The sequence below is a fragment of the Rhizobium sp. FKL33 genome (assembly GCF_005222915.1).
Lineage (GTDB): Bacteria > Pseudomonadota > Alphaproteobacteria > Rhizobiales > Rhizobiaceae > Rhizobium_E.
In genome coordinates, this window is record NZ_STFX01000054.1 from 45166 (window position 1) to 101506 (window position 56341).

The window sequence follows — 56341 nt, forward strand, 5'->3', positions numbered from 1 at the left end:
CTGCCGCCGCCGCCTCGAATTTGGCGATGCGCTTGCCGCCGGTGATGTAGTCGGTGACATAGACGGGGATGTCGTGGGCGAGGAAGTCGCGTTTGAGGATGCGGATCGTGTCTTCGTCGGGGCGGAAGCGGTTGTTTTCGTCTTTGTCGCCGCGGAAATACAGGTCTTCGATGGCGATGCCGCCGATGGATGAATAGTAGTCGGCGATCTCGTCGCGATAGGCTTTGCCTCCGTCCTTCAGCGCGTCGATGATCCAGGCGCCGTTCTGCGGGATGACGAAGAAATCGTCGTTTTTCTCGCGGGCGTGGTCGGTCATGTCCTTGATGAACTCGACCATGCGGTCGGCGGCCTGGGTGTCGTTTTTGGGGTCGCCGGGACGGCGATCGGATTTTTTGACTTCCGAACCCCAGAAGTAATAGGCGTCGACGATATCGAGATAGGCGGCGTCGAAACCGGATTTGACGATTTTGTCGAGATCGCCGCTGCGCTTATCGTTGAAGAGGATGTTCTGCCAGTCCTCGTCCCAATAGCGGACCTTGCGGCTTTCCGGCCAGTCGGGATTGACGGGGCCCAGCCAGTCGGGGGCGTCGGCGGTGAGTTTGCCGGTCGCCTTGCCGGTGGTCGTCCAGTCCTTGTCCCAGTAGTCGCGGAAATCGCTGGCTTCGCCGATGGAGATGTAGGAGGCGACGAGGCGGCGGCCGTCGGGGCCGTCCTGCATGGCGGATACATCCTTGCGGGAAAAGCGGGTGGCGTCGGTTCCGTCGCGGGTGGCGTCGATCACCAGCATGTCATGCGGCTCATCGGCGAGCGCCGTGACCGACAGCGGCCCGTTGCGGCCCTGGAGCTGGTAGCCCCAATTGTCGACCTCGACCCATCCGTCGCGCGTCTTGTAGCGGGGCATCGGCATCTCCTTCTGAAAGCGAAACTATCCGATTCCCGGAGGTTTTCCATCTGTTCCGGCGCGTTTGGCGGCCGGCGGCTGGGCCAGCCGCGCCGCCCTGTCAACTAAATCTTTCGGAGGCTCGAAACTTTTCCATAGGCTGAACGTTATCTGAACGAAGCATTCAGCGGCGCTTCAAGGCTCATCGGTTCTAATGAACGCAGATGAGAGGGAATGTCCGGATCACAGCCGGTGTTCCCCAGGAAACAGCCAAGCGCCGCCTGAAGGGTCATAACCATGACCAAGCGGACACACGGTCTGACGGAAGGACAAACGAGATGATGTACATGACGCTCACAGTAATGGCAGGCCTGATCACGGTCATGTTCGTGGCGACGGCCGTGTCGTCGATCGTGACCTCCATCTGCGAGAACGACGCGTCCCGCCGCGCAGCCCTTCGCCGCGCCGCTTTCTGAAGACCCAACTGACCTCCTCCCCCCCGAGCGCGGGTGCGTTCCCCTCCCCGCATCACCCGCGCTTTTCTTGACCGGACGGCCATCCCCTGCCCGTCCGGTCATTTTTTTGTCTGCTCGACGGCCCGCAGTGTAGGATCGCGGCCACCGAATCGAGCACCGCATGCGTCCAGATCTCATCGCCCTTCTCAACGCCGTCAGAGAGTTGCAGCACGCCGGCGCCCATGCCGAGGTGGTGGCGACGCTGGCCGACCTGCCCGAAGCCAACCGGGAGCCGGCGCTGATGGGGGCTCTCGCCGCAAGCCTCGCCAAAACCGGCAGGCTGGCGGAGGCGGGCCGGATCTACGAGCGGATGGCTCATCTGGCGCCCGACAAAGCGGAGCCATTCCGGCTCCTGGCCTGCCAGCTGTTTCTGCAGGCCGGCGCGGGCGAGGATCTGGGCCGCATCGCCCCTGAAATCGCAGCTATGCCGGCGCTCGAACCTGGTCTGGCCATGGCGCTGGCTCGCGCCCTGCAGGCCCGGAAGATGCTGACGGCAGCGCCCGCTCTGCTCGACAGGCTCGATGCGGCGAAGCCCGACCAGGCCTTCTTCAAGGCCAATACGCTCAAGGCGCTCGGCCGACCCGAGGCGGCCCGCGACTGCCTGAAGACGGCTCTCGCGCACAATCCCGAAGATGTGCTGCTGACCGTGGAACTGATGGCCTCGGCGCGCAGCATGATGGATTTCGAAGCGATGCGGCGTTTCGATGCGTTGATGAGCGAGCCGATGACGCCGTTCGCAAAAGCGGTGTTCACCCATCAGGCGGCGCTCGACCGGCTCTACTGGCTCGATGATCCCGACAGGCAAAGCCTGCCTTCGGCGGATGAATTGCGGCTGCGGCAATCTGCAAAGGCCAGCGGCGAAGCGCCGACGCGCCGGAACATCGGCGCCGAGGGCAAGATCCGCATCGGCTATCTCAGCGACGAATTCGGCAACTATATCGTCTTCGACGTGATGGAGCCTGTCTATCTCGCCCATGACCGGGAGCATTTCGAGATCAGGCTGTTCGGCTATGGCCCGCGGATGGTGGCGGACAAGCGGCTGGGCGAACTTCAGGCAGACTATGTCGATCTCGCCGGGCTCGACGACGGGGCGGCGGCGGCGCGCATCGACGCAGAAGGCGTCGACATTCTCGTCGATCTCAAAGGCTTCACCAGCGGCGCCCGGCTCAACATCGCCCGGCTCAGCGGCGCGCCTCTCAAGGCGGTCTATCTCGGCTATCCCTCGACCGTGCCGGGGGCGGATTTCGATTACGCCATCACCGACCGACTGGTGACGCCGGACAGCGCCAAGCCGCATTATCGCGAAAAGCTCTGCCGCCTGCCGGAGACGCAGATGCCGAACCGCGGCTTCGACCCCGCCGGCATCCAGCCTGTCCGGCGCGCCGATGCCGGCCTGCCCGAAGAAAAAGTGATCCTCGGCGCCTTCAACGCGCCCCGGAAAATGACGCCGAGACTGTTCGAACTGTGGATGGAAATTATGCGCGGCGCGCCGGAGGCGGTTCTCTGGATGCTGTGCCGTAATCGCGAGGCGCAGCGATCGCTGCTCTCCGAGGCGGAACGGCAGGGCGTGGCGGGCGAGCGGATCGTCTTCATCGGCGAGCCCGCGCCGCATCCCGTCTATCTCGGTCAGATCGCGCTCGCCGATCTCGCGCTCGACACGACGCCTTACAACGGCCACTCGACCAGCGCCGATATTCTGCGAGCAGGCGCGCCGCTCGTCACCACGCGGGGACAATCCTATCATTCTCGCGTCAGCTGGGCGTTGCTCAGGCTTGCCGGCTGCGAGGAGCTGGCGGCGGAGACGGAGCGGGATTACGTGCGTCTGGCGCTGGAGCTGATCGGCGACGCCAATAAGCGGGCACATTATCGGTCAAAGCTCGAGGCGGCGCGGCTGACCTCGCCGCTGTTCGATCCCGCCAGGATGACGCGGCATCTGGAGACCGCCTATCGGATGATGGCCGAGCGGGCGCGGTTGGGGCTGCCGCCCGAGCATCTCGATGTTCCGGCGCTGCCGCGCTGAATTTAGCGACCGGCGACAAGACTGATGGCGATCGTCCACATCACCACGCCGATCGCCGCGTCGAGCACGCGCCAGGCCTGCGGACGGGCAAAGAGCGGGCGCAACAGCCGCGCGCCATAACCGAGCGAGAAAAAGAAAGCGAAGGAGGCCGACGCCGCGCCGAGACCGAAGACATGTTCGGCCCCCTCGTAACGGGTGGATATTGGGCCCAACAGCATGACCGTGTCGAGATAGACATGCGGATTGAGCCAGGTGAGCGCGAGGCAGGTGATGAGCGTGGGCCAGAGCGGGCGCGTCATTCCCTGCTCGGCCAGAAGCGCAGCCCCGCCGCGCCAGGCGGAAAGAAAGCTGCGGGCGCCATACCAGAGGAGAAACAGCGCGCCGCCGATGCGCATCGCCGGGTCGAGCCAGGGCATCACCGTCGACACCAGCCGGAAACCGCTGACCCCCAGTGTGATCAGCGCGGCGTCGGACACAGCGCAGGCCAGACAGACGGCGAAGACATGCTCCCGGAGCAGGCCCTGGCGGAGCACGAAAGCGTTTTGCGCGCCGATGGCGACGATCAGGCCGAGGCCTGCGCCGAAGCCGGTGAAGAAGATGGGAAATGTCATGCGCGCTCCTCTCGGGTCACGGTTCGCTAGCGCGGATACGGGATTTAGGCTAGTTAAATACTCTAACGTGAATTAAGCAGAGCTAATCCCAATGATCGACTATGCTTCGCTGCGCGCGGTGGCCGCGGTCGCCGAAACCGGCAGTTTCGAAAAGGCGGCGCGCATTCTGAACGTCACGCCGTCTGCGGTGTCGCAGCGGGTGAAACAGCTTGAGGACCGGATCGGCGCAGCGCTGATCGCCCGCGGCAATCCCTGCGCGGCGACCGAGAAAGGCGCCTGGCTCTGCCGGCACATGCAGCATGTCAGCCTGCTCGAGCATGAACTGTTCCGCGAACTCCCAGCGCTGGACGACGGCGACAAGACGGCGGGGCGGGCCACGGTGGCGGTGGCTGTCAACGCCGACAGTCTCGGCTCCTGGTTCCTGCCGGCGGCGGCGCGGTTTTCCGACCGGACCGGACATTTGCTCAACATCACCGTCGACGACCAGGACCACACCGCCGAATGGCTGAAGCGCGGACAGGTGCTGGCCGCCGTCACCAGTCTGGAGAGGCCCGTCTCGGGCTGCCGCGCTTTTCATCTCGGCGCTTTGCGCTACAGGGCGACGGCGAGCCCGGCTTTCATCGCCCGGCATTTCCCGGGTGGCGTCTCCGCCGAAGCGCTGGCGCAGGCCCCGTCGTTGACCTTCAACCAGAAAGACCGGCTGCAGGAACACTGGGCGAAGGCCGCCCTCGGCAGCGATGCGGCATTGTCAGGCCACTGGCTGCCCTCGACGCAGGCCTTTGTCGAGGCCTGCCTCTTGGGACTCGGCTGGGGCATGAACCCGGATCTGCTGGTGCGCGATCATCTCGCCGCCGGACGCCTCGTCGAACTCGTTCCCGGCGCCCATCTCGACATTCCCCTCACCTGGCAGATCAATCGTCTGGCGGCCGATCAGCTGACGCAACTCACCGCTGCAGTGACGGAGGCCGGAAAGGCCTGCCTCGAACCTGCCAAAAGGCAAATATAAATAGTATTACTTATACTTAACCCCTCAGAATTAAGGTTAACAAAACCTTCACATTGCGAATTTTCTCTCTATATAGGATAGCATTCCGCAAGGAATACGGGAGGAAACGGATGTCCAGCCACGCAGCTCAATACAGCGCCACCCTGAAATTCAACGGCGTCGCCGCCGACGCCAGCCGGATCGAGGCGCGCATGGTCGAACTCGGCATGGACCGCGAGGCGTTCCACATCTCTCTGGGCTCGGAAGACAGCGCCAGCATCCATTTCTGGGAGCCGGATCAGGACGAAGCCCAGCGCGTGCTGCAGAAGATTCTGGAGCTGCAGTAAGCTCCGCTCAGATCCCGTCGGAGGGCTTCCGCTAAATTGCGCCTTCAGGGGCGATGTGCTTTAACCTCGCCCCATGGCTTTCACGCTCAGACAATTGCAGTATTTCATCGCCGTCGCCGAACAGGGCACTGTGTCGGGGGCGGCGCAGATGTTGTCGATCTCGCAATCCTCGATCACCGAGGCGATCAAGGAACTCGAAAGCGATCTGGGCGTGGCGCTGTTCGAGCGGCATTCGCGCGGGCTGACGATCACGCATAACGGCCATCAGTTCCTGCGCCATGCGACAAACATTCTCTCGCAGGTGTCGGACGCCCGGCGGGCTTTCTCCGAACAGAAGCAGGATGTCTCCGGCGCGCTCAATCTCGGCGTCACCTCGCTGGTGGCGGGCTATGTGCTGTCGGATCTTCTCCGGCGCTACAGGCGCGCCTATCCGGGCGTCGACGTCACCGCCATGGAGGACAACGGCTCCTATCTCGAGCATCTCCTGGTCGGCGGCGAGTTGGATATTGCGGTGATGACGATTTCCAACCTGCGCGATCGCATGGCGTTGCAGGCGGAGATCATCGAGACCTCGCCCTATCGCCTCTGGCTACCGATGGGACACAAACTCGGCGGCGCCGACATCATTTCGGTGAAGGACATCGCCCAGGAACCGCTGATCATGCTGACGGTGGACGAAATCGAGGAAAACACCGGCAAGCTGCTGACGGCGCTGGGCGCCAAGCCGCATGTGGCTTTCCGCACGCGATCGGTGGAAGCTGTGCGCAGCCTGGTGGCGACCGGCGCCGGCATTGCGCTTTTGCCGGATCTCGTCTATCGGCCCTGGTCACTGGAAGGCGACAGGATCGAAAGCCGCGATGTCTCGGGCGCGTTGCCGGTGGTTCAGGTCGGGCTGGTCTGGCGCAGAGGCTCGTCGCTGCCGACCGCCGCGCGGGAATTCCTGCGGATCGCCGAGACGGCGCGGGCGGTCCGCGAGCGATGATCGCCTGGCGTCAGAGACCGGGCGCGGTGCCGCGCTGCGGAAAATCGGTCTCTGCCGCGAAACGCGGATCGACGCCGATATCGGCGAGCAGATGCGCCGGCAGGCGGCGCAATTCCGCCGGCAGTTCCGGCGCGGCTGCGGAAGGCTCGCGGGCCGCAAAGAAAGCCGCGACATGGTGGAAGGCCTTGCGCCAGTCGAGAGCGACATGGCCGGCATGGTGGGTGGCGAAAGAGGTCGACATAACCGGCTCCATCAAGTTTTTCTTTAAGTTGATTTGATGGTTTAGTTATGACGCATTGACCTCCATAAGAGAAACGAGTAATTCTCATTATAATTTCAAGCATTTTTTGAAGGTACCGCATGCGAGCAGCACCTGGCGCCCGCGCCCTGAGAACGCTGGTGGCGGCGGGCCATCATCTCAATTTCACCCGCGCGGCCGACGAACTCGGCTTGACGCCGGCGGCAGTGAGCTACCAGATCAAGGAAATCGAGGACCAGGTCGGCGCGCAGCTCTTCGTGCGCACCAGCCGGTCCATCCGCCTCACCGAAGCCGGCGCCATCATGTATGACGCGGCCAAGGAGGCGATCGACGTTCTCGAAAAGGCGGTGTCGCGGGCGCGCAAGAAGGCGCGCGGCGCAGACTATCTGCGCGTCACCGTCGATCCGCAATTCGCCACCAAATGGCTGATGCGGCGCGTCGACCAGTTCCGCAAGCGGCATCCGGAAATCGAACTTCGTTTCGACGTGTCCTATGAAGTGCGCGACTTCGATCTCGACGACGTCGATGTCGCCATTCGCTACGGGCCGGGAAAATATCCGGCCCTGGCCGCGCATCGGCTGTTCGACAATGTCATCGTGCCGGTCTGCAGCCCGCGCCTGCTCGCCTCGGGCAAGCCGCTGCAAAAACCCAGCGATCTGCAAATGCACACGCTTGCCCATATCGAATGGTCGCGGCCGGGCGTGACCTGGCCGAACTGGCGCATGTGGATGGCCGCCGCGGGCGTCGCCGATTTCGACGACAGCCGCACCATCGTGTTCGGCACCTCGACGGATGCGGTGGAGGCGGCCATCGCCGGCGAGGCGGTGGCGCTCGCCGATTTCGCCATGGTGGCGGCGGATCTGTCGGAAGGCAAGCTGATCCGGCCATTCGAGCTCAGCATCCGCGCGCCGTCGGAATACGCCTATTTCCTCGTCTATCCGCAACAGAACGGCGGCGATGCGCGCATCACCGCGTTCCGCGAATGGCTTATCGAGGAAGCGCGGCAGATGAAGCTCTGACGCGCCCTGCCCGGTTCAGAGCGGCGCAGCCGGATGCGGCGAGCCGTCATAGGCGCCCCAGATCGACTGGTCGAGGCAGATAACCGAACCGGTCATCAAGCCTGATTCCGCCGAGCAGAGATAGACGCAGGCGCGCGCCACTTCCTGCGGATCGACCAGACGGCCGAAGGGCTGGCCGGCGGCGGCCTTTTCCAGCCAGTCGGCGGGCGCGCCGTGGAATTCGCGCTGGATTCGGTCCTCGCCCTCCGACGCCATCCAGCCGATATTGAGGCCATTGACGCGGATGCGGTTGCGCAGAACGGCATAGGCCGTGTTCTTGGTCAGCGTTTCCAGCGCGCCCTTGGAGGCGCAGTAAGCGGCGAGGAAGGGCTGGCCAGCCATGGCCGACATGGAGCCGATGTTGACGATCGAGCCTTCGGTGCGTTCACGGCGCATCAGGCCGATCGCCTCCTGCATCAGAAAGAACGGCGCTCGCACATTGATGGCGAACATGCGGTCGAACAATTCGGGGCTGGTGTCGAGGATCGTGCCGCGATCGGTGATGGCGGCGGCGTTGACCAGGCAATCGATGCGGCCGAATTCCTGATCGGCGCGGGCGATCACGGCGCGGGCGTCCTCCACCTTTTCAAGGTCGGCGGGCTGATAGACGGTGCGGACGCCGGTCGCGGTCTCGATGTCGCGCGCATTGGCTTCGCCTTTGGCCTCGTTGCGGCCGCAGATCACCAGTCCCTCGGCGCCGCGTTCGGCAAAAAGCCGGGCCACGGTGGCTCCCAGTCCCTGCGTTCCGCCTGTGATGACGGCAATCTTGCCCGCAAGACGGGCGGCGTTCTCGATCATGGATCCTCCTTCATCACCATGCGGTGATATAGTACAAAACGAAGAACCCTCCCCGGCGCCGGGGAGGGTCTTTATCGCCGACATCAGGCCGCAGGGGAGAAACTACGGCTGGAAGACGTCGGGCGGATGTCCGAAGGCAAACCGACGGTAGATCCTGTCGACGGCAAGGCTCCTCTTCCTTGCCGTCAAGACTCCGGGGTTGCCTCGGTCCATCGGCCGCGCCGATCGGTCGGCGGCGCGGTCGAAGCTCAGTGGTCAGGTCAGCTTCTTCTCCGACTGCGCGGCGAGCGCTTTGGAGAAGTCATCCGGCGACATGTCGGAGGCGAGCGCCTCGCGGAACAACTGCGCCTGCGTCTTCGGCGCCAAACCGCCGAGCGGCGGATCGCGGTCGAGATTGGTCGGGAAAGAATAGCCCTCCGCGCAGGAGGCGATGGCGTTGTCGGCTGCCGCCTGGCTGATGCGGCCACCGGCGAGCATCGCCTTCAGCGCCGGATAGAGCGCTGCCGACATCTTTTCGCGCCCGACCGTTTCCATCGCCCGACCAAAGGCCGAAGAGACCTGCAGGAGATTAGCGGTGCGGAGAATGTTCTCCGAGCGGTTGGTTCCCGCCGCATGGATGAGCGCCGGATTGAAGAAGACCACATCGCCCTTTTCCAGCGGCAGTTGGACATGATGGGCGGTGAAGTAATCCTGAAACTCCTGCCGCGCCGAGACGAGATAGCCGAGCGGATAGATCTGGCTATAGGGCAGGAACAGCGTCGGGCCGCTTTCGAGCGGCATGTCGCAATGGGCGACGGCGCCCTGCAGCGTCAGCACCGGCGAGAGGTGATGTACATGGGCGGGATAGCGCTCGATCTCGGCGGCCGACTGGAAGCCGAGATGATAATCGCGGTGGAATTTCTGCGCCGCGCCGCCCGGATTGACCCGATTGACCTGCGCCGTCATCTGGTAATGCGGGCCGAGCCAGGCTTCGGAAGCGAGCGCGATGATGGCGTTGCCGTAATACTGCGCGAAATTCTCGGCGTTGGCGAGGCAGTGCTTTTCCAGCGAATTCCAGATGCGGTCATTGGCGCCGGGCTTGGCGAAATGATCGCCGCCGCCGGTCTTGCTGCGATGCTGCTCCTCGATGATCTCAGCAAAGATCTGGGTGGCGCGATCGATTGTCCCGAGATCGGTGAAGGCGCGCTTGAAGACGGCGACGCCGGGGCCATGGGCGAAGACTTCGCAGATTTCGGCGAGAACGTCGCGCCGCCCCTCCTCCGTCGCGCAGGCGTCGGCGATGCGCTGGGCGTCGTAGATCAGCACATTCCTCTCGGCCGCGCTGGCATGCGGGTAGTCAGTGGGATCGGTGGTCTGGCTGATCAGCGAGATGAAATCGTCGAGATCGCAATCGGTTTCGCGATACCAGACGCGGTTCGCGCGCATGGCTTTCGGATTGTCGGTCTTCATGGGCTCCTCCCTGAGCTTGACGAATGTGAGTTCAGTATAGGCGCGGCCCGTGCTAGGCACAGGGGCAGGATCCATCAAAAATCCATCAAATCGAGGCGCGCCATGGCGCATGACTTTCTGATCAAGGACATCGCTTTTCAGGCCGGGCTATCGACCGCCACCGTCGACCGGGTCATCAACGGGCGCGGCGGCGTGCGGCGGCAGACGATGAGCCGGGTTCAGGCGGCGATCGACGAATTGAAGCAGCAGGAACAGGCGCAGGCGCTGACCGGCCGGACCTATGTGTTCGACGTGATCATGGAGACGCCGGACCGGTTCTCGACAGCGGTGCGACAGGCTTTCGAGCAGGAGGCGGCGATCTCGCCGCCGGCGGTGTTGCGGGCGCGTTTTCACTTTTCCGAACGGATCGAGGATGCGGCGCTGGTCAAGCTTTTGGCGCGGGTGCGCAATCGCGGCAGCCATGGCGTGGTGCTGAAGGCGGCGGATACGCCTGCCGTCAACCAGGCGGTGGCGGATCTTGCCAAGGCGGGCATTCCGGTGGTCACCATCGCCACCGATCTGCCGGGCTCAGAGCGAATCGCCTATGTCGGCGCCGACAATCTCGCCGCCGGGGAAACGGCGGCCTATCTGATCGGCTCGACGCTTTCCGAGGGCGCGGTGCTGGTGACCTTGTCCTCCAGCCGGTTCCGCGGCGAGGAACAGCGGATCGAAGGCTTTCGCGGATTGCTCGCAGCGCGCTGGCCGCAGCTTAGCATCGTCGAGGCGAGCGAAGGCTATGGCCGGGACGCGGCGACGGGCGAGATCGTGCGCGCCGCCCTGCTCCAGAACGCCGATGTCAACGCCGTCTATTCGATCGGCGGCGGCAACCGGTCGATCCTTGCCGCCTTCGACGCGCTCGGCAGGACGGTGGAGTGCTTCGTGGCGCATGATCTTGATGAAGACAACCGCCATCTGCTCGCCGAGGAGCGCGTGAATTTCGTGCTGTGGCACGATCTGCGCCGCGACGCGGGTTCGGTGTTTCGCGCCTTTCTCGACTGGCACAAAAAAATCGGCCCCGATCAGGGGCCGATTCTGTCGAAACTCGATGTTGTGACGCCGTTCAACGCGCCGGTTTAGTTGGACGCCAGCACCGGCTCGTCGCCGGCCCAGCCGCCGCCGAGCGCCTGGCAGAGCGCGATATAGTTGAGCGCCAGCTGCTGCGAGCTCTGGGCCAGCTGCAGATCCGCCGAATAGAGCGAACCCTGCGCCGTCAGCACGTCGGAGAATTCGGTGTTGCCGGCGTCGTAGAGCTGCTGGGCGAGTTCCAGCGCGCGGCGATATTCCTGGACCGCGACAGAGAGACGCGAATAGTGCTCGCGCTCCTTGCGCAGCGCCACAAGCGCATCCTCGACATCCTTGACCGCCGTCAGAACCGCGCTCTTATAGGCGAGATACTGCACCTTGGCGGTGGACTTGTTGAGGTCGACCGCCGCCTTGAGCGTGCCCTGGTTGAAGATCGGGATATTGACGGAGGGGCCGAAGCTCCAGCCGGTCACGGTCGCGCTCTGGGTCTTCGCCGGTCCGATGTTGCCGGACAGGGTGATGGTGGGCAGACGATCAGCCTCGGCGACGCCGATATCGGCCAAGGCGTAGTTCAGCTCCTGCTCGGCCTGACGGACATCGGGACGATTGCGCAGGAGATCGGCGGGAACGCCTTCGTTGAACTTCACCTTCGGACGCTTGATCGCGTTGTATTTGGTGAAGAGGTTGTCGAGCGCCGCCGGCTCCTTGCCGAGCAGGATGGCGATCTGATTGATGTATTGCAGGCGCGCCTGCTCGAGCTGCGGAATGTCCGCGGCGGTCAGCGCGGCCTGAGCAGAGGCCTGGGCTTCATCCAGCGCGCTCGCCGAGCCGGCTTCCAGCTTCGCCTTGGTGATCTGGGTGGTGTTGTTCTGGACAGCCAGAGACTTCTTGGCGATCTCGATCTGCCGGCCAGTGCCTTGGGCGTTCATATAGGCAGTCGCGATGTCGGCGATCACGGTCAGGCGGGCGTCGTTCAGGCCCTCCTTGGCGGATTCGATATTGGCCTTTTCACGTTGCGACGTCTTGGCCCATCCAAACGGGTTGAGCGTCCAAGAGCCCGACAGCTGCGCGGAATTGGTGGTGTAGTCTTGCGACGGAGCGCCATGCGGGTTGGTGTGGTTGCGGGTCACGGATCCATCCACGCCGCCGCTCGGCAGATATCCGCCGATATTCACCCGAGCGGTGATCCGCGCCTGACGCACCCGCTCACGGGCGGTCTCGACGCTCAGGTTCTGAGCCAGCGCTTCATCGACCAGACGATTGAGGTTGGAATCGCCGAAATTCGCCCACCAGCTCGTGGTCGGCTGAATGGTTTCGCCCTTTTTCGTCACATTTTCCTTGTAATGGGGCGTCAAGGCGATGTCGGGCCCAGCAATGAAATTGGTGCTGCAGGACGACATCAGGGCTGCGAAAGCGGCCAGCGCGACAAGATTTTTCGACATGGATCAGACGAACTCCTGATCCCCAGGAATCATTCCCCGAGGCATTGTGAAATGCGATCCTTCCGCTCATGCGGAAAAACGCGAACCTAACTAGATGCTGGCGAGCCAGCCGGCGTGAACGCCACACCCGTCACATGACGCAATACATGCAGCGCGACTTCCCCCCGCGCCGAGTTCCGGAACCATACTCTTTTATTCAGCGCGGATGACAGGAATTCAACAAAAATTTAAGATTTGTCCACACGGGCCTGAAGGGGCGCATCCGCGCCACACCCGGTGATTCGGTCGCTTTTTCACGCGGAAGCTTTCAAGGCCTTTCGCAACTGCGCAGGAAATCCACCGCGTTTACTATTCATGCTTATGAATTTAATCAAAATCGACGCTGACTGACGCCGATCGAGGACTACGGCGACTTATATGTTTTTTGCGCGGGAATGTTGCCGATTTGTCACGAATTTAGCGGTTCCGAACACGACGGTGGACTGCTCCGCCGTCGAATCATCGGAAAAACGGGCCGCCGCATCGGCGACCCGCGGTCACTCGGAGATCTCAGGCGGCGGCGAGCGGCTGCATGGATTTAAGCCGCGCCAGCGCCCCGCGGAGTTCCGACACCGAATTGAAGACGGCGTCGTCGAGATCCATCACATGATATTTGACGGCCATGAACTTGACCTTGCCGTCCTGGTGAAGCGCGACGCCGACCGGCTGTCCCGCATGTTCGATCACTTGTTTTTCCATGGCATTCCTTCCCATTGCGCCTGTGTTGCAGGTCGCTCTGTTGTTCTGCTGAGGACTGGCGTCGCTAAAGCGCGGAAAACCCGCGCAAACGACTGTTTCCGGAACAGTCGGCCGTCATGGAGCGGCCCCAAGAAGAAGCGGAACGATCATCGATCTTCATTCCCTTGTCTCCCTGTTAACATTGCAAACTTCGCGGCGGTCGGAGCGCCGCGAACGAGGGGAGATATGGTCATGGAAAAGGACTTTTCAATGACCCAGATCAAACCTGGGCGCCCGAGCGCTAAATCGCCGAAAGTTCTGCATTTTCGAACAGTTTTTTTACGGCGCCGCGTTGCGAAATAGATGGATTTCACGTAATTGTGAGCCACGGCTTTCCCATGTCATAAATCGACCGTATTTCAACTGCTTGGAGTTGGAGGAGGACGGCGTGGAAAGGTCGCCTCATGCGCCTCTCGTCAAGCTCGCGCATATCCCTTGCCGCCGCACCGGCGGTGGCGCCCTGTCGTGTCACGACGCGGCGTCGGTCCGGTGAGAGATGTCGGCAGCCGGATAGTTGCGCCCACTTGGGAGGATGCGCGTGACGGCAACGGAATGATGGGGAATGCAAGGGGCACATCGGACAATTTGCTTGCCGGACGCTGCGAAGGCAGCCGGCGGTTTCATGGGATATCCACACCACCTATGGAACCTGCGCCGGCAATGGCGCGTTGTGAACGCAAATTCGACAGACTCTTGCCAGAAACCTACACTATTGATCGACAACACCAGATTCGTCCCTAGCAGCTTGCGTCTTACGGGTTCCAGAACATGACGATGAATGCCTCGCCGACCAACTTCTCTCGCGCCGCTTCGGCGGAGATGACCGATATCCAAGGAAAGAAGGTCCTGATTTACGGGATGAACTTCTCGCCTGAGATCGCGGGCGTCGGCAAATACACGGGCGAAATCGCCGAATATCTGAGCGGCCAGAAGGCCGATGTCACCGTTGTGACGACGCCCCCGCATTATCCCGGCTGGGCGGTTCGCGACGGCTACCAGAACGCCTATTCGGTGGAAAGCCGCAACGGCATGAAGGTGTTTCGCGTGCCGCTCTTCCTCAAGGAGAATATGGGCGGGATCTGGCGCCTGATCGCGCCTCTGTCCTTCGCGCTGACATCGGCGCCGGTGACGCTGTGGCGCATCCTGCGCCATCGCCCGGATATCGTCATCTGCATCGAGCCGACGCTGTTTGCCGCCCCGCTCGCCATTCTCGCCGCCAAGGCGGTGGGCGCGCGCACCGTGCTGCATTCGCAGGACCTCGAAGTCGACGCCGCCTTTGCCGTGGGCCATCTTAAAGCGAACAAGTGGCTGAAGAAGGCCGCATTCATGTTCGAGAAGGCCACGCTGAAGGCGTTCGACCGCATCATCACCATTTCTGAACGGATGGCGGGCAAGCTGGTCGAGAAGACCGGCAATCCGGAACAGGTCGTGATCGTCCGTAACTGGGTCGACCTCGAACATATCTATCCGCTCGGTCGCACCTCGGCCTATCGCCAGGAACTCGGCTATGCCGACGACGATTTCATCGTGCTCTATTCCGGCAATATCGGCGCCAAGCAGGGCCTCGATACGCTGCTGGAATCGGCCCGCAAGCTCGAAGACAGCCATCGCAAGATCAAGTTCGTGGTGGCGGGCGAAGGCCCGGCGAAGAAGTCGCTGATGGCGAAATATGGCAGCCTGAGCAATGTGCAGTTTCTGCCGTTCCAGCCCTATGAGCGCTTCAACGAATTCATGAACCTCGCCAGCCTGCATGCGCTGCCGCAGGAGCGCGGCGCAGCCGACCTCGTGCTGCCGTCCAAGCTCGGCGGCATGCTGGCCTCCGGCGCGCCTGTGGTGGTGACCGCCGACATGGGCACGGAGCTCGCCAACTTCCTCGGCGACAGCGCGCTGATCACCCCGCCCGGCGATGTCGAGGCGCTGACCCGCGCCATTCAGAACGCGTCCAAGGGCGACCGCGAAGATTACAAGGATCGTCGCGCCGATCTGTCCCGCAAACTGTCCAAGCAGGACGGCTGCATCCTGTTCATCAACGCCGTCACGGGCTGAGCCCGATGCCGCAATCCGGTTCGACCGAGCAAGGCGCCTTTCGGCGCCTTCTCAATTTGGGCCTGTTGATCGGCGGCTTCGGCGCCGGCCAAGGCTCCATCTTTCTCGCCCAGTCCTATCTCGTCGCCACGGGCCGCACCGAGCTTCTGGCGATGTTCGGCACGCATTTCTCTTTCGCCATGCTCGGCATCATCGCCGTCGAGGCGGGATCGCTGACGATTCTCGCGGCGCAGATCGCAAGGCTGCTGCATTCGGGCGGCGAAAGGCGCGACCTCTGGCGGCTCTACTGGGAAACGACAGCCTTCCGCGTCACCATGGCGGCGCTGCTGATCCTCGGCTCGCTGCTGACGGTCGCCTGGCTGCCCCTGCCCGATTTTTCACGCGCTTATGTGGTCTCGATCCTACCGGCCTTCGCGGTCTGGGCCTTCAACGGCGCCGGCTTTCTCGACGGGTTGCAGAAGAGCGGCGTGAGCGGCGTCACCGGCGCGATCGCCTATGTCGCATCCGCCGCAGCGCTGGCGCTGTCGCTCGATCTCGATCCTGAGACGGCGGGCTATGTCACGGGCGGCGCGCTGAGCTTCGGCTATGCCGTCACCGTGCTGACCCAATTCATCGCGCTCTCGGCCTTCGGCTGGCGTCCCGCCTGGGCGCGACCGAGCGCCGGCGGCATCCGCAAGGCCTTCATCGAGGAAAGCTCGATGCTGATGGGCCTCCTGCCCGGCCAGCTTTATTTCCGCGCCCAACTGGCGATCTCCTCGCTGTTTCTTGGCGCGACGGCGACGGCCATGCTGGTCTACGCCAAGCAGATCGTCGGCGCGGCGAGCCAGGTGGCGGCCTTCGCACGCCGCATCGAATTCCCCCGCATGGTGCAGGCGCTGGAGCGCAATCCCTCGCTCGGCGTGGGATCGCTGATGATGATGCAGAAGGGCTCCTTCGCCATCGCCGGCGTGCTGTTCGCCGGCGTGGTGGCGACGAGTTTCGTCGTTCGGGCGCTGGGCTCGGGCTTCAGCGTCGAGGCCTGGACCTTCCTCGCGCTGTTTTCGGTGACGATCCTCAGCGAATCCGTCGGACAAGGGCTGGTGCAATGCCTGTTCGCCCGCGGACGCATTCATGGCGCCGGTCTGGCGCGGCTGACGGCGGTGGTCGCGGCAACGCTCTTCGGGTATGTTATGGCGCGCAGCCTCGGACCGCAGGTCTTCATCCTGTCCGATCTGCTGTCGCATACGCTGGTGATATCGCTGACATTCATCTGGCTTAAGAGGAGCGCTCGGTCCTGATGACGGCGGAGACACCCCCGGAAACACCGATGGGCGGAGGTGTGGCGGCGCGGCTTTCGCGGATGGAGCCGTTTACGCTTTTTCTCTCCGGCTTCATCCTGCTCTATGGGGCGGTGTCGCTGCTGCTCGAACATGGGGCTGGGATCATCGGCTTCGCCAAGGCGCCCTACCTCAACGCCGCCTCCTATCTCTATGCGCTCGGCTTCGTGGGTGCGGGGCTTGTGCTCAACAAGGTGACGATCCGCTTCTTCCTGCCGCATCCCTATGCGATCCTGTTTCTGCTCACCGGTTTCATCGCCGCCGTCACCGGCATACTGAACGGCAACGCCCAGCAATATATCGTCGCCTGGAGCCTCTATTTCGTCACTGCTGTTCTGGTGTTCCAGTTCTTCCGCAATCCGCGGACGGAAAGCCTGGCCGATACGGTGGTGAAACTTCTCTATTCGCCGCCCTTCCTGGCGATTGCGCTGGTCTTCGCCTTTCTCTCGGTGTTCAACAAGGACAATCACTACCAGTATATGCTGTTCGAGGTGATCGCCCTTTACGGCATGCTGATCCGGCCGAGGCTCGTCGACAAGGCGTTCGGCGCCGTCATCTATCTCTTGATCCATCTCGGCTCGAATGACGGTTTCGTGCAAGTTGAGATCAACCGCGCCTCGATCCTGGCGGTGGGCTCGATCGGCGTGCTCTACCTCCTGTCGCGCCGGCACCTGGTGGTGCTGTTCTTCCTGATCTTCGCTGCGCTGGGGACCATCGGCTATGCGCTGTCGCTCGACGACGAGACGGTCGAGACGCTGCCGCGCAACATCAAGGAAGCCATCATGCTGATGAAGGGAGACGACGTTTACAACCACGTCTCCTCCTATCAGCGGGTCTATGAAGGCCAGAAGGTGATGGAGGATTATCGCGACGCCACAGATACCGAATGGCTGTTCGGCATGGGGCTCGGCCGCACCGTGGACATGACCGGCGCCGCCGACAAGACGCCCGGGCAACATGCGCTGCTCGGCGCGACGGAAGTGCACAATATCCACTTCCTGCATTACGCCATCTTCCACAAATTCGGCTTTGCGGGGCTAGCGCTGGTGGGCGGCCTGATCCTCACGGTGTTCTCGATGTTCTTCGCCGACCTGTTCCGCGGACGGCTCGACGACATCTCCCTGTTCTTCTATTTCTATCTCATCTACACCATCGTCTTTGCTTTTCCGGCGTCGAACTTCCTGATCGCCAATCCGCTCTGGCCGGCCTTTTTCGGAATGCTGACGCTGATGCGGCTGAGACGCCGGCAGAATGCCGCAGCTTTTGACACAGCCGGCCCGGTCTGGCAGGAAAAGCCGATGGAACCGACTTAATCTCACCGCATTCTGGTCGTTTGACGCCGCCCTGCCCTCGTTTCGGAGACACACAAGAGATGAAGTTCATGATCGTCAACGCGTTCGGGCGTTCGAACCGCGGCGACTCCGTCCTGCTCGACGAATGCATTCACGAAATCCGCGCGCGTTATCCGGATGCGAAAATCGCCGGCGCGGTGTTCGAAGGCATTGCCGACGCGGCGGCCGTTCATCCGAAAGTGGCCTGGTCCGAACGCATCGGCAATACCGGCGGCGGCGGCGTGGTCAATCGCCTGAAATCGATCATATTCCTGCTCGCGGCCTGGCTGTCGCCCTATCTGCCCTTTCTCGGTCTCGAAAAGCTGCTGCCGCCGGCCCAGCGCGAGACGCTCGCCGCGATCCGCGACGCCGATGTGGTGATCTCGGCGCCGGGCGGCTATATCCACGACACCAATTTCGCCTATTTCATCGCGCTTCTGCATGTGCATCTCGGCACGCTCTATGGGAAAACGGTCATTCTCGCGCCGCAGAGCGTGGGGCCGATCGAGCGGCCGGTGTCGCGCGCGGTCGCCCGCCATGTGCTGGGCAAGGTGCCGTTCCTCTGCGCGCGGGAAAGCTATTCCTACGACTTCCTCGCCCATGAACTGAAGCTGCCGGAAAAGCAGATCTTCCGCACCGGCGACAGCGCCTTCTGGAACGATCGCGTCGAGGACGACGCTGAGCTGGTGGACGGCATCTATCGCCAGATCGGCGTCGATCCGACTAAGCCGATCTTCGGCATGACGGTGGTCAACTGGTCCTTCCCGAAATCGAAGGAACCGCGCGCCGATTACGAGCGCTACACCGACGCCGTGGCGCGGGCCGCCGACCATATGAGCGAGACGCATGGCCTGACGCCGGTGATCTTCAACCAGGTGTCCGAAGATCTGCCGACGGCCTATGACGTGCAGAAGAAAGCGAGACATCCCGTGGTGATCGACGCGGTCAGCCGCGAGCCGGACATCCTGCGCGCGCTGATCCGCCGCTCCAGCGTGTTTCTCGGCACGCGTTTCCATTCCTGCATCTTCGCGATGATGGCGGGCCGGCCGACCTTCGCCATCGCATATCTGCCGAAGACCGAATATATCATGAACGACCTCAAGCTCAGCCACCGGCATACGCCGATCGACAAGATCGACTACGCCTATCTGATCGAGCGGGTGTCGAAGGATTACGCCGATCTCGCTGCATCCGAGGCCGAGATCCAGAACGCCGTGAAGGTCTACCAGACCAATTTCACCCGGCTGCAGGACATACTCGCCAAGATCGGGAGCCGCGCATGATCAAGCGGCTGGCGCTGACTCTGCCTACGGTGTCTCCGCTCGGCGGCGGCGTCTCGGAAGCGGTGCGGCTGCATCTGTCGGCGCTCGCGCCGGCGGGTTTCGAGAAGATCAGCGTGCATGCCGTGGACGCCTCGACCGAAAAGGTCGATCCCGAGCAATGGCGGGCGGCGGAGCTGCATCTGCATCGGTTCTTCGGACCGAAGAGCTACAGTTTCGCGCCGGGCGCCCTTCTGTCGCTGCTCAAGGCCGATCCGGATCTCGTGCACGTGCATGGCGTCTGGCAGTTTCAAGCCGCGGCCGCCTATGCCTGGTCGATGCTGACAGGGCGTCCCTATGTTGTGAGCCCGCATGGCATGCTGGAGCCGTGGATCCGGGCGCGTTCGCCTGAGCTCAAGGGCGCGGTGTCGAAACTCTACCAGAACCGGTTCCTGCGCAAGGCTGCCGGTTTTCATCTGCTGACCGACAAGGAAGGCGGCGATGTCGCGGAATTCGTCACGGGCCAGCCGAGCCGCATCATCCGCAATTTCGCCCAGGCTTTCGCAAGCGACGGCCAGCCGCCCTCCTGGATGAAGCCCGAGTATGAGGGCCGCAAGGTCTATCTGTTTCTCGGCCGCATCCACGAGAAGAAGGGCTGCATGGAGCTGATGCAGGCCTGGGAGAAGCTGTCGCTCGACGACCCCGATTTCGCCCGGTCTTCGCTCCTGGTGTTCTGCGGCTGGAACGACGGCATCGAGGGTTTCGAGCGGCGCGCCGACGACCTCAACCGTCGCTTCGGCAATGTGCTGTTCGCCGGCCCGCAATATGGGCCGGACAAGGCGCGCTCCATGGCGTCGGCCCGCTATTTCCTGCTGCCGTCGAAGAGCGAGGGTCTGCCGATGGCGGTGCTCGAAGCCTGGGCGGCGGGCGTGCCCGCCATCCTGACGCCGGAATGCAATCTCGCCATCGGCTTCGAGCGCGGCGCGGCCTTCCGCACCGGCTTTGCGCCGGAGACGATCTATCCCGCCCTCAAGGCTGCGCATTCCCTGTCGGATGCGGAGTGGGATCAGGCGTCGGCGCGCTCGAAGACGCTGGCTGCTGAGGAATTTTCCGAGGAAAGCGTGCGCAACGGGTTGCTCGATCTCTATCAAGCGGCGGTCGACTGGAAGAGGAAGAAACGATGAGCGTTCTCGACGCCAAAGCCGCCAATCCGCGCGAGGGCGGACCGAGCTTTTCGCTGAAACATCGGTTGTTCCGCGCCGCCTGGAACCTCACCTGGGCGCTGGCCGGCAGCTGGACGCCGGTGCCGCTTTACGGCTGGCGGCGCTTTCTGCTCAACGCCTTCGGCGCGAAACTGTCGCCCAAGGCGCGGGTCTATCCCAAGACGACGATCTGGTATCCGCCCAATCTGACCATGGACGACCATGCGCTCGTCGGCCCGGGGGTGATTCTCTACAATATGGGACAGATGAAAATCGGCTCCTACGCAATCATCTCGCAGCGCGCCCATCTCTGCGGCGGCACGCATGATCCCGATGATCCGCATTTCCAGATCCAGCCCAAGCCGGTGACCATTGAGCCCAAGGCCTGGGTGGCGGCGGAGGCGTTCGTCGGACCGGGCGTCACCGTCGGCGAAGGGGCTATTCTCGGCGCGCGCGGCGTTGCGGCGAAGAATCTCGAGCCCTGGGGGATCTATGCGGGCAACCCGGCGAAGAAGATCCGCGAGCGGAAGAGGTTTTGAGCCTCGGCTCGATCTAGAAATTCGGCTTTTTGCTTAAGTAAGCGGCGTGCACAGCCCCTCATCCGGCTGCCGCCACCTTCTCCCCGCGCTTGCGGGGAGAAGGGCGATGGAGCGCTGACGTTGCCACATCATCCTTCTCCCCGTTTTTACGGGGAGAAGGTGGCGGCAGCCGGATGAGGGGCGGAGCACGCCCTTCGATCCTCACCCAATCCGATGCTGATAGGCGCCGCGGGCCGAGCTCGACACATAGCGCGACAATTTTCCGAGGCGGGTCTTCGACAGCGCGACGCCGAGCAATTTCCCCCTGATTTCAGGCTCGCCCGCCAGCACCGATGTGATCAGTTCGGCCGGCGCGCCGCCCCATTCGGCGACGAGCACGAAACCGTCGACGACAGGCGCGATGGCCGAAGCGTCGGAAGTGGCGGCGATGGCCGGGAGATCGATGATGACGACGTCATGCTCGCCCGCCTGCCTGGCGAGGAATTCCCGAAATTTATCGCCGGTCCAGAGCGCGGCGGGATCGGCCTTGCGGCCCTCGCCCACCGGCAGCAGCGTCAGATTGCTCTTCCTGTCGAAGAGTGCGGCCTGATCGAGCGGCGCATCCACCATGACAGCGTCGACGATGCCGCCGGCAGGGCGACCAACCAGCCAGTTGGTGAGGTCGGGATCGCGCAGATGGCCATCGACCAGCAGCACACGGCGACCCTGGTTGGCCAATTGCGCGGCGAGATTGACAGCGACCACGGTCTTGCCCTCGCCCGGAAGCACCGAGGTGACGCCGATGACCCGAGCCTTGTCCACCGGCGACGGCAGAGCCGCGACGCCAGCGGCGCGCAGCGTCTCGGCAAAGCGGTTATAGGGCTGATCCACAGCGCGGCGGGCGCCGACGGGCAGGCTGAATTGAGAAACGGTGGTGGAGCCGGTGAGACGGCGCTCCCTGGGAACCACAGGCATATAGCCGAAGAAGCGGGCGCCGAGGCTGCGGGCGAGCGTATCGCCGTCGCGCAGGCCGCGGTCGCGCATTTCCCGCCAGGCGGCGAACAGGCAGCCGAACGCGGCTCCCAGGATGGCGCCCACCGCCAGCAGGAAGCCCTTTCGCGGCGCAATCGGCGCGGCAGGCGTCCGGGCGTCGGAAATAATCACCGCGTCCAGGCCGGGCAAAGCGCGGGAGATCGTCACGTTTTGCAGTTTGTCGATCAAGGCGGCGCCGGCAGGGCCGCTCGTCGTGGCGAGTTCGGCCTCGATGGCGGAGCGAATCCGCGCATTGGCGGCGTCGGACGATTCGGCCAATGTTTCGCGGAACGCTTCAGCGAAAGCCTGCGCCATGATGCTGGCTACATCGGGATTGCCGTGGGAGAAGCCGATCGAGGCGACATAGGTGCGTCCCTGCCGGGTGACGCTGACGCCGGACCGCAGCGCGCTTTCGACCCGCTCGGCGGACGGGGCGCCGACACGCGCGGAGCGCTTTTCAAAGCCGGCCAGCGCCTTTTCGAGAGGTGACTGTTCGGCGCCGTTCAGAAGCGCGATTCGATCTTCATCTTTCAGGCCTGCGGCGACCTTGCGGATCACCAGCGTGGACTTCGCGAGCTCCATCTGGCTGAGGAACTGGCCCTCTTCCTCCGGCGTGGTGGTGACCGAGCCTTCTCGAAGCGGATCGACGGCGAAGCCGGAGCGGACCATGACGGTCGCGGCGGCGCTGTAACGCGGCGGCTGGCTGGCGGCGTAGAGGCCGCCGGCGGCGAGGCCGAGCAGCGTGAACACAGCCAATCCCTTCCAGCGCCGGCGAAAGATGCCGGCAAGCTGTTCGAGAACGTGAATATCGGAGGAGGAAGCCGCGCTGTTGGCCAAGAAAGCACCCTATATCGCCAAGGAAAGGCGGCCCCGTGAAGGAGCCGCCAAGGCGATATAGAATGCGCTTGTGTCGCAATCAAGGTAAGCGCGGCGCCATGGTGAACGTCGGCGTCAGGCGGTGCGCAGGCGCTTCTGTTCGACGGCGATATTGGCCATGGAGGCGATGAGAATCATCGCCGCGCCGAGCCAGAGATAGCCCTCGGGCGCATAGCCGAACACGATCCAGCCGGCCGCGACATTGAGCGGCAGCTTGAGATCGTCGAAAGGCTGGACGTAAGCGGCGTCGGCGCTTTCATAGGCCTTGGCGAGCCAGTATTGCGCAAGCGCCATCACGAGGCCCGAGAGAGCGACCCAACCCAAGATCTCGCCAGTCGGCCACTGAAAGCCGGCCGCGACAGAGAAAGCGGCGTTGACCGGCGTGAGCAGCAGCAGCAACCAGACAGTGACCGTCGCCGAACTCTCCTCCGGCAGCAGGCTCTTGGTGAGAAGCGACGCGCCGCCCCAGAGCGCGGCCGCCAGCACCGGCAGCAACGAATAGAGCGAGAAGGCGTCCGACCAGGGGCTGAGGATGACCATAGCGCCGGCGAAGCCCAACGTGATCGCGCCCCAGCGCTCCGCGGTCACCTTTTCGTCGAGAAAGAGCGCCGCCCCTGATGTGACGAAAAACGGCGAGGTCATCACCAGCGCAATCGCCTGCCAGATCGGCACGCCATTGGCCAGCCCCATGACCCAGGCCTGAACGCCGAGCACCGATAGCGCCACGCGCGCCAGATGCGTCAGCGGCCGCCGCGTCGCCAGCGCGCGAACGCCCGCCTTCACCACGACCGGCAGCGAAAACAACAGCGCAAAGCCATATTGCCAGAAGGCGTCGGCGGTGGGGGGAAGGCCGAGATTCATGGTGACATGCTGCGTTACCACATTCACCAGCGTGAAGCCGAGGCCCGCCAGCACCATGAAGGCCGCGCCCCGGAAGGCGGGCGATGATATTCCATTCAAACCAGACTGATTCATGTTCCTATCCCATCGGGGTCAACACAAATCAGGGCGCACGAGGATGCGCAATTTCACCACGGACGCGCGCAGGCGCATTCCGGGCAGCCATTGTCAAACCCGCTCTCTTTCATCCGGACTGTGACCGTCGGCTCTGGAATTGCGCCAGATCTGCTGACGCCTCCTGCTTTCGACAGGAGGCCGCTCGCGGGCTTGGATTTCTCCTTTACCGCCGGTGGGGAATTTCGCCCCGCCCTGAGAACGTCGCCGGTCACCCGGCCGATAAAATCTAGTCGATGCAGCCGATGACAGCAACACCAATCTCGCAACTGCGAAAGGATTGCATCACCCACAAAAAACAAAACCCGGCCATGTGAAGGGCCGGGCCTTGCGCCAAATCTAGGCGGGAGCGATCAGCTGTTGACCGCGTCCTTCAGGCCCTTGCCTGCCGTGAACTTCGGCACGTTGCGCGCCGGAATGTCCACTTTTTCGCCGGTCGAAACATTGCGGCCGACGGACGCTTCGCGGCGGCTAACGGAGAAGTTGCCGAAACCCACGAGGCGAATCTCGCCGCCCTTCTTGAGCTCGTCCTGCACGGTGTCGAACACCGCATCCACAGCGGTCGCTGCATCGGCCTTGCTGAGGCCAGAGCGTTCGGCGACAGCCGCCACGAGTTCACTCTTGTTCATGTTTCCACCCCTTTCATAGTTGGTTTGAAACGATTCGTAATGTGATGGGCAGAATAGACATCGGCTGCCCGACGGCAACTCTGTTATACGAAAAACCCGGCAAATCCAGCCTGTTCAACGCTTTTTCCATAATGAAATGGCCGGTCTTTCGACCGGCCATCGTATTTTTCGAGCCAATTGGGCAACGAGCGCCCTCAGTGAGCGATCGACACCGAGGCGTCGCCCTCCGCGTCGGGCTTGGCCGGCGCGCTTTCGAAGGATTCGTCCCACTCGATCGGAACCGGCTGACGCACAAGAGCATGCTCCAGCACTTCGCCCATTCTGGAAACCGGAATGATCTCCATATTGTTCTTCACGTTGTCCGGTATGTCCGCCAGATCCTTGGCGTTGTCAGCCGGAATGAGCACCTTCTTGATGCCGCCCCGCAAGGCCGCGAGCAGCTTTTCCTTGAGGCCGCCGATCGGAGACACCCGGCCGCGCAGGGTGATTTCCCCGGTCATCGCCACGTCGTGACGCACCGGAATGCCGGTCATCACCGAGACGATGGCCGTCACCATGCCGATGCCGGCCGACGGACCGTCCTTCGGCGTCGCGCCATCCGGCACGTGGACGTGGATGTCGCGCTTTTCGAACAAAGGCGGCTTGATGCCGAAATCGATGGCGCGCGAGCGGACGTAGGACGCCGCAGCGGAAATCGATTCCTTCATCACGTCCTTGAGGTTGCCGGTGACCGTCATGCGGCCCTTGCCCGGCATCATCAGACCTTCGATCATCAGCAACTCGCCGCCGACTTCCGTCCAGGCGAGACCGTTGACGACGCCCACCTGGTCTTCCTTGTCGGCTTCGTCGTGGCGGAACCGCGGCACGCCGAGATAGTCGGATAGATTGTCCACGGTGACGGCGACCGACAGCACCTTGCTGCGCAGGATCTCGGTGACCGCCTTGCGGGCAAGCTTGTTGAGCTCGCGTTCCAAGTTACGAACACCGGCTTCCCGCGTGTAGGAGCGGATGACTTCGAGCAGCGCCTCGTCGGTGATCGAGAGCTCCTTGGGCTGCACGGCATGGTCGCGCATGGCCTTGGAGATCAGGTGCCGCTTGGCGATTTCGAGCTTTTCGTCCTCGGTGTAGCCGGCGATGCGGATGATCTCCATGCGGTCCATCAAGGGCGCAGGGATGTTCAGCGTGTTCGCCGTGGTGATGAACATCACGTTGGACAGGTCGTATTCCACTTCCAGGTAGTGATCCATGAAGGTGGAGTTCTGTTCCGGATCGAGCACCTCGAGCAGAGCGGATGACGGATCGCCGCGGAAGTCCATGCCCATCTTGTCGATTTCATCGAGCAGGAAGAGCGGATTGGCCTTCTTCGCCTTCTTCATCGACTGCACGACCTTGCCGGGCATGGAGCCGATATAGGTGCGGCGGTGACCACGGATCTCGGCTTCGTCGCGCACGCCGCCCAGCGCCATGCGGACATATTCGCGTCCGGTGGCCTTGGCGATCGAACGCGCCAGCGAGGTCTTGCCGACGCCCGGGGGGCCGACGAGGCACAAGATCGGGCCACGAATCTTGGTCGAACGCGCCTGCACGGCGAGATATTCGACGATGCGCTCCTTGACCTTGTCGAGGCCGAAGTGATCGGTGTCGAGGATCTTCTCGGCGTTGAGCAGATCGGTCTTGACGCGTGAGAACTTGCCCCAGGGCAGGCCGAGCAGCCAGTCGAGATAGTTGCGCACGACGGTGGCTTCCGCCGACATCGGGCTCATCTGCTTGAGCTTGCGGAATTCGGCGTCGGCCTTTTCGCGGGCTTCCTTCGACAGCTTGGTCTTGGCGATCCGGCTTTCGATTTCGGCCATTTCATCACGGCCGTCCTCGTCGCCCAGTTCCTTCTGGATCGCCTTCATCTGCTCGTTGAGGTAATATTCGCGCTGGGTCTTCTCCATCTGGCGCTTGACGCGCGAGCGAATGCGCTTCTCGACCTGCAGGACGGAGATCTCGCCTTCCATGAAGCCGAGCGCCTTTTCGAGACGTTCCTTCACGCTGACGGTTTCCAGCATGCCCTGCTTGTCGGTCAGCTTGATCGACAGATGCGAGGCGACCGTGTCGGCAAGCTTCGAATAATCGTCGATCTGACCGGCGGCGTTGACCACTTCCGGCGAGATCTTCTTGTTGAGCTTGACGTAGTTTTCGAATTCCGAAACGACGGAGCGGGACAGGGCCTCGATCTCGACGGCGTCTTCCGTGGGCTCGACCAGCACGCTGGCCTGGGCCTCGTAGAATTCCTCGCGATCGGTGTAGCTGTCGATCTTGGCGCGGCCGCGGCCTTCCACCAGAACCTTGACGGTGCCGTCGGGCAGCTTCAACAGTTGCAGGACATTGGCCGCGGTGCCGACTTCGAAGATCGCGGCCGGCGACGGATCGTCATCGGTGGCGTTCTTCTGCGTGACCAGCAGGATCTGGCGATCAGTGCCGATCACCTCCTCCAGCGCGCGGATGGACTTCTCGCGGCCGACGAACAGCGGCACGATCATATGCGGAAAAACCACGATGTCGCGCAACGGCAGGACGGGATAGTTCTGCTGGCCTTCTTCCGTCGGGAATGTTTTTTTGGTCATTTGTTTCCCTTTCAGTCCAGACCCTTACGGCCTGCGGAGAGTGGTCCGCGCCGTCGGCCTGTTCGGGATAGAGGTGGAGATCCTAAGCATGCAATTCAAGGCTGGGACGATCGCCGAAAATGCCTGCCGTCAAAAATCCGTCATATCCCGCGAACATTCAATCCGACCCGGATGGTCCGAAGCTTACGCAGCTTGCGCGTATTGGCATCGCCGGAATCTTAACCCTGTTTTGCGCCGATCCAGTCGCCAAGGCAACGCGTTTTTCGTCATCCTCTGCCAAAACTGCGCCCCAGACGCAAAAAGCCCGGCCGGAGCCGGGCTTCTCAAAACGATAGAACCGTCAGACGACTCAGGCGGAGGCCGGAGCCTTCTCGTCGCGACGATCCGCGTAGATGTAGAGCGGACGGGCGCTGCCCTTGGCCACCTCCTCCGAAATCACCACTTCCTGCACGCCTTCCATGGCCGGCAGTTCGAACATGGTGTCGAGCAGGATCTTTTCCATGATCGAGCGGAGACCGCGGGCGCCGGTCTTGCGGATGATCGCCTTGCGGGCGATTTCGCGCAGCGCCGCTTCGTGGAAGGTCAGTTCCACGTCTTCCATCTCGAACAGGCGCTGATACTGCTTCACCAGCGCGTTCTTGGGTTCGCTGAGGATCTGGATCAGCGCGTCTTCATCGAGGTCTTCCAGCGTCGCCACGACGGGCAGACGGCCGATGAATTCCGGGATGAGGCCGAATCTGACCAGATCTTCCGGCTCGAGATCGCGCAGCACATGGCCGACGCGGCGATCATCGGGGGCCGCGACCTTGGCCGCAAAGCCGATCGAGGTCTTTTCCGAACGGGCCGAGATGACCTTTTCGAGGCCGGCGAAAGCGCCGCCGCAGATGAACAGGATGTTGGTCGTGTCCACCTGCAGGAATTCCTGCTGCGGATGCTTGCGGCCGCCCTGCGGCGGAACCGACGCGACGGTGCCTTCCATGATCTTCAGCAGAGCCTGCTGGACGCCCTCGCCCGACACGTCGCGGGTGATCGAGGGGTTGTCGGACTTGCGGCTGATCTTGTCGACTTCGTCGATATAGACGATGCCGCGCTGGGCGCGCTCGACATTGTAGTCGGCGGCCTGGAGCAGCTTCAGGATGATGTTCTCGACGTCTTCGCCGACATAGCCCGCTTCCGTGAGCGTGGTCGCGTCAGCCATGGTGAAGGGCACGTCGATAATGCGGGCCAGCGTCTGGGCGAGGTAGGTCTTGCCGCAGCCGGTCGGGCCGACGAGCAGGATGTTGGACTTCGCCAGTTCGATGTCCTGATTCTTGGATGCATGCGCCAATCGCTTGTAATGATTGTGCACAGCGACAGCGAGAATGCGCTTGGCCGTCTTCTGGCCGATGACATATTCGTCGAGGACCTTCATGATGTCCTGCGGGGTCGGCACGCCTTCCCGCGACTTGACCATGGAGGATTTGTTTTCCTCGCGGATGATGTCCATGCAGAGTTCGACGCACTCGTCGCAGATGAACACGGTTGGACCCGCGATCAGCTTGCGCACCTCATGCTGGCTCTTGCCGCAGAAAGAACAATAAAGCGTGTTCTTCGAGTCGCCACTGTTGCTTCCGCTGACTTTGCTCATTTTCACTTCCTTCCAGCACGCCGCGACCAGAAAGGAACGCGGGGTCGATCATACACCCCGGCATGAAGCGGCGTTTCCGCTGTTACACGAGGCCTGAGGGACAGATGGTTCGGCGCAACGCAGCACATTCGCACGATAACAGCAACATGTCCCCATTGCTCAATGGGAAGCCTATGTCACAATTCTTCAACATAGGCTTAATGCTATTCCTAAACGCCCGAGGCTTCCACGCAAATTGCTATCGGACACAATCTTGTCAAGAACAGGGCTTGTCAAGCGAAGAGCGGGGCAACCCGCCCTTCTATCCCGTGCGTTCGGCGCGGCGTCAAGCCTCAGGCCTCCTCGCCGCCCTCGCGCTCGGCGCGGGTGGTGATGACGTCGTCGACCAGGCCCCAGTCCTTGGCCTCTTCCGCCGTCATGAAGTTGTCGCGGTCGAGAGCGCGCTCGACTTCCTCATAGGTGCGGCCGGTATGCTTTTCATAGATCTCGTTCAGGCGACGCTTCATCTTGAGGATGTCGCGAGCGTGACGTTCGATGTCGACGGCCTGCCCCTGGAAACCGCCCGAAGGCTGGTGGACCATGATGCGGGCGTTCGGCGTGGCGAAACGCAGGCCCTTGGAGCCGGCGGTCAGAAGCAGCGAGCCCATCGAGGCGGCCTGGCCGACGCAGAGCGTGGAGACCGGCGGGCGGATGAACTGCATCGTATCATAGATCGCCATGCCGGCGGTGACATAACCGCCGGGCGAATTGATGTAGAGCGAGATTTCCTTCTTCGGGTTCTCCGATTCCAGGAACAGGAGCTGCGCGCAGGCCAGCGCCGCCATCGTGTCGTCCACCGGGCCGATCAGAAAGATGATCCGCTCACGAAGCAGCCGCGAGAAGATATCCCAGCCGCGTTCGCCGCGATTGGTCTGCTCGATCACCTGGGGAATAATCGCCATGGTGGTTTCAATCGGATCTCTCATGTCCATCCTTCACATAAACTCCCCGGAGATCGGTTATTTTCTCGGGAATCAACCTTTTCTCTGTTCCCATACATAGAGTGTCCGTCCCCCGGACTTCAAGCCATGCGCGGAAATTGCGCTATCCCTCGCCGATTCGCTCTTAAAGGCAGATTACGCCGGGGCATGGCTGCACCGGAATTGGGCGTCAGGGTGAACAATGTGTGAAGCGGCGCGCCAAAATCAGACGCGGAGATTTTGAACCGGATAGTCGGCTATAGCGTGATCGGCGGTCATAACAATCAGATCCTCGCAAAGGGCCTGGGCGACCAGCAGACGATCGAAGGGATCGCGGTGGATGAGCGGCAGATCCAGGACGCGGACGGCATGGGCGCCGGTGACGGGGAGTTCATGGTAGCCCTCGGCAATCAACGCCACTCTCAGCCTGCTCGGGTCCACATTGAAATCAGCTTTCTTCAAAGATTGCTTGATCGCCACTTCCAGAATTGAAATCGCGCTGAACCAGATAGTGTTGTCGGGGCTTTCCAAAATTCCCGTGATCTCTTCTGACAGTCGAGAGGACTGCATCGACATCCAAATCAAAACATTGGTGTCAACGAGGTAGTTCATCGCGCCCCTCGAAAAGGGCGATGATTTCTTCCTGGCACATCGTATCGAAATCGTCGGGAACGCTCATCTGGCCATCGAGAAAGCCGATCCGGCGCGGTCGGCGAGCAATTTTCTGCGCCGGCTCGAAACGCACAACGGGCTTGCCAGCCTTTTCGACGATAATAGTCTCTCCGCCCTCGGCGGCTGACATCAAGTCGCTGAAGTTTTCTTCCGCTTCCTGCAGGCTGACATGACGCATGGCCGTTCTCCCGCTCAACGGGCCTGAATATAAGACAGGAGCGGCGCCATTGCAATTTTCACAGGCCCCGCCATAAAGTCCCGCGGAGTTCACACGAGTATCCCGCATGTCCCATTTCCCCGCCTATTTCAAATTCGACGCCAGCAATCGCCGCGTGTCGCTCGACGCCCGCAATCCCGATTTTTACCGCAATCCGAACATCGCCTATGCGGCCATGCACGCGGCCTCCCCCACTTTCTGGTGGGAGGAGGAAAAGCAGTGGTATTTCACCGGCTACGACACCGTGAACGCGTTTTTGCGGGACCGCCGGTTCGGGCGGCAGATCACCCATGTGATGAGCCGTGAAGAACTCGGCTGGGCTGAGCCGCGCGCCGATCTCGCCGATTTCGACAGGGCCGAGTCCAAGTCGCTGTTGTCGCTCGAAGCGCCCGAGCACACGCGGTTGCGAACGCTGGTGAACCGCGCCTTCGTTTCGCGGCAGATCGAAAAGCTCAGGCCCGAGATCACCTCGCTCTGTCACGAATTGATCGATGGTTTCGCGCCCGATCGCGGTACGGAACTGTTGTCCTCCTTCGCCGAAGTCATCCCCGTCACCATCATCGCCGCCATGATGGGCGTGCCGATGGACATGCGCCGGCAGTTGCTCGACTGGAGCCATGACTATGTGCGGATGTATATGTTCGGCCGCACCGCGGAGGACGAGGCGCTCGCCAACAAGGCCGCCCGCGACTTCGCCGACTATGTGAAGACGCTCGCCAAGGAGAAGCGCGCCAATCCGCAGGACGATCTGCTGACGCTGATGCTGTCGCCGGCCCGCGACGGGCAGTTCCTGACCGAGGACGAACTCGTCTCGACCGCGATCGTGCTGCTCAACGCCGGCCATGAAGCGACCGTCCACCAGATCGGCAATGCGGTGAACATCATTCTCGCCTCGGAACATGATCCCAAGGCGCTGTTCGCCGACGCAAAATCAACCGAACTCACAGTTGAGGAAAGCTTCCGCATTTCCGCCCCCGTTCACATCTTCAAGCGCTGGGCGCTCGAGGATGTCGAGGTCGACGGCGTGCAGTTGCGAAAGGGCGACGAGATCGGCCTGATCCTCGCGGCCGCCAATCTCGATCCGGGGAAATTCTCAGATCCCCTCGCCTTCAAACCCGATCGCAACGAGGGCCTCAGCCTCTCCTTCGGTGCCGGCATCCACTTCTGCATCGGCGCGCCGCTCGCGCGGCTGGAGATGAACATCGCCCTGCCGATCCTGTTCGAGCGGCTTCCGAAAATGCGGATCGCCGAGGTGCCGGTGGTGAAGGACGTCTATCACTTCCATGGGCTGGAGCGGCTGGATCTGGAGTGGTGAAATTAGGGATAGTATCCTAAAAGGATCTCCAAGGTCCGGCGCATGGCGAGCCGCAGTTCCGGCGGATCGATGATTTCCAAGTCCGGACCAAGTTTCAGCATTTCGGATATGGCCATACGCTCCTGCGCCACGGGAAGGCGCGCGACGCGCCAGCCGCGTTCGTCAGGCTCACCGATGAGTTCGAGTTTTGCCCGAACAAATGCTGGCGCTATGTGCTCGAGTTCTTTGATCCCCCCAGGGGACAGGCGAACAGTCGCCCAGTTCTGATAAAGCTCATGCTCCAGTCGGCGTGTATTCGCCTTCCAATAGTCGGCGAGGTCAAAATCTGTGGGCCAGTCGAAGTGCTCATTGGTCACGATCAGGTCTAGCACGCGGGAAATCCTGTAGGTGCGGACGGAGGTTTCGACGCGGGCGACCAGATACCAGGCTCCGCCCTTCATTACGATGCCGAGTGGGTCGGCGTCCCGGCTCTTCTCAGCCTTCCATGAGCGATAGCGCATGCAAATGCGCTTGGAGTTCCAAACTGCATCGGCTACCGCCTGAAGATGGATGGGCTGTTCGCCTTCAGCGAGCCAAGCGGGCGCATCGAGATGGAACTTGGACTGAATGCGTCTTGCGCTTTCGCGAAGATCCTCCGGCAGCGCCGCCGTCAGTTTTTTCTGCGCGCCGGCCATCAGCGAACCCAGACCAAGATCCGCGGCGGCGCCGGGAATTCCTGTGAAGAACATGGCTTCCACTTCGGCTGGTGTCAGGCCGTTGAGACGGACACGATATCCGTCGAGAAGCCGATAACCGCCCTCTGAGCCACGCTCGCTGTACACGGGAACGCCGGACAGCGACAGGGCGTCGACATCGCGATAGATCGTTCGCACTGACACTTGATTTTCCGCCGCCAGCGCCTCGGCGGTCACAAGCCCTTTTGCCTGGAGGGTGGTCAGAATGTTGATCAGCCGGCTTGCCCGCATAAGAAAAATCTCCTCCCCCCAGTTTGGTGAAAACAACCTGACACGATCTGACAGGTATGGCGCAGCATTCTCTCTTCATCGCCAAAAACGCGATGCATTCTTCAAGGGAGATTTCCGATGATCAATAACCTGCCGATCACCCTCTTTTATTCGCCCCAGACCCGCGCCACCGGCGCGCGGGCGCTGCTGGAAGAATTGAAGGTTCCATACCATCTTCATGTGCTCAACATGAAGGTCGGAGAACAGCGCCAACCGACCTATCTTGCCGTCAATCCTCTCGGCAAGGTGCCTGCGGTTCGAGTCGGCAATGCGCTGGTCACCGAACAAGGCGCTGTCTACCTTTATCTGGCCGACATGTTTCCCGAAGCCGGGCTCGCGCCCGGGCTCGCTGATCCCGACCGAGGCGCCTATCTCCGCTGGCTATTTATCTATGGAAATTGTTTTGAACCGGCGGTGATCGATCGTTATCTGCGGCGCGAGCCAGCCTCCCTGAACGACACCCCATATGCCAGCTACCCTTCCCTGATCGACATGCTCGAAGAGGCGTTGAAAGCCGGGCCATATCTCCTCGGCGATCGCTTCACGGCAGCGGACCTTCTTTGGGGAGGCGCACTGCGTTGGACGACGATGTTCGGTCTCGTGGAAGCCCGCCCTGCCTTCCAAGCTTATATAGGCCGGATCAATGATCGGGCGAGCATCCAGAAGGTTTTGGCCGAGGACGCCAGAATGTTGACCGAGCACGAAGCGGCAGCGGCGTTGCTGAACGCTGCCGGTTAAAGCCGGATCACATAATCCTTCGTCGTCGTCTCGACCACCTCCCACGTCCCGACAAAGCCGGGCCGCAGGATGAGGCGGTCGCCGGCGCGGAGATGCGCGGGCTCGCCGCCGTCCTCAGTAACGATCGAATAGCCTTCGAGGATATGGAAATACTCCCATTCCTCATAGACGATCTTCCATTTGCCGGGCGTCGCGCGCCACACGCCGGCATAGAGACCGCCCTCGGACTCTTCGATGTTCCAGGTGGTGAAAACCGGATCACCTGCAATCAGCCGGTCCGGCGCGGGCGCGCCGGTTTCCGGAGTGATCGACGAGAGATCGAAGCCGAGGGCGTGGTTCGTCATGCTTTTTCGAGAGCCTGTTCGAGATCGGCGATGATGTCGGAAGCGTCTTCGATACCGACCGACAGGCGGACGACATCAGGGCCGGCGCCGGCGGCGATCTGCTGCTCGGGGGTGAGCTGGCGATGCGTGGTCGAGGCCGGGTGGATGACGAGCGAACGCGTGTCGCCGATATTGGCGAGATGCGAGAACAGCTTCAGGCTTTCGACCAGTGTCTTGCCGGACTCGTAGCCGCCCTTGAGACCGAAGGTGAAGACGGCGCCGGCGCCCTTGGGCGAATACTTCTTCTGCAGCGCATTGTTCGGATCATCCTCGAGACCGGCATAGCTGACCCAGCCGACCTTCGGATGCGACTTCAGCCATTTGGCGACGGCAAGCGCGTTTTCGCAATGGCGCTGCATGCGCAGCGGCAGCGTCTCGATGCCGGTGATCAGCAGGAAGGCGTTCATCGGCGCGATGGTCGGGCCGAAATCGCGCAGGCCCAGCACGCGGGCGGCGATGGCGAAGGCGATGTTGCCGAAGGTCTGGTGCAGGATCACGCCGGCATATTCCGGGCGCGGCTCCGACAGCAGCGGGTATTTGCCGGACGCGGACCAGTCGAAGGTGCCGCCGTCGACGATGATGCCGCCCATCGAATTGCCGTGGCCGCCCATGAATTTGGTCAGCGAATGCACGACGATGTCGGCGCCGTGCTCGATCGGACGCACGAGATAGGGCGAGGCCATGGTGTTGTCGACGATCAGCGGCAGGCCATGCTTGTGAGCGACCTCGGCGATCGCTGCGATATCCACGAAGGCGCCGCCGGGATTGGCGAGGCTTTCGATGAACACGGCCTTGGTGTTTTCATCGATCAGCGCTTCCATAGCCGAGGGATCGGACATGTCGGACCAACGCACATGCCAGTCGAAACTCTTGAAGGCGTGGCCGAACTGGTTGATCGAACCGCCATAGAGACGCTTGGCGGCGATGAAATTGTCGCCCGGGCGCATAATGGTGTGGAAGATCAGGAGCTGGGCGGCATGACCCGAGGCGACGGCCAGCGCGGCGGTGCCGCCTTCGAGCGCGGCGACGCGCTCTTCGAGCACGGCCTGGGTCGGATTCATGATGCGGGTGTAGATATTGCCGAACTGCTGCAGGCCGAACAGTGCGGCGGCGTGATCGGCATTGTCGAAGACGAAGCTCGTCGTCTGATAGATCGGCGTGATGCGCGCCTTGGTGGTCGGATCGGGTTGCGCGCCGGCGTGAACGGCGAGCGTGGAAAAGCCCGGATTGTCTTTGCTCATGAAGTCCTCCCTTTGTCAGCGTATCCTCAGGACGGCTTATCCTGAAGACGCCGAGATGAAATTACGTCGGCGACTATAACGGCTCGACTGAGAAGCGCGCGCAAAATTCACACGCGAAAATTGGAAAGCCTGAAAAATTCATTTTGCCGGACACGGTTATTTCGCGCACACCGTTCCCCCTGTGCCTCCACACAAAAGCAACGGCCCCTCGCCTTGCGCGCGCGATCCCGCCGCCGAACAACAAAAAAGCCGCTCCCAGGCGGCCTCATGATCATTCGTCGCGGTAGACTTTTTCGCGGCGCTCGTGGCGTTCCTGCGCTTCGATCGACAGAGTGGCGATCGGCCGGGCGTCGAGACGCTTGAGGCTGATCGGCTCGCCGGTTTCCTCGCAATAGCCGTAGGTGCCGTCGTCGATGCGCTGCAGGGCGGCATCGATCTTGGAGATCAGCTTGCGCTGCCGGTCGCGGGCTCGAAGCTCGATGGCGCGGTCGGTTTCCGAAGACGCCCGATCGGCGAGATCGGGATGGTTGGCGCTTTCCTCGGCGAGATGGTCGAGCGTCTCGCGCGCTTCGCGCAGGATTTCGTTTTTCCAGGCGACCAGTTTGGTACGGAAATATGCTCGCTGCCTCGGGTTCATAAATTCTTCGTTTTCCGAGGGAACATAGTTCGTAAGATCGATACTCTCACTCAACGCGATTCTCCTGAAGAACAACCCGTACAAGGCGGCTCTATAGCTCCGCAGCCTTTCTGATTCAAGCAGAAAGCGCGAGTTTAACGGATTTTAAATCTGTCATATTCGCGTGCTAAGTGGTTAATTTACGTGCACGAATTGCCTTTCTATTGATCAGGGCGGCAAATCCGGATCGCGTTTGGCCGCGTCTTCGGCCGCACAAATCACCGGGCCGTGACACATTGTCTCCAATTGGGACAGGATTGACCTTTCCCGGTACGGCTGGTTTAACCGGCGATCATGCCGTTGGGAGCCGGATTGGACGAGATGACGTCACCCAAGAGTCAGTATTTTCGTCTTTTTCTGCTGCGCCACGCCAATGCCGCCTGGCCGGAGCCGGGCGGTCGCGACTTCGACCGGGCGCTGGATCGCAAGGGACAGGCCGACATCCGCGACGTCGCCGTCCGCGCCTATGCGGCTGGTTATCAGCCCGACAGGCTCATCGCCTCGCCTGCGCGCCGGTGCAGGGAAACGGCGCAGGCGATTCTCGACGTGTTCGGCTCCTTGACGGCCAACTACGACCAAACGCTCTATGACCAGGGACCAGAGGCCTATTGCCGGCTGATCGAAGGTCACGCTCAGGAGCCGAGCGTGATGATCGTCGGGCACAATCCGATGATCGAGGCGCTGGCCGCGCAAATCCTGACGGAACAGCCGGGCGAACTGGCCTTCGGCTATCCCACCGCCGGACTGCTGGTTGTCGATTTCCAACGCCCGTTGCGCCTGTCACAGGGAGCAGGCGTGATCGTGGACATGATCGCGCCGCTTTGATCTCCGAGGCCGGCGACCTATATTGGTTCTACAGCAACGCATGCGGAAATCGCCTTGTCCCCTTCCCCCACCTCGTTCACCGATGAAGCCTGGATCGCGCTCGAAAATCTCGGCGACAAAGCGTCGAGCCTGTTCAACCCCTCCATTCGGTTGGGCGTGACCGGGCTCTCACGCGCCGGCAAGACCGTGTTCATCACCGCGCTGATCCACAACCTTCTGAATGGCGGGCGGTTGCCGCTGTTCGAAGCGCAGCGGTCCGGCCGGATCAAATCGGTCGCACTGGAGGAGCAACCCGACGACGCCGTGCCGCGCTTTCAATATGAGGATCACGTCAAGGCGCTGGTCGGGAGACGGATCTGGCCCGATTCAACGCGGGCGATCTCGGAACTGCGCATCACGCTGCATTACCAGAGCGCATCCGGCTGGGGGCGGCTCCTGTCGCCCGGCAAGCTGTCGATCGATATCGTCGATTATCCGGGCGAATGGCTGATGGATCTGCCGCTCTTGACGCAGGATTTCGCCGCATTTTCGGAGCAGGCGCAGAAACTGGCGCGCCAGCCGCGCCGGGCCGGTTTCGCCCGCGACTGGCTCGCCCGCGCCGAACAGACTGCGCCGGATGCGCCGGCCGACGAAATGACGGCTCGGGACCTGGCGCAGGATTTCACTGCCTATCTGCGGGCCTGCAAGGATGATGAGCAGGCTTTCTCGTCGCTCGCGCCGGGGCGGTTCCTGATGCCCGGCGATCTCGACGGCTCGCCGGCGCTGACCTTTGCGCCGCTCGTCAGGCTGCAGCCGGGCAAGCCGCCGAAAGGCAGTCTGCAGGCGATGATGGAGCGACGTTTCGAAGCCTATAAGGCGCATGTGGTGAAGCCGTTCTTTCGCGAGCATTTCACCCGGCTCGACCGCCAGATCGTACTGGTGGACGCGCTGCAGGCGATCAATGGCGGATCCGAGGCGATCGAAGATCTCGAAACCGCGCTCGGCGACGTGCTGGCGTCTTTCCGTCCGGGCGCCAATTCCTTTCTCGGCTCGCTGCTGACGCGGAAGATCGACAAGGTGCTGATCGCCGCCACCAAGGCCGATCATCTGCATCACGAAAGCCATGATCGGCTGGAGGCCATTACCCGCCGCATGGTCGAACGCGCGGTCAAACGCATCGGCCGAACCGGCGCGGGCATCGACGTGATTGCGCTCGCTTCGGTGCGCTCCACCCGCGAGGCGACCGTGTCACGCGATGGCGACACGCTGCCGGTGATCGTCGGCACGCCGATCGCGGGCGAGAAGATCGCCGGCGAAAAATTCGACGGCGAGAGGAAGACGGCGGTGTTTCCGGGCGACCTGCCAGCCAATCCCGACGTCTACTTCGATCGCGACGGCGATGCGGCCGGACAGGCGCCGCCGCAGGTCAATGTCGTCAGATTCCGGCCGCCGGAGATCGACGAGACCGGCGGCGGCATCAAACTCTCCCTGCCGCATATCAGGCTCGACCGCGCCTTGCAGTTTCTCATCGGAGACCGGCTGACATGACAGACGACACCCGCCGCCGCTCTCCCCAGGCCTTTTCCATCGGCGATCCGCCGCAATCCGCGCCGAAGCCGGCGCGGGCGCCGGCCGCCTTCGACGCCGATGTGACGCTGACATCGGGGGAGGAGGATCCGTTTCTGGCCGAACAGATGGCCGATCCGCCCGTGGCCGCGCCGCGCCGCAAGGGTTTTCCATTGTTCTCGATACTGACGGGCGCGCTCGGCCTGTTGTTCTCCGCCGCCTTCACCCTCTGGCTCGACGGCCTGATCCGCGATCTCTACGCCCGCGCCGACTGGCTCGGCTACGCCGCCTTGACGCTGACGGGCGTCGCCGTGCTGGCGGCGCTCGGCATGGTCGGCCGCGAAATCTGGGCCTTGCGCCGCCTGGCCTCCGTGCAGGACCTGAAGCGCGAGGCGGAGATCGCGCTCAGCGACCGGAAGCCCGCCCATGCCCGCGCGGTGGTGGCGAAGCTGGTTGCCTTGTCCGCATCGATCCCGGAGACGGAAGCCGGCCGCAAGGCGTTGGCGGCGACGGAAAAGGACGTCATCGACCCGGAAGGCCTGATCAGGCTCGCGGAGCTTGAACTCCTCTCTCCCGCCGATCGCCGTGCGAGACGGCTGATTCTCGATGCGAGCAAACGCGTGTCGATCGTCACCGCCGTCAGTCCGCGCGCCATCGTCGATCTCGGCTACGTCCTGTTCGAATCGGCCCGACTGGTGCGGACGGTGGCGGAGACCTATGGCACCCGCCCGGGACGTCTCGGCATGCTCCGGCTGTTCGGCGACGTGATCGCCCATCTCGCCGTCACCGGATCGATCGCCGTCGGCGACGGCATCGCCCAGCAGGTGCTCGGCCATGGCGTCGCCTCGAAGATTTCGGCGCGGCTCGGCGAAGGCGTTATCAACGGGTTGATGACGGCGCGAATCGGCATCGCCGCCATGGATCTCCTGCGTCCCCTGCCGTTCCGCGCTCAGAGGCGGCCCGGCGTCAGTGATTTCGTGGGGGATCTCACCGGATATTCCGGTGGATAACCGGCAGGCGGCCACCGTCCGTTGCAGCAAGGCAACAGCGGGAGCCGCCATTCCCCTTCCCGGACTCGACCGACGCGCGAAACGCTTTTCATCCGGCGCGAACGGCGGCTAAATGGCGATAACGAAACTCTCCATTAACCATTCTCGGCCAAGACTGCGGAGATTGTTCCAGTAGCGGCTGACCCGGAAGGAAGCTCAATGTTTTCGCGCGTGACCTCATTCATCCTTGGCTTTGCGAGCCTCGTCGCCTTCGGGCCGGCGATGGTTGCGCCGGCGGAAGCCGGCAGCCGCGACAAGGTGTTTTTCGAAGGCGTCGCCGGCGAGTGGAGCGGCCCGGGCGAAATCGTCGCCGGCAAATACAAGGGCACCAAGTTCAACTGCACGCTGACCGGCGTCACCGAGGGCAAGTCCACCGGCATGACGCTCGACGGCTATTGCCGCGTCGGCTTCTTCAAGCAGCCGATGAAGGCGACCATCATGGCCGAAGGCCGCAGCTACAAGGGCAAGTTCCTGGATGGCGCGGCCGGCAAGGGCCTCGACATCGTCTCGGGCAATGTCACCGGCCAGAAGATGGTGGTCGGCATCACCCGCGCCCGCCTCAACGGCGCGATGATCGCCCGCCTGCAGGGCAAGAATTCCATGACCGTCACTATTTCCGTGAAGGTCGACGAAACGATGATCCCGGTGATCGGCATGTCGCTGAACCGCCAGACGGACGAAATCGCGGTCGGCTCGGTCGAGTGAGACTTCGCGGCCTGTCGGTCTGATTGGCCAACATAAGAGTGAAGAATGGGAAGCCGCCGCGCTTCCCTTTTTTATTGGGCTCAACGTTTTGAGCGCGCCAGGCGATGCTCGGCAACCACCTTGGCAAGCTGCTTGCGGATCTCGTTGAAGAAGGTCTCTGGGATCATTCCGTAGTCGATTCGATCCGGGTCATCGGGGCGGGGTCGGACATTCGGACCGGGCCATTCGAATTCGTTGACTTCCGATACGCGCACCCAGTTTCGTTCCCGATCAAGACCAATGGCTGCGCAAATCTCGGCCGGAATTTCGAGCGAGTTCTTCTCGTCACCGGGCTCGGGATATGCGTGCGTGATAGGGACGACCAGAGTTCGCCCAGACGCCTTGACATAAAGAACGATGGCGCATGGCCTATCCTTGCCGCTGGTGGCGAAGCCTCTTTGATGGTCGCTGTCCCACAGATAATCGAAACGGATCACCAGACCGGGAACGGGATCCGGATAGTTCACTCGGACGCCTTGCCATATTCGGCGTTCATAATGGCGGACAGCGTCTCGTCATCCATGTCCCGCGCGTGAATAACCCGACGCTCCTGCTTCTTGAGCCGCTCGTAGTTTTCAAGTTCTTTCAAGCTGATATACGCGCCGATCGGGCGGCCATGGGACGTGACTTCGACGCCGCCGGACACCATTGCTTCATCGCGATATTTGCCGAATTCCTTGGCGAAGGTGGTGGCTGACACCTGGGTCGGATATCCCATGATCTGCTCCTGTTTCGGGCAAATTTACGGAAATTCCGTATTTTGTCAATGTAGGGCTGACGGCATGACTTGAATGCCGCCAAGAAGTCACACCCGACGCCACCAACCCCGATCTGCGTCCGCCACCTCGATGCCGGCGGCGTCGACATCGGCGAGCCAGGCGGAAATCGGACGCTCGGCGACGACGAGATCCGGCGCGAGATCGGCAAGCGGCAGGAGCACGAAAGCGCGCTCCGTCATGCGCGGATGCGGCAGAGTGAGTTCTTCGCTCGCCAGCGCGACATCGCCATAAGCGAGTACGTCGAGATCGATGGTGCGCGGGCCCCAGCGTTCGATGCGGATGCGCTTCATCGACCGCTCGATCTCCAGACAGAGACGCAGAAGCGACAGGGGATCGAGCGTGGTCGAAATCTCCGCCGCGCTGTTGAAGAACCAGTCCTGATCGGTCTTGCCCCAAGGCGGGGTTCGATAGAGCCGGGAGACGGCGGTGACGCGACAGTCCTGCCGCGCCTCGACCTGCTGCAACGCCGCGGCCATATTGGCGACGGGGTCGCCGAGATTGCCGCCGAGCCCGAGATAGGCGACGGTTTCAGCGTTCGGCATGATGCTCGACGGACACCTGGACATAGTCGAGAACGCCGGTGATCGGCGCATTCGGCTTGCGCAGCGTGATCTTGGCGCGGACGATCTGCGGAAACTGCTGGGCGAGCGCGCGGGCGATCTCCGTGGCCAGGGCCTCGATGAGATAATAACGGCGGCCGGTCACGATCTTCTCGATCAGTTTGAAGGCGACGCCGTAATCGACCGTCGTTTCGAGCGAGTCATGTTCGAGCGGACCGGCGGGCATGACCTCCAGTTCGGCGTCGACGAAGAAGCGCTGGCCCAGCACTTCCTCTTCGTCCATGACGCCGTGACGCGCGAAGAAGGCGCAGTTGGCGAGAGTGATCGTGTAAGTGCCAGTCATGCAAGTGTTCCTCGCCCATCCGTTTCGCGGGCCTTGAGCATAGCATCGGCGACGCGCAAGGCGTCGCGGTTGAATGCGACATTATGGACGCGGAAAATGGCCGCGCCCGCATTTCTGAGAAGCGCGCTCGTCGCCGCGGTGGCTACGTCGCGCTCGGCCGGATCGCGACCCGTCAACGCGCCGAGAAACCGTTTACGCGACGTTCCCGCGAGAAGCGGATAGCCGAGTGCGATCAACTCGTCAAACCGGGCCATCAGCGCCAGATTGTCCGAAGGCGTCTCCTTGTTGAAACCGAAACCGGGATCGAGCACGATCCGTTCCCGGGCAAGCCCCGCCTCTTCGGCGATGCGAAGCGTCGCCGCGAAGAAATGCCGCTGGTCCTCGACCGGATCGGCAAGCTTGTCGCGTCCCCTGCCCGTATGCATGGCGATGACGCCCGCTCCGGTGTCCACCGCCGTTGCGGCCATGGCGGGATCCTTCTGCAAGCCCTCGATATCGTTGATGATATGGGCGCCGGCGCGGATCGCCAGCCGCGCGGTGTCAGCGCGATAAGTGTCGACCGACAGGATCAGGCCGGATTTGCGCGCCAGTTGCTCGATCACCGGCAGAATGCGGGCCTGCTCTTCCTCGGCCGATACGGGCGCAGCGCCGGGACGGGTGGATTCGCCGCCGATATCGATGATCCGGGCGCCGTCTTCCGCGGCCTGAAGCGCATTTGCGACCGCGCTCTCGACCGCCAGATTGCGCCCGCCATCGGAGAAGGAATCGGGCGTGACATTGATCACCGCCATGATCACCGCCTCAGGACCCAGCGTCAGGCTGCGTCCATGCGCGAGTTTCCAGTCGAAGGGCGCGAAGGGCGAGGTCATCAGAGATCTCCGCTCGGGATGTGATGGGCTGCTGATTGCATATTGCGCGGCGGCAGACAATGACTGAAAATGGTCGCCGGCGTCGAGGACGCGCAGGGGATGCGAGGAGTGAACCAATGAACAGAATGGCCCGTCTCGCTGTCGCCGTCGCCATTCTCGCTATCGCTCCCGTCGCCCATTCGGAAATGATCGCGCGCAAGACCGTCACCTATTTCAGCATCGGCGGGAAAACCGCAGCCGATCTCGACCGGGAAATGGCCGAACATGGCCCGCTTCTGAATACCGGGCGGCGGCATCCGGGCGCGACGCGCGTGACATTTGCCGGAAAGGCCTCCTATGTGGCCGAAGAAGGCCGCTGCAGCATCGGCGAGGCGCGCATCGTTTTGACGACCAAGATGATGCTGCCGCGATGGAAAAACCGGTCCAAGGCCGACGCGCGGATGGCTCTGCTGTGGGACACGCTGTCGGCGGACATCAAGCGGCATGAGGAGCGGCATGCGGAGATCGCCCGCAACCATGCCCGCGCGCTGGAAAAGACGCTGCGGTCGCTGAGGCCTGAAAAGAATTGCGAGGCGCTGAAGGATAAAGTCGCATTGGCGACGGCGAAGGCGCTGGAAGACCATGATGCGGATCAGAAGCGATTCGATCGAATCGAGGCCGTCAATTTCAGCGCTCGCATGACGCGACTGCTGCGTTACCGGGCAACGGGCCGCGCGGAATAGCAAAAATCCGCCAGTTCTCCAGGATTTTCGGCAAAGCGTGCTCGAATGCCTCAACAGACTTGCGCGGAGCTTGCGCCTTTCCTGTTAATTAGCTCGCTATTTGTTCCAATTGAACTTGATGCCTCGCTAAAATAGGGTCTCAATTACCGGACGAGGTTGAGGCGGTTGCGGCGTAGAGCAGCCTTCTTCGGTGTCATGCGGTTTCCCTGACGCATTGGAGTGGCAACAGGTGTCTCCTCCCTCGCCTGTTTGACGATGCGTCTTACTTGCCTCGCTCGTCTTGACTGCCGAGCGAGGCTTTTTTTTGTCGGCTATCGAAACCGTCAGCTCTGCTTTTCGGGAATGTGCACGATGAGGCCGTCAAGCGCGTCCGTCATCTTGATCTGACAGGAGAGACGCGAGGTCGGCCGGGTGTCGTAAGCGAAATCCAGCATGTCCTCTTCCATCGGATCGGGACGACCCGCCTTTTCGGCGAAGGCGTCGTCCACATAGACATGACAGGTGGCGCAGGCGCAGGCGCCGCCGCATTCGGCGAGAATGCCGGGAACAGAATTGCGGATCGCGGCCTCCATGACCGTGGATCCGGAAGCGGCGTCCACATCGAAGCGGGCGCCGTCAAAAGCGACGAAAGTGAGTTTCGGCATGATGGTCCTGACATGTTGGAAAAGACTGGCCAGCCTTTTCCAACATATTCAGAAATGCGTCAACAACAGGCGTTTGGCCCTGTGACGATCAACGCGACAGCTTGAGAATGAAATTCTCGGCTTCGATGACGGCGGCGCTGAGCATTGCGAGGGCTGCGGCGTCATTGGCGTCGTTTTCGACCTTTTCGGCGACGGAGGAGACGCTGAAGGCGCCGATAGCGAGCGCCGCCCCCTTCAGCCGATGGGCGATTGCGGCGCGGTTGTCATTGGCCGCGACGGCGAGTTCCGCCATGCAGTTGCGGGCCTGACGCGCAAAAATGTTGAGAACTTCGAGTTCGAGGTTCTTGTCGCCCGAGGTCTGTCGCGCAAGATGGACGAGATCGATGGGGCGGGCCCGCGACGGCGCGACGGATGCGTAGTTATCGGGCGCTTCGAAGGCGATGGATGCGGCTGCCATGTTCTTTTCCCTGTTCTTGTTTGTTTGTGACACATGCGAGTTTTCTTATGACTGAGAGTGTCGCAGCAACGGACGCAAGAACGCTTAATTGAGGCGTTTTCAGGGAAGGCATTTTGCAAAGATGGTTAACGAAGCCTAAACAGGCCTAATCACTTGGCTTTTCCGGCGAACGCGGCCAAATTGTCGTTAATATCCCCTCAACCTTGCGCCGAGCTTTCCCACAAGTGATTGTATCAAAACGGCTTCTGTGCCACTACGTAACGTGGGTAATAAGGTCGTGTTTAACCAGCGGCCGCGAAAGTAACGTTCCAGCGGGACGCATCCATCGCCCCCTGTGGCGTGACATGCGACTATTGCCGGATCGAATGCAGGGCCTCGACGTTTCGTTCTCGTTCAGAGCGACAGCGACGAGGTAGGAAAACGAGGCAGTTCGGAATGACGATTAAGAACGAAAACGACGCCGTGTCGGAAAACGCCTATCGGGCGTTGGAAGAGGCCCTGGCGATCGACTTTCAGGACGACCATTCCGGAACGCAGCCCCAGCAGCGGGAGAACCGTGTGTCCGACGTCGCAAATCAGCCCGGAAAAAACCCGCAGCAACGCACTGCTGACAATGCCCGTTCACTCGGCCCGGAGCCCGGCCCGCGCGCCCCGTCGCACCGCCCCGCCAACGATCCCCTGCCGACCGCTGCAGCCGCCCTCACCCGCGGCTTCGACGCGCCGCGCTCGAAATCGCCGATGCGGATTGCCGCCGCGATCTCCGCGCTCTGGGTGCTTCTCGGTCTCGTCGCCGCCCATTTCCTCTATGCGCCGGAGATCTGGCAGATCTCGTCGCTGCGCGATCTCGGCGCCATTCCGGGCGCGCTGCCGACGTTGATCGGCATCCTTTTCCCGGTCATGATCTTCTTCGCTTTCGCCTCGATGATCGCCCGGGCGCAGGAACTCAAGAACGCCGCCCGCTCGATGGCGGAAGTAGCGTTGCGCCTTGCAGAACCAGAAAGCATCGCCGCCGAGCGCATCATGACCGTCGGTCAGGCCGTGCGCCGCGAAGTCTCGGCCATGAACGAAGGCATCGAGCGCACCATCGCCCGCGCCTCCGAACTCGAAACGCTCGTTCATTCGGAAGTGAATGCTCTGGAGCGCAGCTATAGCGACAACGAATTGCGCGTGCGCAGCCTGGTGCAGGAGCTCGGCAGCGAGCGCGAGGCGATCATCGGCCATGCCGAACGCGTGCGCTCCTCGATCACCGGCGCGCAGGATCTGCTGCGCGACGAACTCGCCAGCGCCAGTCTGACCATCGCCAAGAACATCGCCACCTCGGGCGAAGCCGTCGCCCAGATGATCGACACGCAAGCCGCGATCATCATGCAGAAGAGCGGCAATGTCGCCAACACGATCGGCTCGGTCCTCTCCAAGAAGACGGAAGAGCTGGTCGGCGCGCTCGAAACCTCGGGCCTTGCTCTGACCGAGGAATTCGACACCCGCATCGAAACGCTCGGCGTGACGATCAACGAGCGCGGCAACAAGCTGCTGTCCGAATTCGAGACACGCGCCTCGATGGTGGACGCTACCACCGAAAAGCTGAACGCGGCGCTTGCTGACCGCACGCGCCAGCTCAACGAGACGCTGATCGCCCGCACCCGGCAGATCAACGAAACGCTGACCAACAGTGGCGGCGTGATCAGCAATTCGCTGGAATCGATGCTGAAATCGCTGAACGCGACGCTCGACCAGAAGAACCAGAGCTTCCGCCAGGCGCTGAAGAGCACCACGGACGACGCGATCATGGATCTCGACGTCCGCACCGCCTTCCTCGACGAGCGGCTCAAGTCCTCGGTCGACCAGGTGTCGTCCGCCTTCGACGGCCGGCTGGGCGAATTCGCGGAAGCCTTCGACAAGCGCGCCGGCTCGCTGGACGCCAAGCTCAACGAGAGCCTCACCCGCATCAACAAGGCGCTCGGCCAGGGCCAGGACGCGCTGGGCAGCACGCTGGAATCCTCGCTGGAGCGGATCGCCCAGTCCTTCATGGGTCAGGCGGTCGCCATCGAAACCGCGCTCGGGGCCGGGCAGGAAGTCATCGAAACGGCGCTCGACGCCAAGGTCGGCGACATCACCAAGGTGATCGGCCGCGCCAATCAGGAACTCGACAGCGGCTTCGGCGCGCGCGCCGATGCGCTGGCCCAGAAGATCGCCGAACGCACGCAGGCGATCGAAACCGCCATCACCACCGGCCATGAGCGTATGTCGAGCCTGCTCGACGACCGCTCTTCGGGCATTGCCGCCGCTTTCGACGAGACCAATCGCAAGCTCGACCAGACATTGTCCGGCGGCGAGCAGCGGCTGGGCGCGCTGTTGTCGGAGCGTTCCGGCGCGCTGATATCGGCTTTCGACAAGACGGAAAAAACACTTGCCGGCACGATCGGCGACGGCGAGCGCCGCCTGTCCGATCTCATCGACGGCCGCGGCTCCAGCCTCGAACGGTCGCTGGCCGACAGCGCCGCCCGAATCGAAACCGCTGTCGCCACCGGCGGCGAACGGCTCGAGAAATCACTGGCGGAAGGCGGCGCGCGCATCGAGAACGCCATCGGCACGACGCCGGAAACGCTCGCCCGCATGCTCGACGAAAAGGGCCAGGCGATCGAGAAGGCGCTCACCGACAATCAGCAGCGCCTCGACACCGCCATGGCGCGCGGCTCGGAACTGATCACCGGCGCGTCCGAAGACGCCCGTTCGCGGCTGGCCAAAACGCTCGGCGAAAACGCCATCACCATCGCCGCCGTCTATGGCGAGCATCAGAAGCGGATCGACGAGACGCTGCGCGAACGCGCCGGCGAGATCGAAAAGACCCTCGGCGACGGCGCGAGCCGCATCGCCGGCGCCTCGCAGGACACCGCCCGCTTTGTGCAGGGCGCGATCGAGCAGGGCGTGCGCGACATTTCCGAAGCGCTGGAAAATGGCGGCGCCGATCTCGGCATCCAGCTCGCCACCACGCATGACCTGATCCGCCAAACGCTGGAGGATCGCTCCAACGCCATCACCATCGCGCTCGAGGAAGGCCGCAAGCAACTCGACGACACCATCAACGAGCAGGCCACCGGCATCGGCGCCAGCATCGCCATGGGCGCGAGCATGCTGGAAATGTCCTTCGAAGACGGCGAGAGCAGGCTGCGCAATGTCGTCGAGCAATCGACCCAGAAACTGACATCCGCCGTGGACGGCGCAACGGATTCGCTGACGTCCTCGGTCGAACAGACCACCGGCCAGCTCAAGGACGCCCTATCCCGCAGCGCCACCGACTTCGAAACCAGCGCCGGCAGCTTCTCCGAAAAGATCGCCGAGCGCGAACGCAGCCTGCGCCAGGTGCTCGATGCGACCGCCGACGCGCTCGACAGCCGCATGCAGGCGAGCGCCACGGCGCTGAACGCCAATGCGCGCAAGGTCGAGGAAACGCTCGCCATGCGCGAGGCGAGCCTGGCGACAGCCATCGAAAACCTCGCCCAATCGCTCGACGAGCGGCTGATCGCGACCGTGGGCGGCCTCAACGCCGATGTCGAGCGCAGCCACGAGGCGCTCCGCCAGACGCTCGGCCAGAGCGGCCTGACGCTGGAAGAAACCGCCGAACGGCTGATCGCCCAGATCTCGGCCCATCGCGATGCGCTGCGCGACACCGTCGACGCATCCTCGCGCTCGATCGACGAACGGCTCGAATCCGGCGCCGCCAACATGCTGTCCAACATCATGATGCTGGACATGAAGCTCGAGGAGCGCGAAAGCGCGCTGCGCGAGGCCGTGGCCGCTGCGAGCAATCGCTTCGAAACCGAACTCGGCCAGCGCCAGGAAAACCTCGTTCAGGCCCTTGACGCCACCGCGCGCGCCATCGGCGAACGGCTGGATCTCGGTTCCGCCGATCTACTCTCCAATATTATGTCGGTCGACATGACGCTCGAAGCCCGCGAGGCGTCACTTCGGGAAACGATCGAAGCCTCGACCGCGCGGCTGGATGGCGATCTCGCGCGCCGCCAGGAAACCCTCGCCCAGACGCTCGACGCCTCGGCGCGCGCCATCGGAGAGCGGCTGGAGACGGGATCCGCCGATCTTCTCTCCAACATCATGTCGGTCGACATGACGCTCGAAGCCCGCGAGGCGTCGATCCGGGAAGCGATCGAAGCCTCGACCGCGCGGCTGGATGACGATCTCGCCCGCCGCCAGGAAACCCTCGCCCAGACGCTCGACGCCACCACCCGCGCGATCGGCGAACGGCTGGATACCGGAGCGGCAGCGATTTCAGCCTCGGTAGACAAGTTTGACGCCCGACTCGGCGAACGGGAAATCGCGCTCAGCCAGACGATCTCCACGACGGTCGATCGCCTGGGCAGCGACCTCGCCCAGCGCCAGGAAAGCCTGACACAGTCACTCGAGGCGACATCGCGCGCCATTGGCGAAAAACTCGATGCCGGCGCGACGGACCTGCTCTCCAACATCATGTCGCTCGACATGACGCTCGAGGCCCGCGAACAATCGATGCGCGAAGCGATCGAAGCATCCACGAGCCGGCTCGACGGCGAATTGTCGTTGCGCCAGGAACTTTTCGTACATGCGCTGGAATCGTCTGGCGCCACTCTGGATCAGCGCTTCCAGCGTGGCTCCGAAACAATTCTGAACAATATAGAACGGCTTGAAGCCGGCCTGGCCGAACGCCAGGACAGCATGATCCGCGCCGTGGAAGGCGTGGCGCAGTCGCTGGACGACCAGTTCCTCTCGGCGCTTTCCAACCTGAACGCCGGCGTCGAACTCAGCCATGGCGCGATCCGCGACACGCTGAACGACAGCACGTTGTCGCTCAACCAGATGGCGGAGCGGCTTTCGGCCCAGATCTCCGCCCACCGCCAGGCGCTGCAGGAAACCATCGAAGCCTCGACGGTGTCGATCGACGAGCGGCTTGAAAGCGGCGCTGCCTCCATGCTGTCCAACATCATGATGCTGGACATGAAGCTCGAAGAGCGCGAAGAGGCGCTTAAACAGGCGCTCGCCGCAGCGTCGGAAAATCTCGACCAGTCCATGAGCCGCTCCGCCCAGACGCTCACAGAGCGTTTCGGCGAAAAGGCGGCGGAAATTGTGACAGTGGCCGAAACCTTCAGCCAGCGTATCGACGGGGCGCTGGAGACGGTGTCGAACCGGTTCGACGAAACCGGCGGCCGTATCCTCACCAGCTTCGATCGACTGGAAACCGGCATCCGCGACGATGCGGGCCGTTTCGCCCAGACGATCGACGAAGCCGGCGTCAAGCTGGGTTCGCTGATCGAAACGCAGATCCAGTCCTTCGATCGCGTCACCGAAACCGGCGCCAGCCGCATTTCTGAAACTCTGGAAAGCCATACGGCGCATCTCGACGAACGTCTGCAGACCATGGATCGCGCGCTGACGATCGGCCTCGAGAACGTCTCGCGCACGATCGACGGCAAGGCGTCCGGCCTCGCCTCGACCCTGCGCTCGGCCGTCATCGACGCCGCGCAATCGATGGACGACGAAGCGCAGCGGGCGATCGACCAGATCTCCGGCAAGACCTTCGAATATGCCGACGAGATGGCGGCCCGCAGCGCCGGCTTCTCCAGCCGGCTCACCGAGGAGGCGGAAGCCTTCGCCAGCACCGTGCAGTCCAATGCCGACCAGTTCGCGACCCGGCTCACCGGCGATGCGCAGCTCATCAGCGCGCGGCTGTCCAGCGAAGCGGACCGTTTCTCCGACCGGATGTCGTCCGAAGCAGACGCCTATGCCGGCCGTTTGGCGTCCGGCGCCGACGCCTTCACCGGCAAGCTGGTCAGCGAGACCGAGAGCTTCGCAAGCAAGCTGACGCAGGATGCGGAAGCCTTCACCGGCCGCATCGCCGGCGAGGCCGAAACCTTCACCGGCAAGCTCGCCGAACAGACCGACGCCCTGACCAGCAACTTCGCCCGCAACGCCAACCAGTTCGCAGAACAGGTGGGCGCGGCCCAGCAGAAGGTGATGAACGACGGCGCGGCGATCAGCCAGAGCCTGACCTCGGCCGAAAAGGCGCTGGCGGCCCGTAACGAGGCGATCCGCACCACGCTGGACGACCGCACCCGCGAACTCAACTCCATGCTGGCGGCGCGCTCGGCCGAACTCAACCGCCTGATCGAGGAAAAGGCGCGGCCGGCGGCCGAGAGCCTGCAGAGCCTGGGACAGACGGCCGCCGAAGACATCCGCAGCGCCGCCGAACAGGGCGCGGCCCTGCTGCGCGGCGAGAACGCCGCCCTGGTCAACGCCATCTCCAGCCGCACGCTGGAGGCGACCCGCGCGCTCGGCGACAGCGAACAATCGCTGCGCGCCACCGCGCTCGGCTTGATCGACGCGCTCGGCCAGAGCAATGCCGGCCTCAAGCAGCTGGTGGCGGAGGCGACAGCCAATCTCGGCGCGATCGACGAAACGCTCAACAGCACCGCAGGCCGCTTCTCCGACAGCGCCGCGCGCGCTTCGGACTCGGTCAATGCAGCGGCTCGTCTGCTCGAAGGCAATGCGGAGCGTCTCTCCTCGGTCTCCAACGACACGCTCGGCCAGATCGGCCAGCTCGTCGGCCGCTTCGACGATCACTCCAAGGTGCTCGGCCAGGCGTCGACGCTCCTCGGCGCCGCGCAATCGAACCTCGTCTCGACGCTTGCCGAACGCGAGGAGGCGCTGCAGGCCCTGGCCGTCGGCCTCGTTCGCCGCTCGGAAGACATCGAAAACACCATGCGCTCGGTGTCCGGCCTGGTGGAAGCAGCCTTCGACCGGGCGGAAAACCGCGCCGGCCAGGTGACCAACACGGTCCGCACCGGCATCCAGACATCGTTCGCCGATATCGGCAAGGTGCTGGGCGAAGCCGAACAGCGGGCCGAGCAGATGGCCAATGCGCTGCGCGGCAATGTCGGGGCCGCGGCTCAGGATGCGGGCCGCGCCGTCGAAAGCGCGCTGGGCAAGGCCAGCGAACAGGCCGACCAGGTGGCCGGACGGCTTCGCGGCGCTGTGTCGGGTTCGCTCGCCGATGTCGACCGCATGCTCGGCGAAACGGGCGCGCGCTCGACGGCAACCGCCGAAGACATGCGCCAGGCGCTACAGGCGGCGATCGAGGATTCGATCAACCGCTTCGCCGGCGCAACCGACGAGATCCGCCGCACCGCCGGCGAAATCCGCCGCGAACTCACCGACACCCGCGCGGAACTGAAGCGCGGCGCCTTCGACCTGCCGGAAGAAGCGAAAGAAAACGCCGCCCAGATGCGCCGCGCCGTGGCCGAGCAGGTCCGCGCGCTGCAGGAACTGACCGGCATCATCGGCGTGTCCGCCTCGCATTTCGAAGCGCCGCGTCCGGTCCGACAGGAGGCTGCGCCCCGCGTCGAGCAGCAGCCGGTCTACGCCGCGCCGCGGGTGGAAGCCCAGCCGGTCGCCTATCAGGCTCCTCGTGTCGAGGCGCAGCCGGCGGCCTATCAGACTCCCCGCGCGCCGGCCCCTGCGCCCGTCGCTGTCGAGGCCGCCCGTCCCGAGCCGCAGCGGGTGACCGCGCAGCAACCGCAACAGCGGGCGCCCGAGGCGCGGCCGCCGGTCGCCCCGCAGGCGTCCCGGCCGCAGCCTGCAGCCGAACCGCGCCGCGCTGAGACCCAGCCGGCTGCGGAACGTCCGTCGATCCCGCTCACCTCGGCTCCGCGCCAGGACAGAAGCGCGGCCGCCCCGGCCCGCGAACCGCTCGGTCTGCGCGGCAGCCTCGGCGTCGATCCGCTGAACCGGCCGTCTTCGCCGCGCGACGCGCGTCCCGCCCCGGCGCAACCAACGGCGCGCCGCGAAGAAGGCCAGGGCTGGATCAGCGACCTGCTCCGCAACGCGTCCCGCGACGAAGCGGAGGCCGACGCGCGCGCGGCTGCCCCGGCCGCCACCCGCGTGGAAAACCGCAATCCCCGCCAGGTGGTGGAATCGCTGAATTCGCTCTCGGTCGACATCGCCCGCGCCATCGATCACGAGGCGTCGGTGGATCTCTGGCGGCGCTATCATCGCGGCGAGCGCGACGTCTTCACCCGCCGTCTCTACACGCTCAAGGGCCAGCAGACCTTCGACGAGATCCAGCGCAAATACGACCGCGAGCCGGAATTCCGCTCCGCCGTCGACCGCTATATCGGCGACTTCGAAAAGCTCTTGAACGATGTGGCCCGCAACGACCGCGACAAGACGCTGACGCAGAGCTACCTCACCTCCGACACCGGCAAGGTCTACACCATGCTGGCGCATGCGGCGGGCCGGTTTTCGTAAGAGAAAGCCTGCATGATGAGATTGAAGGCCGTCCGGGAGATCGGGCGGCCTTTTCCATTGCGGAGGTTATTCGTCGGCCGGCTGGTCGGCGGTCAGGAAGTGATCGCTCCACTGCGCTTTCGGGATATCGTCGCCCAGCGCGAAAACGAAATCGGACGGAGCCTCGGCCGCGGTTCCGATCGCGCAGCGATAGCGGAGCCGACGCCAGTCACGGCCGGCTCTCACCGCCGCGCCGTCAGCGATGATTTCATCAGCACGAATAGCGAGATCCTGGAAGGCATAGGGCGCAACCATGTCGGCGGAAACATGGCTGGCCCGACGCAACTGCTCCATTGCTTCGAGGTTGCACAGTTGAATCCGCCTTTCGTCCGCCGCCAGCGTCCGAAGAGCTTCGCGGGCCTGGGCGTTACGGGGATCGGCGAGCGCCGCCGAAGCGAACAAGTCCTGCGCTCTTCGGAAAGCGTTGGAGAGGTTCTGCCTCGGGTGTGGCGGCTCAGCCGTCGGGAGAGGTTTAGCGGGCGGATCGTCTGATTGCGCGGCCTGCGGAGCCTTTTCCACTGCGGTGGCCTCGTCTACGATAATCGCCGGTTTTGCTGCAGCCTCGACCAATGACACCACGATTTCCATAGGAGGCGCCGGCGGCTGGGGCCGATTGAGGTTCAGAAACAAGAGTGCTCCCGCCGCTGCGTGACCGCAGACGGACAGAAGCAGACTGACCTTCCAGCGATCAGGCGAGACGTTCGCGATGGTCATCGGAAAAGACGCAGGTCGGGTCGTTTCCCTACCGCGACCGTCGGTTCCATCATCGCCCCCTCCGCATTGCTCGGCCATGAGGGGACATTGCAACGAGATTCGGGCTGGAATTGTGATGGATACCCGCTTCTGGCGCAAAAGCGTCGGTTCGTCACCGCGCTCGTCGAAACCATTCCTGCTTCTGGAGCGCCCTCAACGTCTCCATGCCGAATTTGGCTGCATCAGCGACGCATCGCACGGGCCACTTAGTTTTCGTCATCAAGCTCGCTTCAATTCCTCGACCACCTCGGGATAACGATCCAGAACCCGGAACAGATTTACGATCGCCGCCGTCGGATAGACCTTTCCGGTTTCGTATCGTGAAAAGGCATTGTGCCCGCCGCCTGTGAGCTCCGACGCTTCGATCTGGCTGAGCCTAAGCTTCTTGCGGATCCGGCGGAGTTCTTGTCCGACCGCGCGGCGCGCTTCCAGCACCAAGGTGTCCCCTGCCTCGGCATATCGCTCTGCGCTTTCGGGGTCGAACTCGATATCGCCGCAGAGGCTGCAACGATATCCGGACAATCCGTCCACATCGCGCTTGAGATCTCTAAAGTCCACCGAATGCGTTTCGCCTTCAAAACGAGACATTTCAGCGTCGGCGTGACCACAAAGGCAGTTTTTCGCCATGGCTAGAGCTCCTTGAACTGAATGACTGGCGGACCGTCTTCGCGTCGTGTCACTTTAATGTAGACCACGCCCCAAATAGTTTTCGCGTGATAGACGTCCTGCCAAACCCTGCTGTCAGCATTGGTGGTCATGGATTTGTACAGGTGTTTGTTTGACAGGCTGCATACGACGTCAATCATCTCCGCCGAGGTAAAGCCCATTCTTCGTCCGCCATCCAGCGCCGCCTTGGTGAAGGCGGCCGCTCTCAGCTTTCGGACATCGGCAACAATCGCCAAGAGGTCGTAATGAGCCTTTTTCTTCTCCACGGGACAAATTACCCTTTAAGGGTTAATTTTCAAGTGTTCAGCTTTCAAAATTGCGCTCGCAGTCAATATGGAAGGCATCGACAGATGATGCCGTCAAAAAATGCCTGTTTCCAACTCAGCCTCTTCGGCTTTCACGACATCGTACCAGCAGAGGGAGTGTGAATGTGGTCCAGTGGTCCCAGCCCCCGCCGTCACATCGCCTTCAGCGTCCAGCCCACAAGGTCCACCGTCACTTTGCCGAAGGCGGCGTCGAGTCCCTTGATGAAGGCCTCGTTGCCGGAGCCGCTCAGCGGCGCGCTGGCGGTGAAGACGCGGCTGGCGCGCACCTCGCCGGTGCGGTCGTTGAGAAGCTTGGCGGAGATCTCCACCTGGGCGCGGCTGCCGCCATAGGCCTGGACTTCGAAGGAGCGGATTTCGGTAATGACCTGATAGTCGATGGCGAGGCCCTGGCCCGGCGTGCCCACACCGCCCAGGCGGCCGGTGTTTTCGAAGGCCTGGACGAGGCGGGCCTGCACGAGTTTGGGCAGGCGGTCGCTCCAGCGCGATTTGTCCAGATACTGGATTTCGGACTGGCTGACGCGGATCACCACCTGTTCGGAATCGAGCGCCTTGACCGCGGTCGGCTCCGGAATGAGGATCTGGCGCTTGGTGAGCTTCGGTCCTTCGACGCCGCGCACCGCCGTCAGCGAAAACGTGTCGTCCGGCGCGCCGCCCAGGCAGCCGCCCAGGGCCAGCAGGCATGCGCCCATGAAAGATGCCCTCGCCAGTCGGATCACGCTACGCTCCCTTGTCCTGTTCATCCCATGCGCCATCAATGCCGGACCCTGCCCTTATATGTCTTGACCTCGTCGCCGCCGAACAGCAGCCGCTGCGGATCCTGGTCGAGCCGGTTGATCGCCGAATCCAGCGACTGCACGGTGCGGCGGGTGTCGGAGATCAGCGCGTCGATATTCTTGAGGCCGGAGCCCGAGAAACGGGCGAGATTGTCGGCGATCGGACCGATGCGAGAATTCAGATTGTCGGCCACCTGCTTGAAGGATTTCAGCGTTTCCCGGGCATCGGCAAACAGCGACGAGGAGTCGCCCGTGCCGAGGAAGCTGTCCGCCTTGGCGAGGATGCCGTCGACGCGGGTCGAGGCCTTGTTCAGCTTGTCCGACATTTCCGAGATGTTCTTGATGGTCTTGTCGATGTCCGGACGGCGGTTTTCGATGTCGGAGGCGACGCCGCGGAAGGTCTGGATCGCCTGGCGCGCGTCGGCCACGGCGGCCCTGATATCTGCGACCGAACTCTTGACGTCGGCGGGATCGACCGCGGCCATCAGCTGATCGACCTTGTCCAGCGTCTTGGCCGCCTTTTCGCCGACAACGCGATAGGCTTCGGCGGTCTTGTTGAAGGTGTCGACGGCCTGCCCCACACCGCCCGACGCGTCGGCCAAATCCTTGCTGACCTTTTCGGCATTGGCGAGAATGGCGTCGATCTTCTTGGCGTCCACCGCCTTCACCAGGCTGTCGACGGAGGCGAGGGTCGAATCCAGCCGGCCGGAGAGACCCTTGATCGTGCCGGAGAGCGAGGTCACCGCTTGCAGGAATTCATCGATGCCCTGGGAATTGTTCTTGAGCGCCTGCGAGAAGACCTCGACATTGGAGATCGTGCTGGTCAACGGCTTGCGATTGTCGTTCACGAAACCCTGCAGCTGGATCAGCGTCGTCTCGGTTCGGTTCATGATCTCGGAGGCGGTGGCGACGATATTGGTGACGCCGGATTGCTCCGCCAGCAGGGTCGGCACCTCGCCCGCCTTCAGCGCCTTATCGATCAGACGCTCCTGCTGCGTGTTTCCGCCCGACAGTTCGATATAGGCGGCGCCGGTCAGGCCCTGGATTTCAAGCACGGCGCGGGTGGTGGGATAGATCGGCGCGTCAGCCCGCACTTCGGTGAC

At 62.9% G+C, this 56341-nt stretch carries 52 protein-coding genes and 1 riboswitch (1 of these 53 cut by a window edge); of the genes, 21 read left to right on the forward strand and 31 right to left on the reverse strand.

Annotation, left to right across the window (positions count from 1 at the left end):
* Positions 1-901, reverse strand: a 901-nt coding sequence (locus tag E8Q41_RS23625) for an endo alpha-1,4 polygalactosaminidase (protein WP_170976592.1), incomplete at its 3' end; no start/stop codon positions are given.
* 326 nt (positions 902-1227) lie between these two features.
* On the opposite strand from E8Q41_RS23625, the gene E8Q41_RS26185 reads away from it, so the two are divergent.
* Positions 1228-1356, forward strand: coding sequence for a hypothetical protein (locus E8Q41_RS26185; protein WP_281405317.1), 129 nt, complete (start codon positions 1228-1230; stop codon positions 1354-1356).
* A gap of 160 nt (positions 1357-1516) precedes the next feature.
* Complete coding sequence (locus tag E8Q41_RS23630) at positions 1517-3415, forward strand: hypothetical protein (RefSeq protein ID WP_137158020.1); 1899 nt, start codon at positions 1517-1519, stop codon at positions 3413-3415.
* 2 nt (positions 3416-3417) lie between these two features.
* Here E8Q41_RS23630 and E8Q41_RS23635 read toward each other — a convergent pair whose 3' ends face one another.
* Positions 3418-4026, reverse strand: a complete 609-nt coding sequence (locus E8Q41_RS23635) for a LysE/ArgO family amino acid transporter (RefSeq protein ID WP_137158021.1) — start codon at positions 4024-4026, stop codon at positions 3418-3420.
* Positions 4027-4117: 91 nt separating this feature from the next.
* Between E8Q41_RS23635 and E8Q41_RS23640 the strand changes: the two genes are divergently transcribed.
* The 3 genes from E8Q41_RS23640 to E8Q41_RS23650 all read left to right on the forward strand — a co-directional run bounded on the left by E8Q41_RS23640 (position 4118) and on the right by E8Q41_RS23650 (position 6340).
* Entirely contained in the window at positions 4118-5032 is a 915-nt protein-coding gene (locus tag E8Q41_RS23640) for a LysR family transcriptional regulator ArgP (protein WP_137158022.1), read from the forward strand.
* 110 nt (positions 5033-5142) lie between these two features.
* Entirely contained in the window at positions 5143-5358 is a 216-nt protein-coding gene (locus E8Q41_RS23645; RefSeq protein WP_137158023.1) for a hypothetical protein, read from the forward strand.
* 73 nt (positions 5359-5431) lie between these two features.
* Complete coding sequence (locus E8Q41_RS23650) at positions 5432-6340, forward strand: LysR substrate-binding domain-containing protein (RefSeq protein WP_137158024.1); 909 nt, start codon at positions 5432-5434, stop codon at positions 6338-6340.
* Positions 6341-6350: 10 nt separating this feature from the next.
* Here E8Q41_RS23650 and E8Q41_RS23655 read toward each other — a convergent pair whose 3' ends face one another.
* Positions 6351-6581 carry a hypothetical protein gene (locus E8Q41_RS23655; RefSeq protein ID WP_137158025.1) on the reverse strand — a complete coding sequence of 77 codons (231 nt, stop codon included), beginning with the start codon at positions 6579-6581 and terminating at the stop codon, positions 6351-6353.
* Between the two features lie 119 nt (positions 6582-6700).
* Between E8Q41_RS23655 and E8Q41_RS23660 the strand changes: the two genes are divergently transcribed.
* Positions 6701-7618 carry a LysR substrate-binding domain-containing protein gene (locus tag E8Q41_RS23660; protein WP_137158026.1) on the forward strand — a complete coding sequence of 306 codons (918 nt, stop codon included), beginning with the start codon at positions 6701-6703 and terminating at the stop codon, positions 7616-7618.
* A gap of 15 nt (positions 7619-7633) precedes the next feature.
* On the opposite strand, the gene E8Q41_RS23665 is transcribed toward E8Q41_RS23660, so the two are convergent.
* The gene (locus E8Q41_RS23665) at positions 7634-8455 is read right to left on the reverse strand and encodes an SDR family oxidoreductase (RefSeq protein ID WP_137158027.1); all 822 of its coding nucleotides are present in this window, start codon (positions 8453-8455) and stop codon (positions 7634-7636) included.
* A gap of 255 nt (positions 8456-8710) precedes the next feature.
* Positions 8711-9904 carry a phytanoyl-CoA dioxygenase family protein gene (locus E8Q41_RS23670; protein ID WP_137158028.1) on the reverse strand — a complete coding sequence of 398 codons (1194 nt, stop codon included), beginning with the start codon at positions 9902-9904 and terminating at the stop codon, positions 8711-8713.
* 102 nt (positions 9905-10006) lie between these two features.
* On the opposite strand from E8Q41_RS23670, the gene E8Q41_RS23675 reads away from it, so the two are divergent.
* Positions 10007-11020: a LacI family DNA-binding transcriptional regulator gene (locus E8Q41_RS23675; protein ID WP_137158029.1), complete on the forward strand. Its 1014-nt coding sequence runs from the start codon at positions 10007-10009 to the stop codon at positions 11018-11020.
* On the opposite strand, the gene E8Q41_RS23680 is transcribed toward E8Q41_RS23675, so the two are convergent.
* Complete coding sequence (locus E8Q41_RS23680; protein ID WP_137158030.1) at positions 11017-12408, reverse strand: efflux transporter outer membrane subunit; 1392 nt, start codon at positions 12406-12408, stop codon at positions 11017-11019. The two genes, E8Q41_RS23675 and E8Q41_RS23680, sit on opposite strands and share 4 nt — an antisense overlap.
* A 549-nt stretch (positions 12409-12957) precedes the next feature.
* On the reverse strand, positions 12958-13146 hold the full coding sequence (locus tag E8Q41_RS23685) for a hypothetical protein (protein ID WP_137158031.1): 189 nt from the start codon (positions 13144-13146) through the stop codon (positions 12958-12960).
* Between the two features lie 807 nt (positions 13147-13953).
* Here E8Q41_RS23685 and E8Q41_RS23690 point away from each other — a divergent pair.
* The 6 genes from E8Q41_RS23690 to E8Q41_RS23715 are packed head-to-tail and all read left to right on the forward strand — an operon-like array spanning position 13954 to position 20878.
* Positions 13954-15231, forward strand: coding sequence for a WcaI family glycosyltransferase (locus E8Q41_RS23690; RefSeq protein ID WP_137158032.1), 1278 nt, complete (start codon positions 13954-13956; stop codon positions 15229-15231).
* Between the two features lie 5 nt (positions 15232-15236).
* Complete coding sequence (locus E8Q41_RS23695) at positions 15237-16508, forward strand: hypothetical protein (protein ID WP_137158033.1); 1272 nt, start codon at positions 15237-15239, stop codon at positions 16506-16508.
* A complete protein-coding gene (locus tag E8Q41_RS23700; protein ID WP_137158034.1) occupies positions 16508-17860 on the forward strand; it encodes a hypothetical protein in 1353 nt (450 codons plus the stop codon). Before E8Q41_RS23695 ends, E8Q41_RS23700 begins: the two co-directional genes overlap by 1 nt.
* Before the next feature lie 59 nt (positions 17861-17919).
* Complete coding sequence (locus E8Q41_RS23705) at positions 17920-19161, forward strand: polysaccharide pyruvyl transferase family protein (protein ID WP_137158035.1); 1242 nt, start codon at positions 17920-17922, stop codon at positions 19159-19161.
* Entirely contained in the window at positions 19158-20321 is a 1164-nt protein-coding gene (locus E8Q41_RS23710) for a glycosyltransferase (RefSeq protein ID WP_137158036.1), read from the forward strand. The genes E8Q41_RS23705 and E8Q41_RS23710 overlap by 4 nt, the downstream gene beginning before the upstream one ends.
* Positions 20318-20878 carry a putative colanic acid biosynthesis acetyltransferase gene (locus E8Q41_RS23715; RefSeq protein WP_137158037.1) on the forward strand — a complete coding sequence of 187 codons (561 nt, stop codon included), beginning with the start codon at positions 20318-20320 and terminating at the stop codon, positions 20876-20878. The genes E8Q41_RS23710 and E8Q41_RS23715 overlap by 4 nt, the downstream gene beginning before the upstream one ends.
* Positions 20879-21079: 201 nt before the next feature.
* On the opposite strand, the gene E8Q41_RS23720 is transcribed toward E8Q41_RS23715, so the two are convergent.
* The 8 genes from E8Q41_RS23720 to E8Q41_RS23755 all read right to left on the reverse strand — a co-directional run bounded on the left by E8Q41_RS23720 (position 21080) and on the right by E8Q41_RS23755 (position 30456).
* A complete protein-coding gene (locus tag E8Q41_RS23720; protein WP_137158038.1) occupies positions 21080-22726 on the reverse strand; it encodes a Wzz/FepE/Etk N-terminal domain-containing protein in 1647 nt (548 codons plus the stop codon).
* 114 nt (positions 22727-22840) lie between these two features.
* A complete protein-coding gene (locus E8Q41_RS23725; RefSeq protein ID WP_137158039.1) occupies positions 22841-23740 on the reverse strand; it encodes a DMT family transporter in 900 nt (299 codons plus the stop codon).
* Positions 23741-23837: 97 nt separating this feature from the next.
* Positions 23838-23986: riboswitch (FMN riboswitch) on the reverse strand.
* A gap of 146 nt (positions 23987-24132) precedes the next feature.
* Positions 24133-24486, reverse strand: coding sequence for an HU family DNA-binding protein (locus E8Q41_RS23730; RefSeq protein ID WP_280776447.1), 354 nt, complete (start codon positions 24484-24486; stop codon positions 24133-24135).
* A gap of 116 nt (positions 24487-24602) precedes the next feature.
* Positions 24603-27020: an endopeptidase La gene (gene lon / locus E8Q41_RS23735; RefSeq protein ID WP_137158041.1), complete on the reverse strand. Its 2418-nt coding sequence runs from the start codon at positions 27018-27020 to the stop codon at positions 24603-24605.
* Between the two features lie 349 nt (positions 27021-27369).
* Positions 27370-28647: an ATP-dependent Clp protease ATP-binding subunit ClpX gene (clpX, locus tag E8Q41_RS23740; RefSeq protein ID WP_137158042.1), complete on the reverse strand. Its 1278-nt coding sequence runs from the start codon at positions 28645-28647 to the stop codon at positions 27370-27372.
* Positions 28648-28979: 332 nt separating this feature from the next.
* Complete coding sequence (locus E8Q41_RS23745) at positions 28980-29612, reverse strand: ATP-dependent Clp protease proteolytic subunit (RefSeq protein ID WP_137158043.1); 633 nt, start codon at positions 29610-29612, stop codon at positions 28980-28982.
* Between the two features lie 219 nt (positions 29613-29831).
* The gene (locus E8Q41_RS23750) at positions 29832-30218 is read right to left on the reverse strand and encodes a type II toxin-antitoxin system VapC family toxin (RefSeq protein WP_137158044.1); all 387 of its coding nucleotides are present in this window, start codon (positions 30216-30218) and stop codon (positions 29832-29834) included.
* Positions 30202-30456 carry a type II toxin-antitoxin system Phd/YefM family antitoxin gene (locus E8Q41_RS23755; RefSeq protein WP_137158045.1) on the reverse strand — a complete coding sequence of 85 codons (255 nt, stop codon included), beginning with the start codon at positions 30454-30456 and terminating at the stop codon, positions 30202-30204. The genes E8Q41_RS23750 and E8Q41_RS23755 overlap by 17 nt, the downstream gene beginning before the upstream one ends.
* A 106-nt stretch (positions 30457-30562) precedes the next feature.
* Here E8Q41_RS23755 and E8Q41_RS23760 point away from each other — a divergent pair, with 106 nt between their 5' ends.
* On the forward strand, positions 30563-31810 hold the full coding sequence (locus E8Q41_RS23760) for a cytochrome P450 (RefSeq protein ID WP_137158046.1): 1248 nt from the start codon (positions 30563-30565) through the stop codon (positions 31808-31810).
* A gap of 2 nt (positions 31811-31812) precedes the next feature.
* Here E8Q41_RS23760 and E8Q41_RS23765 read toward each other — a convergent pair whose 3' ends face one another.
* Positions 31813-32775, reverse strand: a complete 963-nt coding sequence (locus E8Q41_RS23765; protein ID WP_137158047.1) for a YafY family protein — start codon at positions 32773-32775, stop codon at positions 31813-31815.
* Between the two features lie 117 nt (positions 32776-32892).
* Here E8Q41_RS23765 and E8Q41_RS23770 point away from each other — a divergent pair, with 117 nt between their 5' ends.
* Entirely contained in the window at positions 32893-33552 is a 660-nt protein-coding gene (locus E8Q41_RS23770) for a glutathione S-transferase family protein (protein ID WP_137158048.1), read from the forward strand.
* Here E8Q41_RS23770 and E8Q41_RS23775 read toward each other — a convergent pair.
* The 3 genes from E8Q41_RS23775 to dksA all read right to left on the reverse strand — a co-directional run bounded on the left by E8Q41_RS23775 (position 33549) and on the right by dksA (position 35867).
* Complete coding sequence (locus E8Q41_RS23775; RefSeq protein WP_137158049.1) at positions 33549-33896, reverse strand: cupin domain-containing protein; 348 nt, start codon at positions 33894-33896, stop codon at positions 33549-33551. The two genes, E8Q41_RS23770 and E8Q41_RS23775, sit on opposite strands and share 4 nt — an antisense overlap.
* Positions 33893-35176 (reverse strand): O-acetylhomoserine aminocarboxypropyltransferase, encoded by a 1284-nt coding sequence (locus E8Q41_RS23780; protein WP_137158050.1) that lies wholly within the window; start codon positions 35174-35176, stop codon positions 33893-33895. The genes E8Q41_RS23775 and E8Q41_RS23780 overlap by 4 nt, the downstream gene beginning before the upstream one ends.
* 271 nt (positions 35177-35447) lie before the next feature.
* On the reverse strand, positions 35448-35867 hold the full coding sequence (dksA, locus tag E8Q41_RS23785) for an RNA polymerase-binding protein DksA (protein ID WP_137158051.1): 420 nt from the start codon (positions 35865-35867) through the stop codon (positions 35448-35450).
* Between the two features lie 306 nt (positions 35868-36173).
* Here dksA and E8Q41_RS23790 point away from each other — a divergent pair, with 306 nt between their 5' ends.
* From E8Q41_RS23790 to E8Q41_RS23805, 4 genes are all read left to right on the forward strand, one after another.
* Complete coding sequence (locus tag E8Q41_RS23790; protein WP_170976593.1) at positions 36174-36677, forward strand: histidine phosphatase family protein; 504 nt, start codon at positions 36174-36176, stop codon at positions 36675-36677.
* Between the two features lie 54 nt (positions 36678-36731).
* The gene (locus E8Q41_RS23795; RefSeq protein WP_137158053.1) at positions 36732-38204 is read left to right on the forward strand and encodes a YcjX family protein; all 1473 of its coding nucleotides are present in this window, start codon (positions 36732-36734) and stop codon (positions 38202-38204) included.
* On the forward strand, positions 38201-39232 hold the full coding sequence (locus tag E8Q41_RS23800) for a TIGR01620 family protein (RefSeq protein WP_137158054.1): 1032 nt from the start codon (positions 38201-38203) through the stop codon (positions 39230-39232). The genes E8Q41_RS23795 and E8Q41_RS23800 overlap by 4 nt, the downstream gene beginning before the upstream one ends.
* Positions 39233-39430: 198 nt before the next feature.
* The gene (locus E8Q41_RS23805) at positions 39431-39976 is read left to right on the forward strand and encodes a hypothetical protein (protein ID WP_137158055.1); all 546 of its coding nucleotides are present in this window, start codon (positions 39431-39433) and stop codon (positions 39974-39976) included.
* Between the two features lie 80 nt (positions 39977-40056).
* Here E8Q41_RS23805 and E8Q41_RS23810 read toward each other — a convergent pair whose 3' ends face one another.
* From E8Q41_RS23810 to folP, 5 genes are all read right to left on the reverse strand, one after another.
* Complete coding sequence (locus tag E8Q41_RS23810) at positions 40057-40482, reverse strand: hypothetical protein (protein ID WP_137158056.1); 426 nt, start codon at positions 40480-40482, stop codon at positions 40057-40059.
* Entirely contained in the window at positions 40479-40733 is a 255-nt protein-coding gene (locus E8Q41_RS23815; protein ID WP_137158057.1) for a type II toxin-antitoxin system prevent-host-death family antitoxin, read from the reverse strand. Before E8Q41_RS23815 ends, E8Q41_RS23810 begins: the two co-directional genes overlap by 4 nt.
* A gap of 87 nt (positions 40734-40820) precedes the next feature.
* Positions 40821-41336 (reverse strand): 2-amino-4-hydroxy-6-hydroxymethyldihydropteridine diphosphokinase, encoded by a 516-nt coding sequence (gene folK, locus E8Q41_RS23820; RefSeq protein WP_137158058.1) that lies wholly within the window; start codon positions 41334-41336, stop codon positions 40821-40823.
* On the reverse strand, positions 41323-41697 hold the full coding sequence (gene folB / locus E8Q41_RS23825; protein ID WP_137158059.1) for a dihydroneopterin aldolase: 375 nt from the start codon (positions 41695-41697) through the stop codon (positions 41323-41325). The genes folK and folB overlap by 14 nt, the downstream gene beginning before the upstream one ends.
* Positions 41694-42569, reverse strand: a complete 876-nt coding sequence (gene folP, locus E8Q41_RS23830; protein WP_137158259.1) for a dihydropteroate synthase — start codon at positions 42567-42569, stop codon at positions 41694-41696. The genes folB and folP overlap by 4 nt, the downstream gene beginning before the upstream one ends.
* A 113-nt stretch (positions 42570-42682) precedes the next feature.
* Here folP and E8Q41_RS23835 point away from each other — a divergent pair, with 113 nt between their 5' ends.
* Positions 42683-43288, forward strand: a complete 606-nt coding sequence (locus E8Q41_RS23835; RefSeq protein ID WP_137158060.1) for a DUF922 domain-containing protein — start codon at positions 42683-42685, stop codon at positions 43286-43288.
* A 323-nt stretch (positions 43289-43611) separates the two neighbouring features.
* Here E8Q41_RS23835 and E8Q41_RS23840 read toward each other — a convergent pair whose 3' ends face one another.
* Together E8Q41_RS23840 and E8Q41_RS23845 are read right to left on the reverse strand one after the other, a co-directional pair.
* Positions 43612-43932, reverse strand: a complete 321-nt coding sequence (locus tag E8Q41_RS23840) for a 2Fe-2S iron-sulfur cluster-binding protein (RefSeq protein WP_137158061.1) — start codon at positions 43930-43932, stop codon at positions 43612-43614.
* An 88-nt stretch (positions 43933-44020) separates the two neighbouring features.
* Positions 44021-44389 carry an Hpt domain-containing protein gene (locus tag E8Q41_RS23845; RefSeq protein ID WP_137158062.1) on the reverse strand — a complete coding sequence of 123 codons (369 nt, stop codon included), beginning with the start codon at positions 44387-44389 and terminating at the stop codon, positions 44021-44023.
* 435 nt (positions 44390-44824) lie between these two features.
* Between E8Q41_RS23845 and E8Q41_RS23850 the strand changes: the two genes are divergently transcribed.
* A complete protein-coding gene (locus E8Q41_RS23850) occupies positions 44825-52681 on the forward strand; it encodes a hypothetical protein (protein WP_137158063.1) in 7857 nt (2618 codons plus the stop codon).
* Between the two features lie 66 nt (positions 52682-52747).
* Here the strand turns inward: E8Q41_RS23850 and E8Q41_RS23855 are convergent, their stop codons facing one another.
* From E8Q41_RS23855 to E8Q41_RS23875, 5 genes are all read right to left on the reverse strand, one after another.
* Positions 52748-53434, reverse strand: a complete 687-nt coding sequence (locus E8Q41_RS23855; protein ID WP_170976594.1) for a DUF930 domain-containing protein — start codon at positions 53432-53434, stop codon at positions 52748-52750.
* A 258-nt stretch (positions 53435-53692) separates the two neighbouring features.
* Entirely contained in the window at positions 53693-54100 is a 408-nt protein-coding gene (locus E8Q41_RS23860; RefSeq protein WP_137158065.1) for a type II toxin-antitoxin system MqsA family antitoxin, read from the reverse strand.
* Positions 54101-54102: 2 nt separating this feature from the next.
* Positions 54103-54405, reverse strand: coding sequence for a type II toxin-antitoxin system MqsR family toxin (locus E8Q41_RS23865; protein ID WP_137158066.1), 303 nt, complete (start codon positions 54403-54405; stop codon positions 54103-54105).
* A gap of 191 nt (positions 54406-54596) precedes the next feature.
* Positions 54597-55205: an ABC-type transport auxiliary lipoprotein family protein gene (locus E8Q41_RS23870; protein WP_170976595.1), complete on the reverse strand. Its 609-nt coding sequence runs from the start codon at positions 55203-55205 to the stop codon at positions 54597-54599.
* An 11-nt stretch (positions 55206-55216) separates the two neighbouring features.
* Positions 55217-56341, reverse strand: the 3' portion of a protein-coding gene (locus E8Q41_RS23875) for an MlaD family protein (RefSeq protein ID WP_137158068.1). Its footprint extends 246 nt past the window's final position; only the last 1125 of its 1371 coding nucleotides appear in the window; its start codon lies off the right edge, out of view; it ends in the stop codon at positions 55217-55219.

Bases quoted from the DNA above. Each gene is read 5' to 3' on its own strand.
- E8Q41_RS23755 (WP_137158045.1), bottom strand. From the start codon at position 30,456: ATGCGTCATGTCAGCCTGCAGGAAGCGGAAGAAAACTTCAGCGACTTG.
- folB (WP_137158059.1), bottom strand. From the start codon at position 41,697: ATGACTGGCACTTACACGATCACTCTCGCCAACTGCGCCTTCTTCGCG.
- E8Q41_RS23650 (WP_137158024.1), top strand. From the start codon at position 5,432: ATGGCTTTCACGCTCAGACAATTGCAGTATTTCATCGCCGTCGCCGAA.
- clpX (WP_137158042.1), bottom strand. From the start codon at position 28,647: ATGAGCAAAGTCAGCGGAAGCAACAGTGGCGACTCGAAGAACACGCTT.
- E8Q41_RS23780 (WP_137158050.1), bottom strand. From the start codon at position 35,176: ATGAGCAAAGACAATCCGGGCTTTTCCACGCTCGCCGTTCACGCCGGC.
- E8Q41_RS23745 (WP_137158043.1), bottom strand. From the start codon at position 29,612: ATGAGAGATCCGATTGAAACCACCATGGCGATTATTCCCCAGGTGATC.
- lon (WP_137158041.1), bottom strand. From the start codon at position 27,020: ATGACCAAAAAAACATTCCCGACGGAAGAAGGCCAGCAGAACTATCCC.
- E8Q41_RS23670 (WP_137158028.1), bottom strand. From the start codon at position 9,904: ATGAAGACCGACAATCCGAAAGCCATGCGCGCGAACCGCGTCTGGTAT.
- E8Q41_RS23640 (WP_137158022.1), top strand. From the start codon at position 4,118: ATGATCGACTATGCTTCGCTGCGCGCGGTGGCCGCGGTCGCCGAAACC.
- E8Q41_RS23800 (WP_137158054.1), top strand. From the start codon at position 38,201: ATGACAGACGACACCCGCCGCCGCTCTCCCCAGGCCTTTTCCATCGGC.
- E8Q41_RS23710 (WP_137158036.1), top strand. From the start codon at position 19,158: ATGATCAAGCGGCTGGCGCTGACTCTGCCTACGGTGTCTCCGCTCGGC.
- E8Q41_RS23870 (WP_170976595.1), bottom strand. From the start codon at position 55,205: ATGAACAGGACAAGGGAGCGTAGCGTGATCCGACTGGCGAGGGCATCT.
- E8Q41_RS23675 (WP_137158029.1), top strand. From the start codon at position 10,007: ATGGCGCATGACTTTCTGATCAAGGACATCGCTTTTCAGGCCGGGCTA.
- E8Q41_RS23775 (WP_137158049.1), bottom strand. From the start codon at position 33,896: ATGACGAACCACGCCCTCGGCTTCGATCTCTCGTCGATCACTCCGGAA.
- E8Q41_RS23840 (WP_137158061.1), bottom strand. From the start codon at position 43,932: ATGCCGAAACTCACTTTCGTCGCTTTTGACGGCGCCCGCTTCGATGTG.
- E8Q41_RS23645 (WP_137158023.1), top strand. From the start codon at position 5,143: ATGTCCAGCCACGCAGCTCAATACAGCGCCACCCTGAAATTCAACGGC.
- E8Q41_RS23655 (WP_137158025.1), bottom strand. From the start codon at position 6,581: ATGTCGACCTCTTTCGCCACCCACCATGCCGGCCATGTCGCTCTCGAC.
- E8Q41_RS23845 (WP_137158062.1), bottom strand. From the start codon at position 44,389: ATGGCAGCCGCATCCATCGCCTTCGAAGCGCCCGATAACTACGCATCC.
- E8Q41_RS23635 (WP_137158021.1), bottom strand. From the start codon at position 4,026: ATGACATTTCCCATCTTCTTCACCGGCTTCGGCGCAGGCCTCGGCCTG.
- E8Q41_RS23665 (WP_137158027.1), bottom strand. From the start codon at position 8,455: ATGATCGAGAACGCCGCCCGTCTTGCGGGCAAGATTGCCGTCATCACA.
- E8Q41_RS23770 (WP_137158048.1), top strand. From the start codon at position 32,893: ATGATCAATAACCTGCCGATCACCCTCTTTTATTCGCCCCAGACCCGC.
- E8Q41_RS23790 (WP_170976593.1), top strand. From the start codon at position 36,174: ATGACGTCACCCAAGAGTCAGTATTTTCGTCTTTTTCTGCTGCGCCAC.
- folK (WP_137158058.1), bottom strand. From the start codon at position 41,336: ATGCCGAACGCTGAAACCGTCGCCTATCTCGGGCTCGGCGGCAATCTC.
- E8Q41_RS23765 (WP_137158047.1), bottom strand. From the start codon at position 32,775: ATGCGGGCAAGCCGGCTGATCAACATTCTGACCACCCTCCAGGCAAAA.
- E8Q41_RS23685 (WP_137158031.1), bottom strand. From the start codon at position 13,146: ATGGAAAAACAAGTGATCGAACATGCGGGACAGCCGGTCGGCGTCGCG.
- E8Q41_RS23860 (WP_137158065.1), bottom strand. From the start codon at position 54,100: ATGGCGAAAAACTGCCTTTGTGGTCACGCCGACGCTGAAATGTCTCGT.
- E8Q41_RS23850 (WP_137158063.1), top strand. From the start codon at position 44,825: ATGACGATTAAGAACGAAAACGACGCCGTGTCGGAAAACGCCTATCGG.
- E8Q41_RS23805 (WP_137158055.1), top strand. From the start codon at position 39,431: ATGTTTTCGCGCGTGACCTCATTCATCCTTGGCTTTGCGAGCCTCGTC.
- E8Q41_RS23760 (WP_137158046.1), top strand. From the start codon at position 30,563: ATGTCCCATTTCCCCGCCTATTTCAAATTCGACGCCAGCAATCGCCGC.
- E8Q41_RS23690 (WP_137158032.1), top strand. From the start codon at position 13,954: ATGACGATGAATGCCTCGCCGACCAACTTCTCTCGCGCCGCTTCGGCG.
- E8Q41_RS23705 (WP_137158035.1), top strand. From the start codon at position 17,920: ATGAAGTTCATGATCGTCAACGCGTTCGGGCGTTCGAACCGCGGCGAC.
- E8Q41_RS23695 (WP_137158033.1), top strand. From the start codon at position 15,237: ATGCCGCAATCCGGTTCGACCGAGCAAGGCGCCTTTCGGCGCCTTCTC.
- E8Q41_RS23700 (WP_137158034.1), top strand. From the start codon at position 16,508: ATGACGGCGGAGACACCCCCGGAAACACCGATGGGCGGAGGTGTGGCG.
- E8Q41_RS26185 (WP_281405317.1), top strand. From the start codon at position 1,228: ATGACGCTCACAGTAATGGCAGGCCTGATCACGGTCATGTTCGTGGCG.
- E8Q41_RS23680 (WP_137158030.1), bottom strand. From the start codon at position 12,408: ATGTCGAAAAATCTTGTCGCGCTGGCCGCTTTCGCAGCCCTGATGTCG.
- E8Q41_RS23660 (WP_137158026.1), top strand. From the start codon at position 6,701: ATGCGAGCAGCACCTGGCGCCCGCGCCCTGAGAACGCTGGTGGCGGCG.
- E8Q41_RS23725 (WP_137158039.1), bottom strand. From the start codon at position 23,740: ATGAATCAGTCTGGTTTGAATGGAATATCATCGCCCGCCTTCCGGGGC.
- E8Q41_RS23715 (WP_137158037.1), top strand. From the start codon at position 20,318: ATGAGCGTTCTCGACGCCAAAGCCGCCAATCCGCGCGAGGGCGGACCG.
- E8Q41_RS23835 (WP_137158060.1), top strand. From the start codon at position 42,683: ATGAACAGAATGGCCCGTCTCGCTGTCGCCGTCGCCATTCTCGCTATC.
- E8Q41_RS23630 (WP_137158020.1), top strand. From the start codon at position 1,517: ATGCGTCCAGATCTCATCGCCCTTCTCAACGCCGTCAGAGAGTTGCAG.
- E8Q41_RS23750 (WP_137158044.1), bottom strand. From the start codon at position 30,218: ATGAACTACCTCGTTGACACCAATGTTTTGATTTGGATGTCGATGCAG.
- E8Q41_RS23855 (WP_170976594.1), bottom strand. From the start codon at position 53,434: ATGACCATCGCGAACGTCTCGCCTGATCGCTGGAAGGTCAGTCTGCTT.
- E8Q41_RS23815 (WP_137158057.1), bottom strand. From the start codon at position 40,733: ATGGGATATCCGACCCAGGTGTCAGCCACCACCTTCGCCAAGGAATTC.